This window comes from Companilactobacillus huachuanensis (assembly GCF_005404815.1).
Lineage (GTDB): Bacteria > Bacillota > Bacilli > Lactobacillales > Lactobacillaceae > Companilactobacillus > Companilactobacillus huachuanensis.
The window spans coordinates 1-57,671 of sequence record NZ_BJDF01000017.1 but is presented as its reverse complement, the minus strand read 5'-3'; the positions used below and the strand labels follow the sequence as shown (position 1 = coordinate 57,671).

53 protein-coding genes, 1 tRNA gene and 1 other annotated feature (1 of these 55 running past the window's edge) are annotated in these 57,671 nt (G+C 33.3%); of the genes, 46 read left to right on the top strand and 8 right to left on the bottom strand.

What is annotated here, in order from left to right; genetic code table 11:
- Positions 1-258, bottom strand: the 5' end (the start) of a protein-coding gene (locus FFM71_RS10145) for a histidine phosphatase family protein (RefSeq protein ID WP_137612058.1). Its footprint begins 384 nt before the window's first position; the window shows 258 of its 642 coding nt (coding positions 1-258); it begins with the start codon at positions 256-258; its stop codon lies off the left edge, out of view.
- 68 nt (positions 259-326) lie between these two features.
- On the bottom strand, positions 327-1,100 hold the full coding sequence (locus FFM71_RS10140; protein ID WP_137612057.1) for a DeoR/GlpR family DNA-binding transcription regulator: 774 nt from the start codon (positions 1,098-1,100) through the stop codon (positions 327-329).
- A 289-nt stretch (positions 1,101-1,389) separates the two neighbouring features.
- Here FFM71_RS10140 and FFM71_RS10135 point away from each other — a divergent pair, with 289 nt between their 5' ends.
- The 9 genes from FFM71_RS10135 (at position 1,390) to FFM71_RS10095 (ending at position 9,522) form a co-directional block, all read left to right on the top strand.
- Positions 1,390-1,866: a PTS sugar transporter subunit IIA gene (locus FFM71_RS10135; RefSeq protein WP_137612056.1), complete on the top strand. Its 477-nt coding sequence runs from the start codon at positions 1,390-1,392 to the stop codon at positions 1,864-1,866.
- A 28-nt stretch (positions 1,867-1,894) separates the two neighbouring features.
- Positions 1,895-2,209: a PTS sugar transporter subunit IIB gene (locus FFM71_RS10130; protein ID WP_137612055.1), complete on the top strand. Its 315-nt coding sequence runs from the start codon at positions 1,895-1,897 to the stop codon at positions 2,207-2,209.
- Positions 2,210-2,232: 23 nt separating this feature from the next.
- The gene (locus FFM71_RS10125; RefSeq protein WP_137612054.1) at positions 2,233-3,783 is read left to right on the top strand and encodes a PTS galactitol transporter subunit IIC; all 1,551 of its coding nucleotides are present in this window, start codon (positions 2,233-2,235) and stop codon (positions 3,781-3,783) included.
- Positions 3,784-3,788: 5 nt separating this feature from the next.
- On the top strand, positions 3,789-4,055 hold the full coding sequence (locus tag FFM71_RS10120) for a hypothetical protein (protein ID WP_223876524.1): 267 nt from the start codon (positions 3,789-3,791) through the stop codon (positions 4,053-4,055).
- A 14-nt stretch (positions 4,056-4,069) separates the two neighbouring features.
- Positions 4,070-4,816, top strand: coding sequence for a class II aldolase/adducin family protein (locus FFM71_RS10115; protein ID WP_137612053.1), 747 nt, complete (start codon positions 4,070-4,072; stop codon positions 4,814-4,816).
- An 8-nt stretch (positions 4,817-4,824) separates the two neighbouring features.
- Positions 4,825-5,694 (top strand): rhamnulose-1-phosphate aldolase, encoded by an 870-nt coding sequence (gene rhaD, locus FFM71_RS10110; protein ID WP_373278804.1) that lies wholly within the window; start codon positions 4,825-4,827, stop codon positions 5,692-5,694.
- Between the two features lie 46 nt (positions 5,695-5,740).
- Positions 5,741-6,862 (top strand): NAD(P)-dependent alcohol dehydrogenase, encoded by a 1,122-nt coding sequence (locus tag FFM71_RS10105; protein ID WP_137612051.1) that lies wholly within the window; start codon positions 5,741-5,743, stop codon positions 6,860-6,862.
- Positions 6,863-7,536: 674 nt separating this feature from the next.
- Complete coding sequence (locus FFM71_RS10100; protein ID WP_137612050.1) at positions 7,537-8,646, top strand: ABC transporter ATP-binding protein; 1,110 nt, start codon at positions 7,537-7,539, stop codon at positions 8,644-8,646.
- 18 nt (positions 8,647-8,664) lie between these two features.
- On the top strand, positions 8,665-9,522 hold the full coding sequence (locus tag FFM71_RS10095; protein WP_137612049.1) for a helix-turn-helix domain-containing protein: 858 nt from the start codon (positions 8,665-8,667) through the stop codon (positions 9,520-9,522).
- Positions 9,523-9,680: 158 nt separating this feature from the next.
- On the opposite strand, the gene FFM71_RS10090 is transcribed toward FFM71_RS10095, so the two are convergent.
- Positions 9,681-10,673, bottom strand: a complete 993-nt coding sequence (locus tag FFM71_RS10090) for a LacI family DNA-binding transcriptional regulator (protein ID WP_137612048.1) — start codon at positions 10,671-10,673, stop codon at positions 9,681-9,683.
- A 190-nt stretch (positions 10,674-10,863) separates the two neighbouring features.
- Between FFM71_RS10090 and FFM71_RS10085 the strand changes: the two genes are divergently transcribed.
- The 14 genes from FFM71_RS10085 (at position 10,864) to FFM71_RS10020 (ending at position 27,536) form a co-directional block, all read left to right on the top strand.
- Entirely contained in the window at positions 10,864-12,195 is a 1,332-nt protein-coding gene (locus tag FFM71_RS10085; RefSeq protein WP_137612047.1) for a type 2 periplasmic-binding domain-containing protein, read from the top strand.
- Positions 12,196-12,197: 2 nt separating this feature from the next.
- The gene (locus tag FFM71_RS10080; protein ID WP_137612046.1) at positions 12,198-13,076 is read left to right on the top strand and encodes a carbohydrate ABC transporter permease; all 879 of its coding nucleotides are present in this window, start codon (positions 12,198-12,200) and stop codon (positions 13,074-13,076) included.
- On the top strand, positions 13,063-13,899 hold the full coding sequence (locus FFM71_RS10075) for a carbohydrate ABC transporter permease (protein WP_137612045.1): 837 nt from the start codon (positions 13,063-13,065) through the stop codon (positions 13,897-13,899). Before FFM71_RS10080 ends, FFM71_RS10075 begins: the two co-directional genes overlap by 14 nt.
- Before the next feature lie 10 nt (positions 13,900-13,909).
- Positions 13,910-14,800, top strand: coding sequence for a DUF1861 family protein (locus FFM71_RS10070; protein WP_137612044.1), 891 nt, complete (start codon positions 13,910-13,912; stop codon positions 14,798-14,800).
- A gap of 21 nt (positions 14,801-14,821) precedes the next feature.
- Positions 14,822-15,883, top strand: coding sequence for a glycoside hydrolase family 130 protein (locus tag FFM71_RS10065; protein WP_223876523.1), 1,062 nt, complete (start codon positions 14,822-14,824; stop codon positions 15,881-15,883).
- A gap of 34 nt (positions 15,884-15,917) precedes the next feature.
- The gene (locus tag FFM71_RS10060) at positions 15,918-17,630 is read left to right on the top strand and encodes a phospho-sugar mutase (protein ID WP_137612043.1); all 1,713 of its coding nucleotides are present in this window, start codon (positions 15,918-15,920) and stop codon (positions 17,628-17,630) included.
- 217 nt (positions 17,631-17,847) lie between these two features.
- The gene (locus FFM71_RS10055; protein WP_137612042.1) at positions 17,848-20,280 is read left to right on the top strand and encodes a BspA family leucine-rich repeat surface protein; all 2,433 of its coding nucleotides are present in this window, start codon (positions 17,848-17,850) and stop codon (positions 20,278-20,280) included.
- A 141-nt stretch (positions 20,281-20,421) separates the two neighbouring features.
- Positions 20,422-20,619, top strand: a complete 198-nt coding sequence (locus FFM71_RS10050; protein WP_137612041.1) for a hypothetical protein — start codon at positions 20,422-20,424, stop codon at positions 20,617-20,619.
- A gap of 8 nt (positions 20,620-20,627) precedes the next feature.
- Entirely contained in the window at positions 20,628-20,867 is a 240-nt protein-coding gene (locus FFM71_RS10045) for a hypothetical protein (RefSeq protein ID WP_137612040.1), read from the top strand.
- A gap of 381 nt (positions 20,868-21,248) precedes the next feature.
- On the top strand, positions 21,249-22,202 hold the full coding sequence (locus tag FFM71_RS10040) for a sugar-binding transcriptional regulator (protein WP_137612039.1): 954 nt from the start codon (positions 21,249-21,251) through the stop codon (positions 22,200-22,202).
- Positions 22,203-22,623: 421 nt separating this feature from the next.
- The gene (gene trpS / locus FFM71_RS10035; protein WP_137612038.1) at positions 22,624-23,640 is read left to right on the top strand and encodes a tryptophan--tRNA ligase; all 1,017 of its coding nucleotides are present in this window, start codon (positions 22,624-22,626) and stop codon (positions 23,638-23,640) included.
- A 532-nt stretch (positions 23,641-24,172) separates the two neighbouring features.
- On the top strand, positions 24,173-26,044 hold the full coding sequence (locus tag FFM71_RS10030) for a pyridoxal phosphate-dependent decarboxylase family protein (protein WP_137612037.1): 1,872 nt from the start codon (positions 24,173-24,175) through the stop codon (positions 26,042-26,044).
- A gap of 134 nt (positions 26,045-26,178) precedes the next feature.
- Positions 26,179-26,871 carry a DUF554 family protein gene (locus FFM71_RS10025; RefSeq protein WP_137612036.1) on the top strand — a complete coding sequence of 231 codons (693 nt, stop codon included), beginning with the start codon at positions 26,179-26,181 and terminating at the stop codon, positions 26,869-26,871.
- 377 nt (positions 26,872-27,248) lie between these two features.
- Positions 27,249-27,536 (top strand): hypothetical protein, encoded by a 288-nt coding sequence (locus FFM71_RS10020; RefSeq protein WP_137612035.1) that lies wholly within the window; start codon positions 27,249-27,251, stop codon positions 27,534-27,536.
- Positions 27,537-27,575: 39 nt separating this feature from the next.
- On the opposite strand, the gene FFM71_RS10015 is transcribed toward FFM71_RS10020, so the two are convergent.
- The 5 genes from FFM71_RS10015 to thiD form a co-directional block, all read right to left on the bottom strand.
- Positions 27,576-27,646: transfer RNA gene (locus FFM71_RS10015), tRNA-Trp, on the bottom strand.
- Between the two features lie 763 nt (positions 27,647-28,409).
- The gene (locus tag FFM71_RS10010; protein ID WP_137612034.1) at positions 28,410-28,682 is read right to left on the bottom strand and encodes a hypothetical protein; all 273 of its coding nucleotides are present in this window, start codon (positions 28,680-28,682) and stop codon (positions 28,410-28,412) included.
- 58 nt (positions 28,683-28,740) lie between these two features.
- Positions 28,741-29,013: a hypothetical protein gene (locus FFM71_RS10005; RefSeq protein WP_137612033.1), complete on the bottom strand. Its 273-nt coding sequence runs from the start codon at positions 29,011-29,013 to the stop codon at positions 28,741-28,743.
- A gap of 164 nt (positions 29,014-29,177) precedes the next feature.
- On the bottom strand, positions 29,178-29,360 hold the full coding sequence (locus FFM71_RS10000; RefSeq protein ID WP_137612032.1) for a hypothetical protein: 183 nt from the start codon (positions 29,358-29,360) through the stop codon (positions 29,178-29,180).
- Positions 29,361-29,479: 119 nt separating this feature from the next.
- Positions 29,480-29,748 (bottom strand) — a binding site (T-box leader).
- Between the two features lie 169 nt (positions 29,749-29,917).
- Positions 29,918-30,718: a bifunctional hydroxymethylpyrimidine kinase/phosphomethylpyrimidine kinase gene (gene thiD / locus FFM71_RS09995; protein ID WP_137612031.1), complete on the bottom strand. Its 801-nt coding sequence runs from the start codon at positions 30,716-30,718 to the stop codon at positions 29,918-29,920.
- A gap of 100 nt (positions 30,719-30,818) precedes the next feature.
- Between thiD and FFM71_RS09990 the strand changes: the two genes are divergently transcribed.
- The 23 genes from FFM71_RS09990 (at position 30,819) to FFM71_RS09880 (ending at position 57,532) form a co-directional block, all read left to right on the top strand.
- A complete protein-coding gene (locus tag FFM71_RS09990; RefSeq protein WP_137612030.1) occupies positions 30,819-31,460 on the top strand; it encodes a cupin domain-containing protein in 642 nt (213 codons plus the stop codon).
- Positions 31,461-31,683: 223 nt separating this feature from the next.
- Positions 31,684-31,992 (top strand): PTS sugar transporter subunit IIB, encoded by a 309-nt coding sequence (locus FFM71_RS09985; protein WP_137612029.1) that lies wholly within the window; start codon positions 31,684-31,686, stop codon positions 31,990-31,992.
- A 36-nt stretch (positions 31,993-32,028) separates the two neighbouring features.
- Positions 32,029-33,270, top strand: a complete 1,242-nt coding sequence (locus FFM71_RS09980) for a PTS sugar transporter subunit IIC (protein ID WP_137612028.1) — start codon at positions 32,029-32,031, stop codon at positions 33,268-33,270.
- 28 nt (positions 33,271-33,298) lie between these two features.
- On the top strand, positions 33,299-33,637 hold the full coding sequence (locus FFM71_RS09975) for a PTS sugar transporter subunit IIA (RefSeq protein WP_137612027.1): 339 nt from the start codon (positions 33,299-33,301) through the stop codon (positions 33,635-33,637).
- An 11-nt stretch (positions 33,638-33,648) separates the two neighbouring features.
- Positions 33,649-35,103, top strand: a complete 1,455-nt coding sequence (locus FFM71_RS09970) for a glycoside hydrolase family 1 protein (RefSeq protein WP_137612026.1) — start codon at positions 33,649-33,651, stop codon at positions 35,101-35,103.
- A gap of 24 nt (positions 35,104-35,127) precedes the next feature.
- Positions 35,128-37,041, top strand: coding sequence for a BglG family transcription antiterminator (locus FFM71_RS09965; RefSeq protein WP_171000535.1), 1,914 nt, complete (start codon positions 35,128-35,130; stop codon positions 37,039-37,041).
- A 318-nt stretch (positions 37,042-37,359) separates the two neighbouring features.
- A complete protein-coding gene (locus tag FFM71_RS09960; protein WP_137612024.1) occupies positions 37,360-37,818 on the top strand; it encodes a hypothetical protein in 459 nt (152 codons plus the stop codon).
- A 287-nt stretch (positions 37,819-38,105) separates the two neighbouring features.
- Entirely contained in the window at positions 38,106-38,858 is a 753-nt protein-coding gene (locus FFM71_RS09955) for a MurR/RpiR family transcriptional regulator (protein WP_137612023.1), read from the top strand.
- A gap of 126 nt (positions 38,859-38,984) precedes the next feature.
- Entirely contained in the window at positions 38,985-40,418 is a 1,434-nt protein-coding gene (locus FFM71_RS09950; RefSeq protein ID WP_137612022.1) for a glycoside hydrolase family 1 protein, read from the top strand.
- Between the two features lie 5 nt (positions 40,419-40,423).
- A complete protein-coding gene (locus FFM71_RS09945) occupies positions 40,424-42,256 on the top strand; it encodes a glucose PTS transporter subunit IIA (protein ID WP_137612021.1) in 1,833 nt (610 codons plus the stop codon).
- 299 nt (positions 42,257-42,555) lie between these two features.
- A complete protein-coding gene (locus FFM71_RS09940) occupies positions 42,556-43,668 on the top strand; it encodes a Gfo/Idh/MocA family protein (RefSeq protein ID WP_223876522.1) in 1,113 nt (370 codons plus the stop codon).
- 31 nt (positions 43,669-43,699) lie between these two features.
- Positions 43,700-44,131: a C-glycoside deglycosidase beta subunit domain-containing protein gene (locus tag FFM71_RS09935; RefSeq protein ID WP_137612020.1), complete on the top strand. Its 432-nt coding sequence runs from the start codon at positions 43,700-43,702 to the stop codon at positions 44,129-44,131.
- A 16-nt stretch (positions 44,132-44,147) separates the two neighbouring features.
- On the top strand, positions 44,148-45,134 hold the full coding sequence (locus tag FFM71_RS09930; protein WP_137612019.1) for a sugar phosphate isomerase/epimerase family protein: 987 nt from the start codon (positions 44,148-44,150) through the stop codon (positions 45,132-45,134).
- Positions 45,135-45,278: 144 nt separating this feature from the next.
- Positions 45,279-46,208: an ROK family protein gene (locus FFM71_RS09925; RefSeq protein ID WP_137612018.1), complete on the top strand. Its 930-nt coding sequence runs from the start codon at positions 45,279-45,281 to the stop codon at positions 46,206-46,208.
- A 42-nt stretch (positions 46,209-46,250) separates the two neighbouring features.
- Positions 46,251-48,623, top strand: a complete 2,373-nt coding sequence (locus tag FFM71_RS09920) for a GH39 family glycosyl hydrolase (RefSeq protein ID WP_137612017.1) — start codon at positions 46,251-46,253, stop codon at positions 48,621-48,623.
- Between the two features lie 317 nt (positions 48,624-48,940).
- On the top strand, positions 48,941-50,326 hold the full coding sequence (locus FFM71_RS09915; protein WP_137612016.1) for an MFS transporter: 1,386 nt from the start codon (positions 48,941-48,943) through the stop codon (positions 50,324-50,326).
- A gap of 49 nt (positions 50,327-50,375) precedes the next feature.
- Entirely contained in the window at positions 50,376-50,813 is a 438-nt protein-coding gene (locus FFM71_RS09910) for a PTS sugar transporter subunit IIA (RefSeq protein WP_137612015.1), read from the top strand.
- A gap of 300 nt (positions 50,814-51,113) precedes the next feature.
- Positions 51,114-52,094: a substrate-binding domain-containing protein gene (locus tag FFM71_RS09905; protein WP_137612014.1), complete on the top strand. Its 981-nt coding sequence runs from the start codon at positions 51,114-51,116 to the stop codon at positions 52,092-52,094.
- Between the two features lie 25 nt (positions 52,095-52,119).
- Positions 52,120-53,637 (top strand): sugar ABC transporter ATP-binding protein, encoded by a 1,518-nt coding sequence (locus FFM71_RS09900; RefSeq protein WP_137612013.1) that lies wholly within the window; start codon positions 52,120-52,122, stop codon positions 53,635-53,637.
- Complete coding sequence (locus FFM71_RS09895; protein WP_137612012.1) at positions 53,615-54,586, top strand: ABC transporter permease; 972 nt, start codon at positions 53,615-53,617, stop codon at positions 54,584-54,586. Before FFM71_RS09900 ends, FFM71_RS09895 begins: the two co-directional genes overlap by 23 nt.
- Before the next feature lie 4 nt (positions 54,587-54,590).
- Positions 54,591-55,523 (top strand): sugar phosphate isomerase/epimerase family protein, encoded by a 933-nt coding sequence (locus tag FFM71_RS09890; RefSeq protein WP_171000533.1) that lies wholly within the window; start codon positions 54,591-54,593, stop codon positions 55,521-55,523.
- 4 nt (positions 55,524-55,527) lie between these two features.
- A complete protein-coding gene (locus FFM71_RS09885) occupies positions 55,528-56,580 on the top strand; it encodes a Gfo/Idh/MocA family protein (protein ID WP_137612010.1) in 1,053 nt (350 codons plus the stop codon).
- Between the two features lie 13 nt (positions 56,581-56,593).
- Complete coding sequence (locus FFM71_RS09880) at positions 56,594-57,532, top strand: sugar phosphate isomerase/epimerase family protein (RefSeq protein WP_137612009.1); 939 nt, start codon at positions 56,594-56,596, stop codon at positions 57,530-57,532.
- Positions 57,533-57,671 lie beyond the last annotated feature (139 nt).

Sequence of the window (57,671 nt, the reverse complement as noted above, 5' to 3'; positions counted from 1 at the left end):
ACCATAATTTATTTCGGAAAGACGATCATCAATTATTATTTGATGAACTCCATGATTTAAAATTTCAGCTGTCTGAATCGCTCTTTTCAGAGGACTAGAGTAAACTTCATCAAAATAGTTGATGTTTACGTGTTCATCTAGGTCTTTGACCTGTTGGACACCCTGAGTGTTAAGATCCAAGTTTGTTGCATGTCCATTGATTCTACCCTCATGATTAGTATCTGTTTCACCATGTCGTACTACATATAATTCAACCATAACAACCTCCATAATTAGTGATTAATAAATCAATTGAAGTATTTCATTTATATTTCTGATTTGCAAATTTATTTGTTGTCAGGATAAATGACTTTTACATTTAGTCTTCTGAGTCTAATCAAGAAATCGATTTCTGGCTTTCGATCGGTAATTATTGTGGACCACGCTGCTAGTTCAGCTAACTTAATGTAATCTGAATTGTCACTTTTAAATTTAGTGTAATCTGCTAGAAGAATACTTTCACGTGCATTGGCCATCATTTGACGTTTTATATTTGCCTGTTCCAAATCTGCCATGTAAGCACCGTGCATGTCCACAGAGCTGCATGACATGATAGCGAGCTGGGGTCTGAACATAGCAATATCTTGTAAAGTATGACTTCCTATTATTGAATTGGAGTTGGTTTTTAACTGACCTCCAGTAATAAAGACGTGTAGATTATTCATCTGGTTAGCTGAAAAGGCAAATCTAATGTTATCCGTTATGATATTTAAACTATGAAATTCGGACAAATAATTGGGTAAATGAGATAAAGTTGTGCTTGGATCAATAAATAATGCTTGGTTATCCTTAAGCTGTTTTACCAGCAGTCTACACATTAATTTTTTTTCATTAACTTGTTCATTCATCCTGAAAAGTGAAGTGTATTCAATATTTGAATCTGGTAGCAGAGAAACCATGCCAAAAGAACGGTCAATTTTGCCAGATTCCTCCAGAACAATTAAGTCTCTTCGCAGTGTTGATGCACTTTCATTTACTAAATTAGATAAACTTTTTACGCTTATTTTTTTGTGATTATCCAAAATATTCAATATTTTTGTCAATCGTTCACTTTTGTTCATTTTTTCTCCTTTGGGAAACCCGGTATAATAGCAACTCGTTCAACTAAATGAACAAATTATCGGTTTATTGTGAATTAATTTCAAATCAAAATGAATTGACTTCCGTGAATGGAAGCGCTGCCATATACTGATTTATGAAAGCAAGGAACGAATCAGATATTAAATAAATAAATTTGTTTGAGAGAATGAATTCATAAATAATTTTAGCAATTATATATCGAAATTCCAATGAAATATTAATTCCAGATTCCATTCCAAGCTTTTAAAACTATTAATCGGAGGGTTACTCATGGACTACAAAGAAATGTTACAACCAGAATTAGTATTTCTAAACATTGATGCTAAGGATAGAAGTGATCTTTACAGTAAAGTCGCAGCTAAACTTATGAAACTTGGTTATGTAAAGGATTCTTATGAAGCAGCCTTAAACAAACGGGAAGATGAATTTCCTACTGGAGTTGTAAGTGATTTTATCTCAATTGCTTTGCCTCATGCTAATCCAGAAAATATTAATAAACCGTTCGTCGCTGTAGTTACTACCAAAGAACCACTTAAGATGCTTCAAATGGGATACAACACAGAGGAGGAAGCAAAGACATTCTTCTTCTTGGGTATTCAACATTCAGATGATCAATTAACACTATTACAAGAATTTATGGCATTGATTCAGGATAAAGAATTTGTTGCAGATTTTGAAAGCATTTCTGATGAATCAGAGATGTATCAATACATTGCAAAGAGATTTGCAGAAGCAGAAGTAAAATAAAAAAATAAAAAGTTAGGAAGTATATATTATGGCAAAAATTATTGTAGCTTGTGGAAGTGGAGTTGCTTCAAGTGAATTGGTAGTAAAGCACATTGATGATTTCTTTGAGGATCATGGTATTACAGGTGTAACTGTAGATGCTACTGATTTTAAAAAATTACCTGACATTTTAGCTAGTTATGACGTTTATGTTTGGATTGCACGTCCTAGTGAAGAAATTCAAGGAATTGTCGATGACAACAATATTGCTTCAGTAAATGGGTTACCAATTTTTACAGGTCAAAAACCTGAAACTTCATATAAAGAAATTATTATGGCTCTTAAAAACTTACAAACAAACTAAATTGATGAATAGGGGATTTAGTCATGGAAATACTAAAGAATGTCGTTAATTACATCTTGAACCTTGGTGGCCCGGTATTTGTTCCATTGATTATGTTTATCATTGCTACCATCGCTGGTTTAAAGCTTAAAAAGTCTGTAATGGCTGCGTTAACATTAGGGGTTGCGTTTAGTGGCATGACACTGGTTGTTAATTATATGATGGATTCAATTTCACCAGCTGCTAAAGCAATGTCACAAGCATTTCATTTAAGTCTAAATGCTATTGATGCTGGTTGGACAGGGGTTGCCGCAATCACTTGGTCATACAAGACAGCCTTTCTATTTTTCCCACTGTTGTTAGCAATTAATTTTATTATGCTGACATTCAGATGGACAAAGACTTTGAACGTTGATATGTGGAACGTTTGGAACAAGATTTTCACATATGTTGTTGTTCTATATATTACAAAAAATGCACTTTATGGATTTATCGTTGCTGGTATCCAAATTGTTCTTGAATTAAAAGCTGGTGACATGTTCCAACGTCACATTGAAGATCTAACAGGAATGCCCGGAGTTACAGTTCCTCACTTTATTACATTATTCGCTGTAGTTCTTATGCCTTTGAATAAGATTCTTGATTTCATTCCTATCTTCAATCGCCCATTTGATTCAGCTGCATTACAAAAGAAGATTGGTATTTTCGGTGATAACACTGTTATGGGTGCAATCATTGGTGTACTTCTTGGATTTGCTGCAGGATATTCAGTTTCAAAATCACTTAATTTGGCTATTCAAGCCGCAACTGCTATGACATTGTTCCCAATGATTTCGAAATTATTTATGCAAGCATTGTCACCAATTGCTGATTCTATGAGTGATTTTATGAAGAAACACTTTAATAACCGTGAAGTATACATCGGTGTTGATTGGCCTATCCTTGCTGGACGTAATGAACTTTGGGTTACAGTTATCCTTCTTGTTCCAGTAATGTTAATTTTCGCTATGATCCTACCAGGAAATACAGTTCTACCATTTGCCGGAATCATTAACCTTTCATTCGTTGTTGCTGCACTATTACTAACAGGTGCTAACTTACTTCGTATGCTTGTATTAGGACTTATCACAACACCAATTTTCCTATATGGTGCTACATACTTCGCTCCAATCATTACGAATTTGGCTAAAACTACTGGTACCGTTAAGGTTCAAGCAGGTCAACAATTATCATGGTCAACATTTGAAGGACCAGATTTCAGATTATTCTTTGCCAAGGCATTTAATGGTGACTTATGGGCCATCGGTGCATCTATTGTTTGGTTGTTAGTATTCGTATGGTTATACATTGATCAAAGCAAGATTGCTTTGCCAAGTCAACGTTATGCTTATCCAGATGGATCAACAGAGGCAAAGAGCAGTACTAAAGTTGAGACAAAGAGTACTACTACTTCAGCTGATACAACAGGCCTGGACTTAGATGACTTGGATGGTATGGACTTTGGTGGTAAATCAAAAAGTAATAAAGCAACAAAAAAAGAAACAGGTCTAGATGATATTGATGGAATGGATTTTGGTAATACGAATAAGAGATAGGAAATGTGGTGAAACTTATGGAAACCAAAGGCAAGCTTAGAACAAAAAAACTATTATGGTCATTACTTCTTTTCTTAGATGTACTACTTTTCGTTGAGGCCTTGAGCACTAATAATATATGGGCTTGTCTAGTAGTTATGATCGTGAGTGAAATCATTTACTTTAAAGGAAATAAATATTTATTTGGAGAATTTGATGCCAAACGAAGAAAAAAACGGGAAATTAGAAAACAAGAAATTTTAAAGCAACGTGCTTTAGAAGCCAGTAAATAAAAGGGGAAATTATTATGACAGAACAATATGTATTTGAAGAACAACGTAGAGATTTAGCAATGGTTTGTAGAGAAATGTTTAACCGTAAGAATACAAACGTTGCCGGTGGAAATATTTCCGTAAAGATTACAGCAGCCGAAGACATTGATTTTGGACGAGTTCATATTAAAGAAGGTCATGATTACATTATTATGACACCAACAATGATGTCAGAAGCATGGTTTGCTAAGCTAGATGGTTCTCAAATTCTTGTCATTGATTTAGAAACTGGTGAACAAATTGATGGTGTTGGTCGCCTAACAAGAGAGATCAATATGCATATTGAAGCATATGAAGCAAATCCTGGAATTAAATGTGTTTACCACTCACATGCTGAAGAATCAATGTTCTGGGCAACTTTGGGACAAGATATGCCTAATGTGACAGAAATTACATCCGATACTATGCCATTGAAGACAATTCACTGTTTACCATATGCACCCGCATGTTCAAAGGAATTAGCAGATGTTGTACATGAAAATTTGGTTGAAATTGGAGACGGTGCACTAGAAAATATCTTCCTATTAAATAGCCATGGTGTTTTGATTACATGTACTGACCTACATGAAGCAACAAGAATTCTAGAAACAGTTGAATGGAATGCTAAGATTGCTTATCAACAAACAGTATTTAAGGCCCTTGGACTAATCGATCATTATCAATCAAATGGAAAAGACACTGATGGATTCTTGAACAGTTACGAAACAGAAAAAATTAACTAGCTTTAACAATGAGAAATAAGAATGTTTGTCAAAAAGGGAGTAGTATTATGAAATTTATCGATTCGCAATATGTTAGCAAGATGTCAGAAATTACAAATGAGTTATATAAACATGGTTGGGATGAAAGAAACGGTGGCAATGTAAGTATGCGACTCACCCAATCAGAAGTTGATCAATTTGAGGATCTTAATAATGTTTTGAGAAACATCCCGATTAAGTTCGATGCTACTCCATTGGCAGGCCAATATTATCTCGTAACAGGAACTGGTCGCTATTTTAAGAATGTTCATAATTTTCCAGAACGTGATACCGGTCTTGTAAGAATTGCTGAGAATGGTACTTCGGTAGACTTAGTTTGGGGATTTAATGATGGGGGTCAACCAACAAGTGAATTCCCAGCACACTTAATGACACATATTTCTCGTCAAAAGATAGACTCAAATCAACGTGTTGTAATGCATTGTCACCCAACAAACTGGGTAGCACTTTCATTCACACATAAGTTAGATGAAGCTAGTGTCAGTCAATTATTGTGGAAGATGCAAGCCGAATCGATGGTCGTATTCCCAGAAGGTGTTGGAATTATTCCATATATGACTCCAGGGACAAATGAAATTGGTGAAGCAACTGCAGATAAAATGAAAGAATTTAGAGTTGTTATGTGGCCACATCACGGAATCTTTGCCTGTGGTGACACTATGGATGAAGTATATGGACTAATTGAAACGGTTGAAAAGGCATGTATGATTTATACAGCAATTCAAAGTCAAGGTGGTAAGATTCTACAAAGTATTACAGATGAAGATTTGATGGATTTGGCTAGGTCATTTAATGTAACTCCTAATCCAAGACTATTTCCAATGAAGGTTACTAACTAATATATAATTACGCGTTACGAAATCAATTAAGAGAAGGTTATTATTTATGAAGATTAAAGCTGCTGTTGTTGATAAAGTAAATGATCCATTTGTGATTAAAGATGATGTTGAGTTGGCTGAAATGACTGATGATGGACTACAAGTAAAAGTAGTTGCTTCGGGTATTTGTCACTCAGATGAGGCTTTACGTAAAGGGGATGCTGCATTCAGTTTTCCTGTTGTACTTGGACATGAAGGTTCAGGTATTGTTGAAAAAGTTGGTAAGAATGTAAAGAACTTTAAACCAGGTGATCACATTATTATGTCATTCTATTCATGTGGCGAATGTGATAACTGTCTAAAGGGAAAGCCAACACAATGTCGTAAATATGCTGCATCTAATCTTTCTGGGACTCGTCCAGACGGATCAGATCATTTCACGGAAGATGGGCACCATGTTAGTGACATGTTTAATCAATCATCATTTACAACTCATACTGTGATCGATAAACGTAATGCTGTGAAAGTTCCTAATGATCTTGATTTAAGAAAACTTGGACCTCTGGGCTGTGGTTATGTAACAGGAAGTGGAACTGTGTTCAATACACTTCAACCTAAGCCTGGTGACACAATTGCTGTATTTGGAACAGGTGCTGTTGGATTAGCTGCTATGATGGCAGGTAAAATTTCAGGATGTGTAAATGTGATTGCTGTTGATATTGTTGATTCACGTTTGGAATTAGCTAAAAAAATGGGAGCAACTGATATAGTTAATAGTAAGAATGAAGATTCCGTTGAAGCTATTAAGAAGATTACAGGCGGATTAGGTGTAGATTGGGCTGTTGATACAACCGGTGTAGCTTCTGTTATGAAAGATTCTATTGCAGCACTTACACAAGGTGGAACAACCGCAACAATTGCCGTAACACCTCATAACATCGAAATTAGTACATGGAATGATCTATGTGTTGATGACAAAAAAGTTGTTGGTGTTAATATGGGAGATGCAATCCCACAAGTTGATATTCCACGTTTAATCAAATTCTATCAAATGGGTGTATTCCCATTCGACTTGACGGAAAAAATGTATCACTTCGATGAAATCAATGAAGCCGATGCAGATTCAGTAAGTGGTAAAACAATCAAACCTATTTTGGTTATTGATGAAGGATACAAACCAGAAGATTAGAATGAAGTAAATTTTGGTAAGTTACTATCTATACATTAATGTTTATCGTGTTAGTTCAGGAAAAATGATTTATCCCGCTTAAATCAAACAAGACTATTGAGTTGAATTGGCTGTCATTGTCAAAATTGATTATAAATAAAAGGAGTTATTTCCACTTGGTTCAAACCAACAAGTAGGAAATAGCTCCTTTTCAATGCGCAGTATGATATTTTACAGAAAAGTATCACATTTTACGTCAGATGACTATTTAGAGCAAAAGGACTTATGAGGCTATTAACGAAAATGATGGTATTAAGCTGTGTTGAAGTAATTGATAATAATAAAGTCGTTGTGGTTAGGGTGTGGGCGAAGCCCACGTAAAGAAAATGACGATTGTGCGAAGGGCTTATAAATTTCGCCGTTTTATAAATTTGAGTTTATCGTTATTAATAATATTTTTCGTTCGCAAATTGACTTCCATTGGCACAAGTCAAGAACAAAAAGGCGGAACTAAACAGGAGTATATAAAGATGAAAATGAAATAGTTATATATTCTAGATAGCTGTCTTATTTAAATTCTTTTTGTTAGTATGTTACAAATAAATTGATTAAAGTTGTAACAATCTCCGAGTTGTAGAAAACGCTTACTTGATACAATTATCTTATAAATAGTAGATGATTAGGGGAAAATAAAAATGGTTGAAATTGATTTGAATCACATTTATAAGAAATATGATAATTCTAAGGAAAGCGATTACGCAGTTTCAGACTTTGATCTCCATATTAAGGATAAAGAGTTTATTGTATTTGTAGGACCCTCCGGATGTGGAAAATCTACTATCTTACGAATGATTGCTGGATTAGAAGATATTACAAAAGGCGAACTCATAATTGACGGTAAATATGAAAATGATACTGCACCTAAAGAACGTGATATAGCAATGGTCTTCCAAAATTATGCTTTATATCCACATATGACGGTTTATGATAATATGGCGTTTGGGCTCAAACTTCGTAAATATGATAAAACTGAAATTGATAAAAAAATCAAATATGCTGCTGAAGTATTGGGACTAGAGGATTATTTACAAAGAAGACCTGCTGAATTATCAGGTGGTCAGAGACAACGTGTTGCTTTAGGAAGAGCCATTGTACGAGATGCTCCTATTTTTCTAATGGATGAACCACTATCTAATTTGGATGCAAAACTTCGTGTCAGCATGCGGGCTGAGATTGCAAAATTACATCAAAGATTGAATACGACAACAATTTATGTAACACATGATCAAACAGAAGCAATGACTATGGCTGATAGGATTGTTGTCATGTCTATGGGAGAAGTTCAACAAATTGGAACTCCGAAAGAAGTTTATTTACACCCGAAGAACAAATTTGTTGCCGGATTTATGGGATCACCATCTATGAACTTTTTCGATGTTACTTATAGGGATGGTATGATTAATGACGGAAAAGGATTGAGCCTGAAGGTACCTGAAGGACGTTCTAAAGTGCTTAATGAACGAGGATACAATGGACAAAAGGTAACGATGGGATTGCGTCCTGAGGATATTCATGCGGAGGGCGCGATGGAAGAAGTATGGCCAAATTCAACAGTTAATGCAGATGTAATTGTTTCTGAATTATTAGGTTCAACTTCAATGCTATATTCTAAAGTTGGCGATACTGAATTTGTCGCAATTGTAGATTCACGTGATTATCATAAGCCTGGAGATAATGTGAATCTAACATTTGATTTAAATAAGGCACACTTCTTTGATGATAGTTCGTTAGATGCAATATATTAAATTGGTGGTTATAAAATCGTGGAAGAAAATGTTTCAAAATTTTTAGATCTATATCCCAGTGCTGAAATTGTTAATGCTCCTTTTAATGTTGATGAAAATATGAATTTTCTTATTTCTAATCAATGGGTTACCATTGCTAAGAGCAAATTGAATGAGCATGATAAGTTTTTGCTGTCGCTAATTAATAAAGAGGAAAGCAAAAATACAATTAAAAATTTGTGGTGGAAAAAATTAACTGAGGAAAAACAAGAGGCACCCCAAAAGGGAATAACCATTAAGGTATTTCAGTTTCGAATAGATAAAGCACAATCAAAAGAACAGTCACAACAATGGCTAAATGTATTTAAAGATACGATAGATAATGTTATTGATTCTTTCTTCATTGGGCCAAATGCAGGTATAGTGATACAGGAAAAGAATAAGGCCAATGTTGATTTAGCTTATGTGCAACAAATGGTAGAATTGTTGGATTCTGATTTTTATACAAATACACATATGTATATTGGAGAGCCTTGGTCTGCAGATAAAGACTTATCTGATATTTTTAATGAGGAAAGAGAGTTCTTTTACTCGTCAATTCGTCTGAAAAATAATGTAAATGATTTATCAACTGTGATTTTAGATTACTTAATAGATCGTAATCTAAGAAAATCTAAATTGTTCAAGAATTTACACAGACGCGTGAATATTGATATGGCTACTTCCAATATGATAAATACGTTGTATGAATGTGATTCAAATATGGCAAAGGCGTCTAAACTACTTTTTGTCCATAGAAATACATTACAATACAGAATTGAAAAATTTTACGAGACAACGGGATTTGATTTGAAAAATCATGAGGATTTAGCCCTCTGTTTTTTACTGTTGAAATAACAGATTACTTAAATAATGGTGTGGTTTACTCCAAACCATTATTTTTTCATCAAAGTCGGGTTCAAAATAAAACTAAAAATTCAAATAATCAAAATTAAATAAAAATCCCCTTAATAAATTGACTTAGTGTGTTGGCAATTTATTAAGGGGATTTTTATTTAAACTGTTCCTCGCATTATTAAATGGGGTTTTAAACTGATTTGGCGAATATCACTATGTGGATGAATAATTCTATATTGTAATAGTTCATAAGCTGTTGTACCCATTTCCTTTAGATTAGTTGCCATTACGGTCATACCTGGATTTGTAAGCCGAGAAAGATCAGTATCGTCAAACGAAATCACTTTAATATCCTGCGGGATCTGTTTACCATGGCTTTGATAAAAATTGATTAATGATAATGCATAACCATTATTGACACAGAACCATGCTTCAGGTGGATTTTTTATTTTTTCCAGTGCTACAAATAAAGAATTTTGATCTTCTTGAAGTTGATTTATTATCCAATCAGGACTGGTTTGTAGGTTTAAAGCGTCCATGGCTAATTTAAAACCAGTAAAGCGTTCCTGGTAACTTGGTGATCTACGGTTATCGCCAATAAAGCCAATTTTTTGGATATTATTTTTTTTCAGATAATATAATGATTCAATTGTGCCATCTACATTTGCCGTTAGTACGCTGTCTATATTGAGATTTGGTTGATGATGATCTATTAGAATTTTAGGGGTTTTTATCGTGGAAAGTTCGTTTAAATAGCTAGAAGAAAGGTAGGATAAAATAAAGATTCCATCATAATCTGAACCTTTTAATTTAGAAGGAATTATTAATTTTTCTTCTTCCTGGGAAGTAATAGAGTATAAATCTAATTCTTGATTGTTTGCTAGTATTTGTTCCTTGATACGATTCAAAATGACTCCGAAAAAACTATTTAGAGATAGGGTCAAGTCTGATGCAACTAATGCAAACCTAGTCCCTTTAACGACTGGTTCATTATTAGTAGAGCTTTCATATTTATATCCTAGACGTTCTGCAGTACGCAGTACGTCTTTTTTTGTTTGTTCACTAACTGTGTTTTTACCACGTAAGGCCTGGGAAACAGTATTTTTAGAGACACCCAATCTATCTGCAATAGTCTGCATCGTTATTTTCATATTTATTATTTCCACCAATCTCACATTATTAATTACTTTTATACATTACTGCAAGTATAAAACTAGCTTTAAACAAAGACAATACACAAATATAAGATAAATTACTAAAATGTTATTGACACAATTACAGTAATGTTATTATAATGACAGCGTAAATGAAAAGGCTTACAAATTAAGGAGGAGATTCGTTGTGAAATTTAGTAAATTAAGTAAAATTGTTGGAATTGCTGCAATCCTATCTATGGCTTTAGTTCCTTTGGCAGCTTGCGGGAATAAATCGGCTTCTAGTTCTGGAAGCTCGACCACAATTACATTTTGGTCGGCTCCTAATCCACCACAAGTAAAATATTGGAAACAAATGGCTACTGATTTTCATAAAAAGAATCCTAACATTACTGTTAAGGTTTCGCAGATGAAAGAAAGCCCAACATCTGAGGCAACAATTCAATCAGCAATTGCTTCAGGAACAGCGCCAACATTATCAGAAAATATTACTCGTAGTTTTGCTGCTCAATTGGCAAAAAGTAAGGCTATTGTTCCATTAAATACGGATTCAACAACAAAATCTGATATGGCAAAGTTAGTAACTAGCCGTAATATGACAAATACAATTAACAGTTGGAAATTCTCAAACGGTAAGCAATATGTTATTCCGCTATATTCAAACCCAATGTTAGTTGGCTGGCGTTTAGATGAACTTAAGAAAATTGGAATTACTACTGTTCCCAAGACATATAGTGATGTGGAAAAAGTAGAAGAAGCACTTAAGAGCTCAAATTCTAAAAAAGTTGTTTATGCTAACCCTTATTCAGTTGATCCGACAGCATATCAACGTTGGTTCGATTTCTTCCCATTCTATGATGCAGCAAGCAATGGCGCTGGATTTATCAATGGTAACAAGTTTGTTGGTGATAAGAAGGCCGGAGTTGAAACATTCCAGTTTGTCCAAAACCTATATAAGAACAAACAATTTGTAACTAAGAAGACAACAGATCCATTTGAAACAGGACTTTCACTAATGAATATTATTGGACCTTGGACTTTCCCAAATTGGGCAGAAAAGTATCCAAACTTGAAATATAACGATAATTACACAATTACAAATGTACCTGTTCCTGATCGCATGGCCAATGCAACAAATGTCAAAACATATGCAGATGCAAAAGGTGTAGTTCTTTATGCAAAAGCAACTGCTCCACAAAAGAAGGCTGCTATTAAATTTATGAAGTTTGTTATGGGTGATGTTAATAATGATGTAACTCTATTGAACAAAACTTCACTATTACCTGCTCGTGATGATGCCGCAACGAATAAAGCATTCAATGCCTACTTTGCAAAGAACCCTGAAATGAAAGAATATGCAAAGAATGTACCTAATGCTATCCCTGCTATGGATAATGCCAATTACAATACCTTACAAGAAAAATTAGGTAATGAAGGTTGGATCCCAGCAGTTAAAGGACAAAAGACACCTGAAGTTGCTTGGAATGACATGTCTAAGGCAATTAAAGGAGAACTATAATTATGAAACGCATGAATAACAAATTGGGCTGGCTTTTTACCGGCCCTTATCTTGTTTTTACCATAATATTTTTCTTGTTACCGTTATTATGGTCATTCTGGTTAGCTCTTACGAATTGGAATTTAATCTCACCAGATATTAAATTTGTAGGTTTGAGTAATTTTGTTACTGCAATTACAAGTCCTACAATTCATCAAGCTTTTTGGGTAACATATAAATTTTTGCTTGTATTTGTTCCCTTAGCATTAATTTTATCAATGTTAGTTGCAATTTTAGTTAATAGATTACCTAGATTTAAAGGATTATTTATGGTTGCATTCTTCTTACCATATTTATCAAGTGGGGTTGTAACTTCACTTATTGTAAAAGGAATTCTCTCATATAATGGACCAATCAGTACTTGGCTAAGAACAACATTTGGCTTAGATATCGATTGGTTGGGATCTCCAACATCTGCCTTGATCGTAGTTTCATTTATGATTGCATGGAAAATGTCTGGATATTACGGGTTAATTCTTGTTTCAGGTTTAAATAGTATTAACAATGAAATTTATGAAGCAGCAGCGTTGGATGGAGTTAACCGTTGGCAAAGATTTTGGAAGATTACCATTCCAATGATGTATCCATCACTTTACACGGTTTTGATTTTGGCAATTGGAGTAAGCTTTGGTATTTTTACTGAAGTTTATCAATTGACTGGTGGTGGACCAAATGGAGCAACAAATACTTGGCAAATGGAAATTTATAATCAAGCCTTTGTCAATCTGAAATCTGGTTATGCATCAGCAGTTGCTCTTATTGCGGCTGTAATTACATTCTTGTCTATAGGTGTATTACGAAACTTAATTGAAAAGTGGGGGCATCATTATGGTTGGAACTAAAAATAAACCTTATAAAGTTGCTCTAAATTATGCAATAACGATAGTATTTTTGCTTATTATGATATTTCCATTTATTTACCTGATTTTGAATTCCTTTGCAAGTTGGGATCAAGTTGATAAGCATTTAATCCCTACTAGTTATACTTTGAGATCGTGGCAATGGTTATTTAGTAATAGTGTCACGGTTGCACCAGCACCATGGATAGCTGCTTTTTTTCACACATTTTTAGTAACAACGATAAGTGTAGCTTTAATGATGTTATTCGCTGTTATGGTTGCTTATGCGCTCGCAAAAGTAAGATTTCGTGGTCGTAAACTGGTTGATAACTTTATCATCTTTCAAATGTTTTTCCCTGCGATTATTTTATTAATCCCTCAGTTCCTGTTAGTAACAAAAATGGGAATGATTGACAGTTTTTCTGGGATGATTCTTCCAACTGCAGTAAGTATGTGGGCAATATTTATGTATACAAACTTCTTTAAGGCAATCCCAGATACATTAATTGAATCTGCAAAATTGGATGGGGCATCGGATTTACAAATATTGTTCAAAATTGTGATACCTATGTCTAAATCAATTACAACTGTTATCTTTTTATTTCTATATACAGAACGTTGGACAACACTATTGTGGGATATGATCGTTTCTAAAAGCGATGGGACAGTTACTCTTAATGTTTTAATTTCACAGATGTTCGGACCTTATGGTACTTATCCAGGGCCCATGTACGCTGCATCAGTTCTTTTAACACTTCCATTAATAGTTTTGTTCCTATTATTTTCAAAGAATTTCCAAGACGGTATGCAATATACGCTTAAGTAAAGGTGGAACTATGAAAGAAATAAAAGAATTGTTAAGCAATCATCGAAATAATAACTCCGGAAAATCAATGAAAATTGAATTTAAAGGTGTTGATGGATTTGATGTTTATAATACGTCCATTTGTTTTGAGCTGAATCATGAAACGATGATTGCGGGTAGAGTTGAAAAACGAAATTCAGAGAAGTCAGAAACTCGAATTTTTAAAAAAGTTGATGAAAATAAATTCGAATTATTACCAGAATTTTCACTATCATTACAAGATCCATTTATTACAGTAATAAACAAGGATGAGATAGTGCTAGGTGGAGTTCAGGTAGATTGGACCGTTCCTGAAAAGCCCGTCTGGAGAACAGAATTCTATCGTCTTTATGATGATTTACATGCGGAACTTCTATTTAGAGGCCCTTTGAAAATGAAGGATATTCGTTTGCTAGAACTCAATAATAATAGAATTTTGATGTTAACAAGACCACAGGGTGGAGAAGCATCATTCGGAAAGATTGGAATACTTATTCGATCAAAGATATCCGAATTTGAAGAAGAAGAAATTGAAAATGCACCTTTATTAAAGAATAATTTTGAAGAAGGAACCTGGGGTGGAGCCAATCAAATTACACAGGTTTCAGATAATGTTGTTAAGGTAATTGGACATATAGCTGAAAAAATTAATAATAAACTTCATTACTATTCAATCTCATTTTTTGTTGATCTAATGGCTCAGAAAATTTTCAATGAACATATTATTGCTGAACGAAAGGATTTTTTGGCAGGTCCAACTAAAAGAGATGATTTAGCAGACGTGGTGTTTACGTCTGGCATTAATGAAGATTCAACCGGGAAACAATGGTTGTTGTGTGGAACTAGTGACTGTGAGGAACAATGTATTGAAGTAATCGAATGAATGTAAGGAGTACTAAAGTTTATGATTAAAGTCGAACGCTATAAAAAAAATCCAATTATAACACCGGACATGATTAAACCTATAAATTCAGGTTATCAAGTGGTTGGGGCATTTAATGCTGCTGTGACCGAATATAAGGGTGAGATTTTACTTATCCTTAGAATTGCAGAACGTCCAATTAGTAATGACCCCAATATTGAATTAGCACCATACTTCGATTGTGAAACTAATAAAACCAAAACAATTGGTTTAGACAGGAACAGTGGCAAGTATAATTTTGACGATAGCCGTGTGATTTCAACAATTGGTAAGGAAAATGAATTCGATTTTCTAACCTCGATTTCATATTTGAGAATTGCCAGAAGTACTGATGGAATCAATTTTGTTATTGATGATGAGCCCTTTGTATACCCACACAATGAATATGAAACGTTTGGTGTTGAAGATCCACGTTGTTCAAAGATTGATAACACTTATTATTTGAATTTTAGTGCCGTTTCAACTCATGGGGTTTGTGTTGAATTAATTTCAACTGAAGATTTTAAGAGTTATAAACATATTTCCAGAATCTTTAATCCTGATAACAAGGATGTTGCACTATTCCCAGAGAAGATAAACGGAAAATACTATGCACTTAATCGTCCAACCGTAAAATCAACTGGACATAATGATGTATGGATCAGCTCTTCTCCAGATCTCAAGGCTTTCGGTGATCATACTTGGCTATTCACGGGTTCAAAAGATGGTTGGGATAATGGACGAGTAGGGGCTGGTTTGCCTCCCATTAAGACAAAGTACGGATGGTTAGAGATTTATCACGCCGCAGATACAAAGTCACGCTATTGTCTAGGAGCAATGTTGTTGGACTTAAATGACCCAACAAAGATAGTTAAAAGACTATCAGAACCAATTTTAAGACCGGAAACAGACTATGAAAAAAATGGATTCTTTGGAGAGGTTGTCTTTAGTTGTGGTGCTACGCTGACTGGTGATGTTCTAAGCATTTATTATGGTGTTGCTGACACATCAATGGCTGTCTGCAAGTTTTCAATGATGGAAATATTAAATGAAATAATGAAATGATTTTTTTGTTATAAAAGGCGGTGAATTAAAAAGGATGAACTGGCAAGATAATTTTCAAATGTGGGAAAATAATCAGAAGCTTGATTCAAATATCAAAAATGAATTAAACAAAATTAATGATAATGAAGAGTTAAAAGACCGTTTTTCAGCATTTCCAACATTTGGAACTGGGGGAATTAGAGCTAAGTTAGGCGTCGGGACTTCAAGATTAAATTATTATACAGTTGCTAGAACAACAGAAGGTTTAGCAAATTACATTTTGAAGAATAAACGTGAGAACGAAGGAGTTGTAATTAGTTTTGACACAAGAAACTATTCCAATGATTTTGCCATAATTTCAGCTAATATTCTGGCTCAAAATGGGATAAAAGTTTATATCTGTAATCATGTCACTCCAACACCAGAATTATCGTATTTGGTTCGGCATTTCGAAGCTGGACAAGGAATAATGATAACTGCGAGTCACAATCCAGCAATTTATAATGGGTATAAGGTTTATGATTCTGATGGAGGACAAATAACACTTGATACTGCTAATGAGATCAGTGTGGAGATTGATAAGTGTAGGAACTATTTGGAGTTGTCTGTAAATACTAAATTAACTGATAGTCCATTGGTGAACATTCTTGATGAGGATGTTGAGAATCTTTACTTACATCATTTGAAAGAAGTTACCCGAAATCCAAAGATGATAGAAAAGTATGGTAATGAGTTAAAAATTGTTTATACACCATTACATGGAACTGGATTGAAGCTAGTAACAAAAGGACTGGAAGCGGCAGGATTCACTAATGTGATTGTTGAACCGCAGCAAGCCATTCCGGACCCAAATTTTTCAACAGTTAAATTTCCAAATCCAGAATTTCCTAGCGCCTTTGATTTAGCAATTAAATTAGGTTATAAGGAAGATGCCGATATTTTAATTGCAACTGATCCGGATGCCGATCGTCTTGGAGTTGCCTTACGGGATGAGAACGGAATATTTAGATTATTATCAGGTAATCAACTTGGAGCATTAATGGTTAACTATTTGGTAAATCACATATCCCAAAATGACCATAGTCGTTATCAAGTGGTAAAGACTATAGTTACATCTAATCTCGGAGCCGAAATTGCAAAAAAGAATAATTGCGATGTTAGGGAGACACTAACGGGATTTAAGTTTATCGGAGAGCAAATAGAAGAAATAGAAGAATCAGCTGATGATATTAAATATTTGTTTGCCTATGAAGAGAGCTATGGATATTTAATTTCTCCATTCGTTAGAGATAAGGATTCTATTCAAGCGGCATTGCTTACTGCGGAAATTGCACTTAGTCTCAAACGGCACGGAGAAAATCTTTTGACACAACTTGAAAGTCTTTATAGTGAATTCGGTTTTTATCAAGACAAGTTAATAACTAAGACGTTTACAAGTGAGGCGGAAGCTAACACTTTAGTTGGTAAAATAGCAGAATTACGTAATTCTCATCCTAAAACGATAGGAAATATGGTAGTACAAAAGATACAAGATTTTGAAAAATCCGAACAATTTGATATTCTCAATGATTCTGTTCAAGTACTGAAATTACCAAAGTCTAATGTAATTAAGATTATTTTGAAAGATCAATCTTGGCTAGCCATTCGTCCTTCTGGAACAGAACCTAAAATAAAGATTTATATTTCATGTGTGGGTAATGCGAAGAAAGATTGTCAAAATAAACTGTCTGTTTTAGAGAATTTTGCTAATAAGCTTCTGGAAGTGTGATATATCAGAGAATTTAATCGGCAATAAATTATTCTGCAGATAAAAAGGGGTCATTAATCTAACAAGGGTTAATGACTTTTTTTGTCCGCTTTTTTTGTCTCAAAAAAATGGAAAAAGTTTCGGACTTGTGCAAACTAAAAAAAAAGAACTTTGATATACTTTCTGGGATTTATAAACTACATAAATAATTTCAAAACCAGAAGGGGAAAGAATAGCCATGAGATTCAATCAAATGAAAAAGAACCCAAATACTATTATGAGAAAGAAAATGTATAAGAAGGGTAAGAACTGGGTTGTAGCGTCCTCTCTAGCACTTGCTGGAATCTCTATTTTAGGTACAACTACAGTTAACGCCACTACAGTGAAACCGAGTGAAGTGTCAACTGCACAATCAGCACAACAGGGACAAAAGCTAAGTAAAGTCCAAAAAGATACAGTTACAACCCCGGTTACCGATAATGGTACCGTAAATACTGGTGGAGTGGACCAACCCTCAGGACATGAAACATGGTTACCAGATGGAGTTGTTACAACAAAAGTTATCGTTAAAATCAATTTGCCAGGTTCGGACTTAAAGGAAACAACTTTAACTGTTGTTGGAGAACCAGGAAAGACCGTTGAAGTTGAAACGCATTCAATTGGAAAGTACGTACCAAAACAACTTACTGTCAATGTAACTATCGACGAAGATGGTCATGCGTCAACGACGGATACTCTGGACTATGAATTAGCAACAACCTCAACAGATAATGGCTCGGATGGTAATGGGGATGCTAATGGGGATGCTAATGGGGATGCTAATGGTATAGGTGGAGATAATACAGTAAATACAGATGATAATGAGGAGACAGACTTTAAATTACCTGATGGATTAGGGAAAAATGATGTATTTGCCCATGGAGTAGATGGAACTTCTACATTCGTGATTTCAAAAAGCGGTGTTTTGTATTTTTCAGAGGGCGAATTATCTGTAAAGGATACTCAAGTAATAGGACAAAGATATGGTCAACATATCATTCGTATTGCTGCTTCAGGTGATGGGAGAGTAGAAATGCCTCAGAATGCTTCTTCTATGTTTGCAGATGGATTTACTAGAGTGATTCGAATTGAAAGTGGATTGATTAATATGGATAATATCGAAGATGCATCGAATATGTTCTCAAATATGACTTCATTAGAAGAAGTAGGTGCTAGCCTATTTTGGAATCTTACCAATAATCAACTAACAAATATGGCCGGGATGTTTAAAGGGGATAAGAACTTAGAGACGATAGATATGTTTCTATTAGATACCTCTACAGTAACTAATATGTCCGAAATGTTTGCAGGTACTGGACTAAAAAAATTAGACATTTCAAAATTTGATATGAGACAAGTTACTAATTCTTCAAAGATGTTCAATGGAACTAATTTGACAAAAATAACTCTGGGAGCAAGAAATAAATTCGCCAAAACCGATACATTACCTAGTCAAAATGACAAAACTTGGAAGTCAGTTGATGAAAATGGACGACCAACAGGTGAGCTGTCGTTCTCAGCGATTGATTCAAATGGTCAATCGTTAGCCAAGTATTATGATGGAACAAGTATGTATGGTACTAAAACATTTTCCGTTGTAGAATCGGAAGGTGTTTCTACTGGATCAACTTTAAAAATTAAAACAAATTTGGGTGAGAAGACAGTTGCGAACGTCCATGGAATACCTGGCGAAACAGTATTGGTTGATGTTCCTGAAATTAAGGGATATATAGCTGATAAAAAGACGGTAAAAGCATTTATTCACGATGATGGGACCGCTACAACTGAAGAAACAATTAAATATATTAAGAATGCTGTTAAAGCTGAACTAGTGATAAAAACTAATTTAGGTGATAAGAAAGTTAGCAATGTAAAAGGTAAGCCTGGCGAAACAGTGTTGGTTAAGGTTCCTGAAATTAAGGGATATACAGCTGATAAGAAGACTGTAAAAGCATTTATTCACGATGATGGGACTGCTACAACTGAAGAAACAGTTAAATACATTCTAAATTCAGTTACTGCCAATCTTTCCGTGAAAACCAACCTTGATAAAAATGGTAAGCCAACCATTATCAAAGGAATCAAGGGTAAAGTCGGAGAAATAGTTAAAGTTTATGTGCCAAATGTAAAGGGATATACAGCTGATAAAGAATATATTTTAGCAAAAGTTAATGATGATGGAACCATTACTACTAAGGAAACAATCACTTATACTAAAACGACTGCCCGAATTAAAAACTTTCGTAGAAGTGTACAAACTTTCCCAACAAGTGGAACTGTAAAACTATACAAACTTGATGGAACTATTATTTCTTCCGTAGCTGACCGACAGTTAAGCGCCGATTCTGGTTGGTTCAGTGATCAGGAGGTAACAATTGATGGTGTGACTTACTATCGCGTTGCTACCAACGAATGGATCAACGCAAATGACGTTTACCAGTATCGTGCGATTGATTCGATAATTAGAACAAATCGAGATGCTGCATTAGTAAATGCTAAAGGTCAACGAATCACAGACCGCATTATTTCTGGTGATACTGACTGGTTAATCGATAAATTCGTTATAATTAACGATGCTGCATACTATCGTGTGGCAACTAATGAATTCTTACTAGCAACGGATGTTTACTAAAAAGTTCAATTGTTGAACAGAGATTAATAAAAGGCACATCCCTAAGTGGCTAAGGGGGATGTGCCTTTTTGATAGATACGGTTATTCAATTAAATTTTAAAGATTTGAAGATAAATATATTATCAGATTGGAGTGTTCCTGATGGTTAATAGGCCAGAAATAACAAAAAACTTGAGTGAATTAGTAAAAAAACGGCTTAATTCAAAACGTATGTATTGGAGTTCTGAAGTTAACTTTGATAAGGGTACTAGTACTGAACGAAGAATCGATTTTGTGGGGTTCAAGGCTCATGGGATGGTTGCTGATGCCACTACAGTTCGTTCACTTGTTTTGAGGTGAAATCGTGTATGGAGGATTTTACTTCGGGCAATGGATTAACTTTTTATGGAGATGAGAATTATTTAGTGACGACATTGGATTTAGCAATAGAGTTGGAGGAGAAAGGTATGCTGCTGTACTATATTGATTCTGTGCTGTGTCCTGATAAGACCTGGACAAAGTTAATTACGAAATACAGACGACACGGTACATGTAGGCAAAGGGTTTCCAGTGAAACATTATGGGCGATTGTGCAGGCTCATGAATAAGTAATTAAGTCATATAAGTATGAATGCAAAGTTGATGTACCGAGTGGCGACAGGCAAATGGGGTGATGCAGATACCATTACATTTAAATAGGAATTTCAACAATGATATTTCATTTAAAATGAAAAGATTATTTGAATCTGAAATTGGGGGAAAACCGTGTAATAAATCATAGAAATATGAAAGCAAATAAATAAAATGAAAAATATGAAAATAAGTAAATATAACAGTGAAATGATAAATAATCCAAACAATGAATTTTAGCAATTCTTTATCTTACTTTTGACATCCGATTTAAAATACGCCAATATATAAGCGAATATGGATAAATTTGCGTATAACTGTGTAGAGGAGCTGATATAAAAACGAAGGGAGTCTTTCTTATGGAGGATTTTGAATCAAAGCGCATGAGAAATACACTAAAAGCATCAAGATATTATTACGAGAATGATTATGATCAAAGCAAAATTGCTAAAGTGATGGGGTTATCTCGTCCCACGGTTTCTAGACTATTACAGTTTGCTAAGGATAATGGCTATATTCAAATTAAAATAATAGATCCGTTAAGTAATGTTCAATCATTGGAGAATAGATTAAAAGAAAAATATTCACTTAAGAATGTTATTGTTACTTATACCGCATCAAATGAATATCAACCGATTATTCAAAACATTGGTAAAGCAGCGGCTAAGTATCTAGAAACTATTGTTAAAGATGGTGATTCAATTGGAGTTTCATGGGGAAGGACATTGAATGAAATTGCAGAGAATCTATCTCCAAATAACAACCCACAAGAAAATGTTAAAGTTGTTCAGATAAAGGGTGGCGTTGCTCATTCTAAAATGAGTAATTTTGCACTTGATGTGATTTCAAAATTTGCGGAGGCATTTCATACTATTTCAGAAATCCTTCCATTACCGATAATTTTTGAAAGCGCAGAAACCAGCAGGCTTGTACAGCAAGATGCACAAACCCAGAGTTTGATGGATGGAATTAACAATACAAATATTACAGTATTTACCGTTGGATCTGTAAAAGACGATAACATGATGTTTAATCTAGATTATTTAAATACTGATGAGATAGCAACTCTTAAAAAGGATGCCGTTGGTGATATTGGATCTAGATTTATAAATTCTAATGGCGAGATTGCAAACGAAGAGATAAACGAGAGAACTATTGGTATTTCTTTGGATAATCTTAAAAATAAAGAACATTCGATATTAGTTGCTGGTGGAGAACATAAAGTTGATTCAATAAAGGCGGCACTGAAGGGTAGCTACGCAACTGATTTAATAACTGATAATTTTACAGCACAGGAGTTGCTCCAGAATTAGAACTAAATTAAATAAATTAGAAAAGTGAGTTGACATATTAAAAAATCCTGTGTATTATGTCAATTGCAATAACAAATAAAAATTATTTGAGGACATCTCTAAACTGCGAAGAAATAATGTTCATAGAATAACGAAAATAATTTCAAAAAGTCCTTGACTAAGTAAATGGCTTGTGGCTATAATGTGGCTAAAGAATGATATTAGTAATTCAGTACAGGGAACTTCCAAATAACTGAAATGGAAGTCGAGAATGAATTGGGTCATTCGCATAAAAAAAGTATTATTAATAAAAAAATATTAAGTGGTGATTATTGAGCTTAAGCTTTGTAATTACAATTTAGGTGGTACCGCGGTTAAGCCGTCCTATTCTTTTATAGAGTAGGATGGCTTTTTTTATAACTAAAAAGAGGGAGAGAGAATTATGGATAAAAAAATTGTTTTAACAGGGGATCGTCCCACAGGTAAATTACATATTGGACATTACGTTGGTTCGCTACGTAATCGTGTGAGAATGCAAAATGAAGGTAATTATAACATGTTTGTTATGATTGCTGATTTACAAGCACTAACTGATAATGCAAAAAACCCAGAGAAGGTAAGAAAAAGTATACTACAAATAGCCCTAGACTATTTAGGAGTAGGACTTGACCCAGAAAAGACGACTATTTATATCCAATCTCAAATCCCTGCACTTTCGGAATTAGATATGTATTTTATGAATTTGGTTACTGTTTCTAGATTAGAGAGAAACCCAACCGTTAAATCAGAAATTCAACAAAAGAATTTTGATCGTTCGATTCCTGCAGGATTCTTGACATATCCAGTTAGCCAAACTGCTGATATTGCGGCATTTAAAGCAAGCCTGATTCCAGTTGGTGATGATCAAGAGCCAATGATGGAACAAGCTCGAGAAATTGTTAGAACATTTAATACAACTTATGGTGATGTATTAGTTGAACCTGAAGGAGTATTCCCACCAAAGGGCCAAGGTAGAATTCCTGGTATCGATGGAAATGCAAAAATGAGTAAATCATTAGGAAATACCATTTATCTTTCAGATGATGAAGACACATTGAGAGAAAAAATTATGTCAATTTATACTGATCCAGATCATATCCACGTAGAAGATCCAGGAAAAATTGAAGGTAATGTAGTGTTTACTTACTTGGATATTTTCGGAAAAGATTTGAATAAAATACAAGAAATGAAAGATGAGTACCGTCATGGTGGACTAGGAGACGTTAAAATCAAGAATTACTTGTTTGACGTAATTAACGAAGAATTGACTCCAATTAGAAATAGACGTGCTGAGTATGCTAAAGATCCAGCAGCCGTTTATGATATGTTAGAAAAAGGCAGTGAAAAGGCCAACATAGTTGCTAATAAAACTTTACAAGAAGTAAAGGATGCAATGGGAATCAACTACTTTAAGAAATAGAAGATGGTTGATTTATGATTTAAATTTGAGTAAAAAATTCCAACGTTTAACATGATATCATAGTTAAATTTGTTTATCTATATTCTCCTGAATAATGCTTTCGGCCTATATGTATCAATTCGGTAATGATCATCTACAGGTAAGCACATTAAAAAGGTTGTCTTCACCAACCTTTTGTTATACGCAATTTGGTGAGTAATTGTTTGATAAAATCATAATTGCGTTGGAATTGGAAATTTATATTTAACGTCATTGGATGTTAAATCAATAGTAAAAAGAGCCATACCTATTTTTAAGGTATGGCTCTTTTTTTAGGCCAAATAATATAAAAAAAGTAGATAAATTGCAGTTTAAAGAAGGAAGTAAAATAAAAAATATCATAAACAAAACAATCCATATATATAGGAAACTATTATTTATTATTTTTTCAGAAGAAAATAATTTCACGAGGAGCATTGACGAATGTAAAAAAAGTGATAATATTCTACTCGTAAGCGATTTCAAATGAATTAAAAAAAGGGGAGACAGTATCATGGATAAAAAAGATTTTAAAGATATGGATTTATCTGCTTACTTTATTGGACCAAAAGGCGAAAATGCAGATCTTTTCAAGGAACTTACTGAAAAGCTAATTAATGAACACATTGGTTATCGTCAAAACTTCAATTCTGACGATGAAAATTCAATCAGCGAATCCGAAAAAATTACACCAGAATTTAACAATGCTGTTGTAAACATGAAAGAAACATTGGATGAATTATCCAGAAAAATGCGTGGCGGTTCAATTCCTTGGACTACAGCTGGACGTTATTTGGCACAAATGGATAATGAAACTTTGATGCCAGCAATTTTGGCTTATAATTTTGCAATTTTATGGAATGGTAATGGTGTTGCTTGGGCAGGTAGTCCCGCTTCAACTCTTATGGAAGAAGAAGTTGGTCAAGACCTTGCTAAATTAAATGGCTATAAGAAGAACGGATGGGGCTATGTTGCAACAGATGGTTCTATTGCCAATGTAAGTGCTCTTTGGATGGCAAGAAACGTTGCCTCAATTCCATTTGCTGTTAAAGAAGTTTGTCCCGAACTAGTTGAAGGAAAGACTGAATGGGAACTTCAGAATATGTCTGTTAAAGACAGCCTCGATTTACTAGATGCTACTGGTGAAAAGAAGAATGATGTAAAGGCACGTTCAGCAAGAAGTGGTCAAAACCTACAAAAATTAGGCAAATGGCTTGTACCATCAACAATGCACTATTCATGGCAAAAAGCACTTGATATTACTGGGGTTGGTGAAGACAACCTTATCGTATTACCTGTAGATGATCATTACCGAGTTGATACAGATAAACTAGAAAGCATTATTCAAGAGAATGTAGATAAGCATATTCCTATCTTGGGTGTAGTAGCCGTTGTTGGCTCAACCGAAGAAGGAGCTGTGGATCATGTTGACAAGTTCTTAAAGATTAGAGATAAATTCCGTAAGCAAGGTGTTGATTTTGCTATTCACGTTGACGCTGCTTATGGTGGTTATGGTAGAACAGTTTATATTGATGAAAATGGTGAATTTATGCCATATGATCAATTGGAAGATGCATTTAAGAAATATGGTATCTTTACAGAAAACAACCAATTCTTAAAGAAAGATGTTTACAATGCTTATAAAGCAATTGGTGATACTGATTCTGTAACAATTGATCCTCATAAGATGGGTTATGTACCTTACGATGCTGGTGGTTTGGCAATCGCAGATACAAGAATGAAAGATACCCTTACATACTATGCACCTTATGCGTTCCAAGAAGGAGTTGCCGTACCTGCATCAATCGGACAATTCACTCTTGAAGGTTCTAAAGCAGCTGGCTCAGCCGCAGCTGTATGGACAGTAAATCGTATGATCCCACTTAATATTTCTGGATACGGTCGTTTGGTAGCACGTACATTATTTGCTGCTCGTCGTTTTGCAGACTTATTTGATGGACAAAAATTTGAAGTCAAAGGAAAGACTATTGTATCTCACGTTGTTTATGAACCTGATTACAATATGATTGACTGGGTATATAAAGAAGAAGGCAATGACAGTCTTAAATCAATGAATGATTTAACACAAGCATTGTTCGAATATACATCATCATCAAAGGGTGGAGATTTGTATAATCTTGATCTATTAACTTCAGATAGTAACTTCAGTCCTGAAACATACGGAGATGCTCCCGTTAAATTCATCGAATCGTTGGGAATCGATGGATCAGAATATCATACCGAAGGTAAGATGGAAATCTTACGTGCTTCCATGATGTCACCTTGGATTTACGATGATAAATCATTTAATTACTGGGCTCCAAGAATAACAAAAGCACTTCAAGGTAAATTTGAATTAATTTCAGAACATGAAAACATTCTTTAATTTACATGAAATCCTTTTGAATAATGAAAAGTAGCTCAAATACAGTTTTTAGGAGAGCTCTCAAACTAGAGTTCTCCTTTTTTTAGTAATAATTTTGATTTAATTAAATCTAAATACAAAGGTTGGGGATTATCATGTTAGCGAGTTTAACTGGTACATTTGTCGATGCCGGGGGCGTTATTATTGCCTCAATTTTGGGTAGCCTTATCGGTAAAAAGATGAGTGGTAAGTATAAAAATATTCTACTTGCAATATTAGGGTTTATTGCATTTGGTGTTGGGTTTGAAAGTTTGGCAGTATATATGCCAAAATCTAAATATGCAATTTTATTCATTGTTGCATTGGTTTTGGGTACTGCTCTAGGTACTTATTGGAACCTAGAAGATAAAATTAATGGACTTACAGCAGGTAAATCTGCAGGATTGGGTAAATCAATTACAACAGAAGTAATACTTTCAACTTTGGGTGCTTTACCAATTGTTGGTTGTATTATGGCTGCTACATCACACGATTTCACATTCTTGTTCGTTAATGCATCACTTGATTTTGTAATGGTAACCATTTTGGCTGCAGCGGATGGCATGGGAATGATGATTTGTGCACCTATCATCTTTGTTTACCAATTTATCATTATTTTGATTGCAACATTTGCTAGAGGTGCTTTAACAGATCCATTCATTACAGAGATTGCTATCCTTGGTGGTTTCATGGTTGCTGCTTCTGGATTGAGTTTACTTCAATTGAAAGATTTAAAAGCTGCCAATATGATGCCGGCACTATTGATTCCAATTATTTTCTTTGCTGCTAAAGCATTGTTACATTTTTAAATAGTATTCCAAGTATTTTCCAAATAAAAATATTGTGCGGGGACAATTAATAATTTGTTTTAAAGTAAGAAGGTTGTCTAAAAAGGCCAAATAATCAATCCTTCAAAAAATATTATTTAAAAGTAGTCTAAAATTCTTATTTTAAAAAAATTAAAAAATATTTTCCTACGTAAATACTTTTAATATACATTTAAATTAGGTTTATAGAGGGAATCATACGAAAAGTAATATGATTCCTTTTTATGTGTATTTTTATAAATCAAAGTTTGAATAGAGTGTGATGTAAAGAGGAAACGCACTGTCTATGCATGTCTATTATCTTTAATTAGGGATATTAATACGATGGTGAATTTATCCAATTAAGGGAGGATATAGTGATGTCTGAAGCAAACTCTCAAAATATAATATATGATGTTGATCTATTATCAAAAATCAAAGAATCTGATGTGGCAAGTAAGGAAAAATTAGATTTTAAAGTTAAAGAAAATAGTAAAAATCATTATTGGGATAGAATGGTTACATTTGAAATAAGTAATTCTCCTGATTTAAAGTTGAATAAAGATGGAGTCCTAAGATTCTTTGATGTGGCTGGTAATAGAGTAGGAATTTCTTTGAATTTATTTGAAAGAATTAACGAAATTTCATTGGATAGTTGGCGAAATTAAAAAAATGCATTAGCCTTTTGGCTAATGCATTTTTTTATACAGGGATAGTAGGAATTGAACCCACACCGACGGTTTTGGAGACCGTAGTTCTACCTTTAAACTATATCCCTAAAATGAAAATATGTTCATATCCATCTGAACTCATGTTAAGTTTACACATTTGATCTTTATTAATCAATAGTAATATTAAAATAATTGTAATTAAGGATATATACATGAAAGGGCCATTTGAATATTTGCGATTTGAATATTGAGGGGATTAAGACGGTAAAATTTCATATCGGATTTTTTGAATAATAAAACACCTAAGCTTCTACAATGAAGTTTAGGTGTTTTAATTAGGGATACATATAGGAAGTAAAGTGTGCAATTGGTCCAAAATGGATGTTTGGGAGGACTTATTAATATGAAGCTCGGATCATATTAATATTTGTTGAACTATATTCAGAGAGTCCAGAGAAGTAATTTTTAAAAGTTAATTGAATTTGAATAGTCTTTACGAAGGCCGTTTTTACTTAGAAGAGAAGTAATCTTTTTAGTATCGGTTTTATTAGTTTCGTTCATAATTGATTCCTCCAGTTAATAGATTGATTTTATTTTTAATTAAAAGTTAATTGAATTTGAATAGTCTTTACGAAGACCATTTTTACTTAGAAGAGAAGTACTCTTTCTAGCATCGATTTTATTAGTTTCGTTCATAATTGATTCCTCCAGTTAATAGATTGATTTTATTTTTAGTTAAAAGTTAATTGAATTTGAATAGTCTTTACGAAGACCGTTTTTACTTAGAAGAGAAGTAGTCTTTTTAGTGTCGATTTTATTAGATTTGATCATAATTGATTCCTCCGGTTAATAGATTGATTTAATTTTTAGTTAAAAGTTAATTGAGTTTGAATAGTCTTTACGTAGTCCTTTTTTATTAAGAACGTATTTACTGTTGTCAGGTACTTGTATATGCGAGTTAATTGCATCAATTGTTCCGGCAATTTCAGTAGGAGTTTCTTCTTTAAAACCTAATCCAGTGATAAAGTCACTAATTTGTTTAGTAGTTGCACGGCCAGATAGAATTTCATCAAATGCTTGTTTTGTTTCATCATAAGTTAAATTTTTGTTGTCATTAATTTTTTTAATAGAATTGTTAATCATAGTTGGTTCCTCCAGAATTTTGATGGCGAATTACGCCAATTTATTTATTTATAATTGTTTAGAAATTAAGTGAGTTTGAGTAATCATTACGAAGGCCCAATTTATTCAGTGTATTTTTATTGTCTTCTGTATTTAATGTATTCTGATGAAGAGTGTCAATTGTTCCGGCAATTTCAGAAACAGTCTCTTTTTTTGATCCCAAGGCAGTGATAAAATCACTGATCTGTCTCTGTGTAGCATTGGCGTTTAGAATATTAGTAAATGCTTGTTTTGTTTCTTCGTAAGTCAAATCTTCGTTTTTAGTAATCTTTTCAATAGTATTTTCAATCATAGTTGGTTCCTCCAAATTAATTTATAATATTTATACTTTTTCATTATCTTAATTTGAAATTTGCCATCGTTTTGTTTCTTTCATAAGAGAGAGCCTCCTGTAGTAATTCTTTTTAACTAATGTCTTTTTATTTAAATTGCTAAAAAAACGGGCTAAAACATTCATTATCTGTGTAATACGTAATATATCAATGATGAATGATCTTCGTGACTCGTAATCAAGTCGTGCAAGTCGGATACAAATTCGGCGTCATCCTTATAGTTGTCATAATCTTTAGCAAGTTTAGCTAATTCATTGGATAGATTTAATTCATTGATTTTATATGTATCGTTTTTTGTATTGTTCATAATAGGTTCCTCCAAATTAATTTATAATATTTATTATCTTAATTTGAATACTGCCATCGTTTTTCTGTCATATTAGGTTCCTCCTGAAAACAAAAAATCCGCCCATAAACGTATTAACGTTTAAGGACGGATTTTCCGCGGTGCCACCTTTTTTTAATGGATTGAAATAGAGTATATCAAAAATACACTCAAAATTAATTCCATTACTCTTTGCGAGGGACCAACATCCCTCCGACAACTTACGTATGCCTAACGTTCTCCCGTACTCATTACTTTTCGGAGAGACCCTCGATGGTCCATTTAACTATCTGCGTTCGATTGCCATTCTCAGCACCGGCAACTCTCTGGGCGTGCACGATAATCTTGACTTCCATCTCATTGGTTTATGGACGAATTATTTTTGTTGACTCTTATACTAAGACCAAGTTAATGAATTGTCAACAAAAATATTTAATAATTTATTTACACAATGTAATATGTCTTAGATTTATTCTTGGAAACACATATCTAACAAGGGATTTGGATGAACCAAATTAATTTAGAAGGTTAAAAAAAGATTAAATTTTTATTAGATGATTTACTGGCCCAAACTTATGACCAACATCAATTTCGTTTTTAATTGCTTCGTAAGTGAATGTTTTGGCTGTTCGAATTGCTTGATCCATAGTTTGTCCTTTTGCAATTTCTGCAACGATACATGAGGAAAGCGTATCACCAGTTCCATTTACATGGGTGGTTTCAACATATGGTTCGGAAATCCAAAATGAAGTCCCATCTTCTAATAATACATAATCTTCAACGGTACTTATATTATTATCATTGTGTTGACCTTTGATCATAATATTTTTAGGTCCTAATTTTCGAAGCATTTTGGCTGCCGTTATAATTTCATCTTTACTTTCTAATTTTAATCCTGATAATTTTTGTGCTTCATAGTAGTTTGGAGTTATTAAATCAGCCAGTGGGAATAGCTCATCAATCAATGTTTGATAGGCATCTGGTTCTAGTAACATAGCACCATGCTTTGTACTAATAACAGGGTCTAATATAAATTTACCAAAAGGTTTGTCCTTAATCTCATTAGCAACTGTAGTGATTATTTCAGAATCGGATAACATACCGGTTTTAAAAGCTGAAACCTTAAAGTCATCTTTAATATCCTTAATTTCATTTTTTATGAAACTGATAGGCATATTTACATTGTCATGAATACCGTATGAGTTTCCAGCTACTGCTGCTGTCAATACAGACATTCCGTAAACCCCGCATGCCATGAAAGTTTTTAGGTCAGCCTGGGCTCCTGCACTACCATCAGAATCTGATCCTGCAATTGTTAAAACTTGAATGAATTTATTCAATTGATTCACCTCATATAAATTATTTTCATATTCTTATTGTACCAACAAAAGGGCTGTAAGGGCTTTCCAAAACGAAGAAAATGAAAATAATTTCAAAGCGATGATTAGCATAATTTCAGCAGCGCAATTTTATAACAAAAATTTAAAATTAAGTACTGTAACAAAAGAAGAGTTCGATCATAAGAAATTTATTAACTGTTTTCCAGTTAAAAAGCACGATCACTATTCTATTCCAGCCGGAGCTATCCATTGTGGTGGCCCAGAAACGGTGGTTTTGGAAATAAGTGCTACTCCATATATATTTACCTTTAAATTATGGGATTGGGGACGCATTGGATTAGATGGGAAACCAAGACCAATACATTTGGAGCATGGAAAAAATAATGTTGATATGCGTTTTGATACCGATTATGTTAAGAAGAACCTTTTTGCTAAAAATGATGTTATTGAAAAAGGGCAAAAACAATTGGTGGAGAAAACAGGATTGTGTGATCTAGAATTTATTAATTCATATAGATACACGTTTAGGAACAGTGTACTTATTAAAAATCACGACAGTGTCAGCATGCTTAACTTAGTTGAGGGGAAAAAGGTTCGTATTTATAGTCAAACTAATGATTTCCCTCCTCTAATAATTAGTTATGGTGAAACGTTTATTGTTCCTGAATATTGTAAGGATGTGTTGGTTGATAACCTTTGTGGTTCTGATGAAGTAATGATTCTGCAGGCATTTGTAAAATAATTATTGATGTTTATAAATATTGTTTATAAAAAAACAGTTTATGAAAGCACATAAACTGTTTTTTTGTTGTCCAAGAATTAAAAATTATAATCAATAAAAGGAAATGTCACCCCAGGGGTGACAAAACTAATTGTAAACGGATACAATTAAAAACTACTATATAAATGTAAAGAGGAACAGATAACAAAATAAATTGTTAAGAAATTATTGGAGGAAATATATTATGAGTAAAAGTATTCTATTGATTTGTGGTTCTGGAGCATCATCAGGTTTTATGGCAGCTAATATGAGAAAGGCTGCAAAAAAAGAGGGGCTAGATTATAAGATCAAGGCACGTAGTGAATCGGAATTAGGTGATTACATGGACGATATTGATGCCTTGATGGTTGGACCACATTTGAAGGCAGAATTTGATGGTATTAAAGAACGTGTTCCTGAAAGTGTCAAAGTTATTTTAATGCATGCTGACTACTATTCAATTCTAGATGGTAAGGGCGCAATTGCACATTTACAAAACGAACTTGGTGACTAACATACTGTTAAAAAAATAAATGAGGGGCGTGTCAAAATGGATAAATTTATGGAATTTCTCAACACTAAATTTGCGCCAAAAGCGCAAGTCGTGGGGAATAATCAATGGATTGTCACTCTAAAGAATTCAGTTCTTGAAGTGCTACCATTCATTCTGGTTGGATCAATAGTTAGTTTATTAAATATTCCAGGTAACTTTTGGAGTTGGTGGCCTAACTTTACACCAATTAGTAATTTCACCTTTGGATTATTATCAATCTTTATAGCATTCTTAGTACCATTTAATTACATGGAATTGAAAAAGTTAAAAAGACAACGAATTATTGCAGGATTAACATCTATTGCATTGTTTATGATGCTAATCAATCCCAAATTCACTAATTCAGGTGCAACAGCTTCCTTTGGCTTTAGTGAATTTGGTGCTGGTGGTATGTTCGTAGCAATCATTGTAGCAATTTTTGTAAGCTTGATTATGCAATTATTTGGAACGTTTTCTTTCTTCAGTGAAGATACTGTTATTCCTGATTTTGTTACATCATGGTTTGATTCAATGTTACCAATTGGAGTTAGTATTGCAGCAGGATGGTTAATTGTAGATATAATTCACTTTAATTTATTTAGTGCAATTCAATCAATTTTTGCACCATTAGCATCTGGGGCCGATACAATTTATGGTTTCACTTTGATTCTATTTATTTACACATTTATTTATTCAATGGGTATTTCTAGTTGGGTAATTTCTCCAATTACACAACCATTAATGCTTGGTGGGATTGCAGCAAATGTAGCTGCGGTTGCTGCAGGAAATTCTGCAACGCATATTTTCACCAGTGAAGCAGTCTTTAGTGGTTGGGTATTTATTGGTGGTGTTGGTTGTACCATGCCATTAGCTCTGATGATGTTATTAATATCTAAATCTCAACGATTAAAAGCATTAGGCAAAGCTTGTATTGTACCATCACTATTCAATATTAATGAACCACTTGTGTTTGGTACTGTTGTTTGGAACCCATACTTGATGATTCCTCTATGGATTAACGGGATCATTATTCCAATTATTACTTGGACAGGACTAAAAATGGGCCTGGCTGCAATTCCGAAAGCAGTAATGCAAATGTGGTACATTCCTTTCCCAATTTCAACATGGCTTATTAGCCCATCAGTAGGTGCTATGATTTTACTAGCTATTATTTTCGCGGTTTCTTGGGTCATTTGGTTCCCATTCTTTAAAGTTTATGATGGTCAAGTATTAAAAGAAGAAGCAAGTACGCAAGATTAACGGATTTTACATTTAGGAGGATAAATCAATGTCAGAGGAAGAATTTGATAATAAATCAGTTAAAGATACAATGGAAATCATTATTAATGCTGGGGACGCTCGTGCGTTTGTGGCAGATGCATTAGACAATGTAGGCGATTTCGATTATGTTTCTGCCAAAGATAATATTAAAAAGGCAGATGAAAAATTGGTTGTTGCACATCGACTTCAAACCAAGAAACTTCAAGAAGAAGCAGAAGGTGAAGATATTAAATATTCTGTACTTTTTACTCATGCACAAGATACATTAATGACAATTATGAGTGAATATAACTTGGCTAAGCATCTTATTGCAGTATTTGAGAAACGTGATCAAAAAATTAACTAAGGAGTGCAATTATGAAAGATAGTAAATATCCATACTTTCCAAATAACTTCCTCTGGGGAGGTGCCCAGGCGGCTAGTCAAGCTGATGGGGCCTATAAAGAAGATGGTAAAGGATTAAATTCTTCTGATGTACAACCTTATTTAAAAGATTTGTCTAATGAAAAAATTCAGGAATTAGAAACAGCTGGGATGCAACTTTCACAAGTTAAAGCCAATATGCAAGATACTGAAAACTACTATCCAAAACGTTTTGGAATTGACTTCTACCATACATATCCTGATGATTTAAAACTGTTAGCTGGTATGGGCTTTAAAACATTTAGAACCTCTTTAGATTGGTCACGAATCTTTCCAAATGGTGATGAAAAAGAACCAAATAGGGAAGCTTTGAAGCATTATGATAAAATGATTGATGCAATGCTTGATCTTGGTATTGAACCAATTATTACTATGAATCATTATGAAACTCCAATCAATATAACAGTTAAGTATGGTGGCTGGCCTAATAGAGAAGTAATACCAATGTTTGAAAGATTTGGAAAAACTTTACTTGATTGGTTTGGCAAAAAGGTTAAATATTGGATTGTTGTGAACCAAATTAATATGGTACAAATCGAACCTTTCCTATCTGTCGGGGTTTGTGCAGATCAATATGAGAACGAAGAAGAGGCTTTATATCAGGCTGTTCATAACCAAATGGTGGCTGCTGCTTGGATTAAGCAATATGCTAAATCCCTAAATAATCCTGATATTCAAATCGGAACTATGGTAGCGGACGGAACAGCTTATCCCGCAAGCTGTAAACCTGACGATGTGATTTTGACAATGCGTCAAAATCGCTTGCAATACTTCTTCACTGATGTTCAATTTAGAGGTTATTATCCTGAATATGCTAAAAATTACTTCAAAGAACGTGGTGACAAAATTAATATCAAAGATGATGATATGAAATTATTGGCAAATAACCATATGGATTTCTTAGCAATTTCGTATTATTATTCAAAGATGGTTGATGCCTCTAAGAATGGATATCGTCCTTCTGATAATAGTAAGAACCCATATTTGAAAGAAAGCCCATGGGGATGGGCTGTGGATCCACAAGGACTGTACAATGCTCTTAGTCAATACTGGGATCGTTATGAAAAACCTATTATCATCGCTGAGAATGGTATTGGGATGTATGACAAAGTTGAAGATGGTAAAATTCACGATGAATATCGTTCAGACTATCTAAGTCAGCATATTGAACAAGTTGGTCGAGCAATCCATGATGGCGCAAAGGTTATTGCATATTGTGCTTGGGGACCAATTGATATTGTTAGTTGTTCGTCTCAACAGATGTCAAAGCGTTATGGATTTATATATGTAGATAAAGATGATGAAGGTAATGGTAGTGGTAAGAGACTATTGAAAGACAGTTATTACTGGTATAAAAACGTTATCTTATCAAATGGTAAAGAAATATAAAAGAATTATACGGAGATGAGTTATTTGCGTAAGGACCATAAAAAAGAATTATGGGACTATTTACAAAATAACCCTGGATGGCATACTTCTAATGAATTAGCTGTAGTGATTGGTGTATCTCAACGTAGTATTAGACGCTACGCAAAAGATTTAATCGATTCTACAGCTATTTTTGTTAGCAGTGAAGGGTATAAATTTAACCAGAAAAAAGTAGATAGTTCCAAAAATGAGAATTCGGATTATGAAAGTATTAAACGAGTTTTGATTAATGAATTCACTCAACAAAAAAAATTAAACCTGTATGACCTTGTTGACCAATTATACTTAAGTGAATCGACATTAATAAAACTTTTTCAAGAGATTCAAGACTATGTAAGGCCTTTTGAACTTGAGCTAAGACAGGATGGTGACGATTGGTCTTTAGCCGGAAGCGAAATGAATAAAAGAAGATTAATCAGCGATATTCTATATCGTGAATCTAAACAGACTTTTATCGGAACAAAGACTATACAGGAAAGCTTTCCAGATATAGATGTGGTTGGAATTTCAGAATCAATTAAGAAATTAACACAATTGGAAAATATTTATTTGAATACGTTTGATTTCAATAATATTTTGTTACATATAGCGATTGCTACACATAGGGTAAAAAATGGGTATCAACCACAGAAAACTGATAGTAATTCGAAATATGGGTTACAAGCAGATGCATTCCCAGATGAAAAGACTATTCAGGAGAATGAATTTGGAAACAAGTTGATTGACGGTGTTGAGAGCAATGAAGCGGTTAAGTTTTCAGAGGCTGAACGAAAAAGTTTAAAATTAATTATTCAATTCTCTATAACACGTAAACATCGAAACTTGGAAGATACTGTTAAACATAGTACCGTTGAATTGGTTGATGACTTAATAAAATATGTTAACGCGATGCTAAATATTGATTTAAGAGTTTTGAATTTTAGGGAACAATTTGCCATTCATATTCAAAGATTACTTGAACGTTCATCACGGGGATATGTGGAGCGAAATCCAATGACTTCAAGTATAAGGAAGTCCTCACCAATAATTTATGAATGTGCGGTTTTGATTTCAAATCGAATGGAAGAAATTGAAAATGTAAGTTTGGAAGATGATGAAATTGCTTATATAGCTATGCATATAGGTAATTCTGTTTCAGAATATATTAATGACTTACATAAATTATATGTAATTGTTTTGATGCCTGATTATCAAAATGATACTGATGAGTTTACTAGTAGATTAGAGCGACTGTTTAGTCAGGACATAGTTGTTGGTAGTGTTCTTCACAATCCAGAGATGATAGAAGAGGAAGATTACCCACGTAAGGTAGATTTTATTATACAAGTAAATTCAGAGTATCAATTACCTGGCATAAGTCATGCTAATATTTCTCAATTTATGACGCAAACAGATTACAAACGAATTAATCAATTAATTGAAAGTCACAAACATCAGCAGAAAAAAATTAATTTTACCAATAATTTAGAGAGATTCTTTCCAAAAGAGAATTTTAAAGTACTTGATGATCGGGTAGGTCGTGATGACTTGTTTCAGATTGTATGTAGTGAATTGGAGGGGAAAGAGGTGATTCCTGAAAATTTTGCTGATCGATTAAAAGCACGAGAAAATATGTCCAGTACAGCTTTTGGTCGTGTTGCAATACCTCATTCCATGCAGATGATAGCATTGAAGACGCAAGGATACGTGGTGATAGCTCCCAAAGGTATTTCTTGGAATAGTGAAAATAATGATGTTAATTTAATGTTTCTGCTTGCGGTTAATAAGGAGAATAAGCAATCATATAGAAACATATTTGACGATTTGTCTCAAATCGCAGTTGATCCAAAGAATATTGCATCATTAGTCAAAACAAGAACTTATGAAGAATTCATTTCTCGATTAACTGACTTATTGTAAAAAAATAAAAAAAAATCTATAGTATACAAGATAAGTATTCCATTATAATCTGGAGTTCCATAGACTTTATTCTATATAATACGGTAATCTTTGATGAATCTTATAAAAACCACTACTATATTATTAGTAATGGCTTTTTTAATTCACAAATAAAGTAATGCTGTTGGTAAGTGTCAAGGGCGTTAGAATTGCTTTTTCAACATGTTCATTAATCATAAGCAGATTTACCGAGTCTATTTAGTGCATTAGGGCGATTCTTCATCGAGGCATAGAGGAGTAAAAAGTTTTAACAAAATATTAAGCAGGGGTAAAAATATTATGCTAAATCAAGTTAAGAATGCTATTAAATTGGTCAAAGAAGTAGATCTATCGATTAGCCAAATTAGTAAAATTACAGGAGTAAGTAGTGCTTCATTGAATAAAATAAAAGAGGCAGAGAAACCAGAATCTATTATTTCAAGTATGAAATATTCTAATGTTGTTGCAATGTCTGACCTGTATATGGATAAAGAAAAGCAATATATCCTCGAAAAGTATGGAAAAGAGTATTCAAGTTTTGGGAACTGGCTAGCTATGTGGTTCCATAAATCTATGCAGCAACAGTATGAAACCGGGGAAAATATAGGGATTAATAATCAAGAGTCGAGGATAGATACTATTGAATGTTTAGAAGAAATTATTATTAGTGATAAGAGATTAGGGGTTGTATTATTCAAAATATATCAAGGAGATAAGTACAGTGGATTTGAAGAAAAGGCAGTGATTGAGAAGAAGTAAAATAGATAATTTGAAGAATTTTATTAATATTTATTAGAAATAAAAAAAACAGCGTGCATATTCAATAAAGACAAATGATGATAAATTGGAAATAGACAAAAAAGTAGTTCTGTGAAAAGCAGAACTACTTTTTTTCTTAAACGTGACAAAGTAACATGTAATTATATAAGATTATTTTAGCCCCGTTAGTTTGTTTTAAGTTCGTTTATTTTAAGTTGCGTAAAAAAGGTATATTAGTAGAACAAAAATAACTTATGATATAAAAGAAAAAGTGAAAGAGGTTACTTATGGACAATATTTTATATAATCTTTTATATTCATTAAATGATCAGTTAGATAAAAATGAAATTGGTAGTGTTAATTTTATATTATCAAGATATTTTATCGAGAATTTTAATAAAATACCAAAGGCCAACATTTATCAAATGGCTGAAGACTGTAGTGTTTCAAGAGCAAGTATTAGAAGGTTCTCCCAAGGATTAGGTTTTGAGAATTTTGCGGACATAAAAAAGACCATCAAGAATCATTTGCCTGAAGAAATAAATATTTCAGATAAAAATTATCGTGAATTATTAACAGGTAATTTGATTCGAATAGTTAGTGAACTAGATGAGCGCATGAATACTCATGAAATCGATGTGATTTGTAATCGAATTAAAAAATCAAAAAAAATGATTATTTTAACTTCACGTACAAGTATGTCTAATGCTAAGGATTTTCAAATAGAACTGGCGAGTAAAGGAAAACTTTCTTATATTATTTCAGAAGGCTATTTGGATAGTACGATTTTCGATGACATTGAAAAGGATGACTATATTATTACTCTTTCAGTTTCTGGATTATTTGCTAAATCAGTGGCGGAAAAGATGAATCAAATTGATTGTGTCAAAGATTTGATAACGGTAAATAGAATAATAGAATTTGGAGATACTTTCAATCATGTATATTATATGAGCCATTTGGATCACTCCACCAATGCAGATATATATCGGGCATATGGATTACATTATTTCTTAGATATTATTCAAAATCATTATTAAAAAAGTAAATAGGGTGCATCGTTTGTACCCTATTTTGGTTTAAGGGACATAGGTTGTAACGCACGCATGTAAGCGCTTTGCTAAAATTGGTATATAAGTTGAATGAGAAGGGCAAGGTACTTAAATATGTTTTATAATCATGATCCTAAGTTTCCAGATAATTTCTTATGGGGAGGTTCAAGTTCTTCATGGCAAGTCGAAGGTGCCGTAGAAGAGGACGGAAAAACCCTATCATTAATGGATTTAAATACACGTACTAAGAAACCATATACCGATGATACTTTTGCTTCGGATAATTACCATCATTATAAGGAAGATGTTAAATTGATGGCCGATGCTGGAATGACATCTTACAGATTTTCAATATCATGGGCACGTATTTATCCATCAAAAGATTGCCAGGTAAATAAAAAGGGATTGGAATTTTACAATAATTTAATTAATGAACTTATTAAATACAATATCACACCAATTGTTACTGTTTATCATTACGATATGCCAGTTTGGATTGACAAGGAATATGATGGTTGGTATGGACGTGGAATTATAGATGAATTTGATAAGTACGCGCGTACTTTATTTAAAGAATTTGGAGATAGAGTTAAATATTGGTTATCTATCAACGAACAGAATATGCAAATTTGTTACGGTGACTGGTTGGGCATCGATAAACATCCTGATACATGGCTTGAAGATAAATGGAAGGTAAATCATATTATGAACTTGTGCCATGCTAAAGCAGTCATTGCTTGTCATGAACTAGTTCCTGGTGGAAAAATTGGTCCAGTTCCCGGATATGTTCCTATTTATCCATACTCATGTGATCCCAAAGATCAGATTGCTGCCATGAATGCTGAAGAAATGACAGAAAAAATTTGGGATGATTTATATGCCCATCGTAAATACAATGGCTTTATTAAGAGTTACTGGAGAGAGAATAATATTGATCCTGATATTAGACCTGGTGATATGGAATTAATTGGGAAAGCAAATATTGATTTCTTTGGATTGAATTGTTATCGTTCTAACACAGCAAAATATTGTTCACCTGATGAAAAAGAGGAACCATATGAATTAAATAAGTCTGGTAAGAAAGGTAACTTAAAGTTTCCTAAGGTTCCTGGAATGTACCAATTAGTTGAAAATCCGTATGTTGATACAACCGATTGGGATTGGGAAATTGATCCAGTAGCTATGAGATACATGCTTCGTTATGTTTGGGACCATTACCAATTGCCAATGGTTATTTGTGAAAATGGATTTGGTGAACATGAAATCGTTTCTGAAGATGGTAAAGTTCATGACCCTGAAAGAATTAAGTTTATGAGAGATCAAATTTATCAAGTAGGTTTGGCGATTCAAGATGGATGTAAAGTATTTGGTTATAATCCATGGTCATTCTTAGATTTGTTGAGCACAGGTAATGGTATGTCAAAGAGATATGGTTTTGTTTTTATCAATACTACAGATAAAGATAAACTTGATTTTAAACGTATTCCTAAAGACTCATATTATTGGTATTCAGATTTAGTTAAATCAAATGGTGAAAATTGGGGGTAAATCCAATGAGTAATTATCATGACATGGCTAACAATATCCTAAAAGATATTGGCGGCAAAGATAATGTTATAAATGTTAACCATTGTGCTACAAGGCTGAGAATTCAATATAAAGATAAGAATAATATTGATGACAATTCTGTATCAAAAATTGAAGGCATTGCTGGAACCGTAATTAGAGACGATGAATATCAAATTGTAATTGGTACTGATGTTGCTAATGTTTACAATGCTTTTGTCAAATCAATAGGGGATGTCTCAAATAATAAAACCGCCAAAGTTAAATTCACATGGAAACATCTTGGCCAAACTATAATCGATTTTATTAGTGGAACCTTTGTACCAATTCTAGGAGTATTGGTTGCTGCTGGATTGGTTTCGGCGGTACTTAATATTGGTGTTACATTCTTCGGACTAAGCACGAAGAGCGGCACATATACCATTTTGAATGGTATTTATGAAGCTGGGTATTACTTTTTACCTGTTTATTTAGGATATAGTGCATCAAAGAAATTAAATATGAACCCCATGATGGGAGCATTCTTAGGTGCTACGCTCGTTTATAAAACAATTGATAGTGCTAAAGGACTTGAATTCTTAGGATTATCAGTACCACAGATTCAATATAATACTAGTGTTATTCCAATCCTTTTAGGTGTTCTGTTTATGAAACTAATTGATGTTGGTATGGATAAGATTACACCGAAGAGTATTAAATTTTTTACGAAACCGTTAATCACAATGTTGATTGTTGTTCCAGTTACATTGCTTTGGCTTGGCCCCCTCGGATTCCAAATTGGTACAGTAATAGCAAATGTCTTGAACTTTATTAATCTAAAATTAGGATGGGTTTCAGTTGGTTTGATGGGTGCTTTAACGCCATTATTAGTTATGACAGGTACTAATCAGGCATTGTTCCCATTGTGTATTGCATCAGTAGCAAGTATAGGCTATGATGCTTTCGTTTTACCGGGAATGTTGGCTGCTAATGTAGCTGTTGGAGCGGCTGCACTTGCCGTTGCTATAACTACTAATGAAAGTAAGAAGAAACAATTAGCATTGTCAGCTGGAATTACCGGGGTAATGGGTATTACTGAACCTGCAATTTTTGGTGTGTTAATTAAGAACAAAATTGCTTTGTTGAGTACTATGGCTGCTGCCGGTATCAGTGGAGCCTTTGCTGGTTTAGTTTCTTTAAAACAATATGCAATCGTTTCGCCAGGAATCGCTGCATTACCTACATTTATTCACGCAAGTAATGGCAAAATTGATTCTAATTTCTATATGTCAGTAATTACATTGGTTATGTCTTTTGTATTATCATTTGGATTCACATACGTTATTACAAAAAGAATGGTAGGATCAAAAGATAGCACAAGTGAGAATGATTTAAATATTTATCAACCTGTTGGTGGAAAGGTCATACCACTTTCTGATGTTAATGATGAAGTATTCTCTAAGGGATTAGTAGGAGATGGATTTGCTGTAGAACCAAATAATAGAGGAGTTTACAGTCCTGTCAATGGAATAATCTCAATGGTAGCAAATACTAAGCATGCGATAGGTCTTAAATCTTATTCCGGAAATGAAGTATTAATTCATATGGGACTAGACACTGTAGAATTGAATGGTTTGCCCTTTGATGTAAAAATAAAAGAGGGTGACCACGTTAAAAAGGGTGATCTTATCGCTGATATGAACATAGATATGATAAAGAAAGAAAAGAAAGATCCTATTGTTATGGTAATTTTGACTCAACCTGATAAACAACTAGATAATGAATTATTAGGTGATATAAAAGTTGGAGATATGGTTGGTCAAGTGGTAACTGCGAATTAAACATATAAATAGGCAATAAGTTGTCTTTATTAGATATTTATCAAAAAGAGGCTGTTTTTCACTTTAGTAATTCTAAGTGAGAAATAGCCTCTTTTTCTTGTCATAATAGCCAAAATATATAGAAATAGATGTAAGTGATTTTTTTACATGGTAAAAGGTCATTTTTTTAATAGTTTAAGGTTTTAACGAAGTAGAACAAGTAAAGAATTTGATAATAAATGGTAAATATACGATACAGTCACGAAAGCGCTTTATTAATATAATTTAACCATGATATGAATTTAGGAGGAATTAAAATAATGGCTAAGAAATTGAGAATTGGAATTATTGGATGTGGAGGTATTGCACATCAAAAACATTTCCCAGCTTTGTCTCACTATAAGGATCAAGTTGAATTAGTTGCATTCTGTGATATTATTCCTGAATGTGCTGAAGAGTCAGCAAAGAACTTTGGTGACCCAGGTGCCAAAGTTTATACAGATTATCATGAACTTTTAAAGGATGACAGCATTGATATTGTCAATGTTCTAACTCCAAATGTTGCTCATGCACCAATTACCATTGCCGCATTTGAAGCAGGTAAAAATGTATTTTGTGAAAAGCCAATGTCAGATAAACCAGAAATGGCCAAAAAGATGATTGAGGCATGGAAGAAGTCAGGTAAGAAATTTACTATTGGTTATCAAAATAGATTTAGACCAGAAGTTCAAGCTTTACATAAAGCTTGTGAGAATGGTGAATTAGGTGATATTTATTTTGCTAAAGCACATGCTCTTCGTCGTCGTGCCGTTCCTACTTGGGGTGTCTTTCCAGATAAATCTAAACAAGGTGGTGGCCCATTAATTGATATTGGTACACATGCTTTGGATATTACTCTATGGTGTATGAATAATTACAAACCAGTTTCTATTGATGGATCAGTGTTTGAAAAATTAGGTCACATGCAAGAAGCAACAGAAGGTAATATGTTTGGACCTTGGGATCCTAAGACGTTTGAAGTTGAAGATTCAGCATTTGGTTTTATCAAGATGGAAAATGGTGCAACTATTTACCTTGAATCATCATGGGCTTTGAATGTCCGTGATTCTAAAGAAGCTGCTACTACTCTATGTGGTACAAAAGCCGGGGCTGAAATTCTTTCAGGCATGAGTTATCAACAAGATCAATTGATTTTCAATCGTGCACATAACGGCTTATTGTCAGAAGAAAAACTTAGTCCTTCAGGAAACATTGATTACTTTGATGGTGGTAATAATAAGCCAGAAGTTATTGAAGCAGGTCAATGGCTTGATGCAGTTGCTAATGATGGTGAACCATTAGTTAAACCAGAACAAGCATATAAGGTTACACAAATTCTTAATGCAATTTATAAGGCTGCTGCAACTGGCGAATTAGTTAAGATTACTTATTAATAGTATTTATTTTGAAACGGAGGAATATCAGATGACATTTGCATTACGAATGAACTTCGTAGATGTTGTACCAGATAATAGTTTGAAAAACACATACGTTGATGGAAAGAAAAATGGTTATCAATTTGACATTCGTTTAAGTTATTACAGAGGACATTTCCTTTCAGTAATTGACGAATTTGGAATTGAAGTTGATGGGAAAAAAGTAAGTGATGATGAAATTAGATTTTGTCTAAATGGTAAGGAATTAGCACCATGGCAACTATCTGAAGCATACACAGAGTTCTGGCCAATTTTAAAACCTGCAACTATTAAAGTTCTTAAAGTTGGTGGTCTTGATTCAGGAGATCACAATGTAAAGGTTACTTTATTCTTTAGAGCACCTTATATGCCTATTGGACCCAACCATCAGTATATGGAATATAACAGCTGTGGCGAGAAAACATTGCCAGTAATCGATTAAGGAGGAATGAGAATCAATGGCTAAATTTAAAGTTGGTGCAACTCTATTCAGTTTTGGTACTGAATATATTAGAGGCGAGTTGTCACTAGAAGATTGTATTCGTACAGCTGCCGAGGTAGGTGCACAAGGATATGAAATTGTTGCTACACAAATGATTCCAACTTATCCATATGTATCAGATGAATTTGTCGGATTTATTGAAGAATGTAAACGTAAATATGGCATTGGTCCAATTTGCTACGCTGCAAATATGGATCGTGGTATGCGTAAAGATCGTGATCTTACTGAAGATGAAATGTATGGAATGGCCGTTAATGACTTAAAACAAGCTCATAAATTGGGATGTAAGATTGTTCGTGAACAATTCTTGATGTCTCCAGAGGCGATGGTACGATTAGCACCATTGGCCGAAGAATATGGAATCAAGGTTGGTATTGAAATTCATAATCCTGAAACACCAACTTCACCAATGATTATGGCGTATCGTAAGGCTTTTGAAGCCAGTGGATCTAAGTACATTGGATTTATCCCAGATTTTGGTATCTTTGCCACAAGACCCAACAAACCTTATTGGGATCAGGCATTAAAAGATGGTGTTGCAGAAAGTACTTTGAAGATGATGGCACAAATGAAGTATGATGAAGTGCCACAAGCAGAAGCAACTGAGAAAGTTAAGAAAATCGATGATAGTCCTGCAGCTATGACAGTTCTTACACAAATGTATGGATTTGTTCAATTCAAGAAGAGTGCTAAAGAAACCCTAGAAGGATTGAAACAAATTATGCCGTATACTTTTGAACTTCATGGTAAGTGTCATTATGTCAGTGAGGATTTGATGGAAGCAAGTATTCCTTATAATGAAATTCTTCCAGTTGTTGCTGAGGCTGGATTTGATGGATTTATCATGACAGAATATGAAGACGCAGGAGCTCACCATAGTGTGGAAATGGTTAAACGCCACATTGCTATGGAAAATAAATTGGTAAAAGAAAAGAATTTATAATATATCGTTTATTGTTGGGGAGGGTGAAAAGTTTCGCTCTCCTTTTTTTGTTGAATTAAGTAGTAGTACAAACAAAATTATATTAGTATATATATAGATATATATACTAGTAAAATTCAAATATGAGAAAAGAGAGTTTTACTAATGAAAAAAGTGATTTCAGTTGATATCGGTGGAACTGCCGTAAAATTTGCATTAATTAGTGAGAATGGCGAAGTTTTAAAGAAATGGAACATTGATACTAATGTAACTGATAATGGTGGACATCTACCGGATGATATTGTTGATTCTGTAAAAATGAATACCGTTGATACAGAAAATGATGAAATTATTGGTATTGGTATCGGAGTACCAGGTCCAATTTCCAATAACGGTGGAAATGTTTTGAAGGCAGTTAACTTGGGATGGAATAATGTCCCATTAAGACAAATAATTTCTGCCAAACTGAACTTACCGGTTGTTCTTCTAAATGATGCCAATGCTGCTACGTTGGGTGAAATGTGGAAAGGCGCTGCTCAAAATAAAAGTAATTTTGTTTTCATAACTCTAGGAACTGGTGTTGGTGGTGGAATTGTAATCGATGGAAAAGTTATAAATGGTGTTCATTCTGCAGGTGGTGAAATAGGTCATATCCCAGTAGAGTCTGATGAGCACAGAGTTTGTGGTTGTGGAAATATTAATTGTTTGGAAACATTTGCATCAGCTAATGGGCTAGTAAAAACTATTAGTAAAATTTTTGAAGAAAATAATATTGAAAAGAATGAATATACTTCTGTTGATTTATTCGAAGATCTGGAAAAAGGAAATAAGTATGCCCAAGAGGCTTTGGATTTGACGGTTAAACGTCTTGGACTGGCGATTGCTGGAATCATTAATGCCCTTGATGTGGAGGGAGTTATTATTGGTGGAGGACTATCTAATGCAGGTGATGCATTGTTGGATCCTTTACGGGAACAAGTTGCTAAGAATGTATTTCCACAGATAAGAGGTAATTACTCACTAAAAAAAGCATATTTGGGTAATGATGCGGGCATTTTAGGTGATGCATATGCGGTATTTTATGGAGATATTTAATTAATTAATTTTGGATATTTTTGGAATTAATGAGGTGAACAAATGGTTAAAGTAGGCTGTAATAATGAGGATTTCTCTCTAGAGTCAGAGATTTTATATAATTCGGGTTATCAATATAATGATTCCGTTAGATTACTTTATTGTTTGGATGGGACAAGTACAGTAAGAATAGATAATAAAGATTACTTCCTTCAGAAAGGAATGCCTTTAATAGTTAATGAAGGTAGATATTATAGTGTAAATTCTCATGATGGAGCCTTACTTGTTTCAGTCTGTTTTAATCCTCAGATATTTAATGAATCTATAGGTACAGACCTGTACTTTCTATGGATAGATCCTAATGGGACGAACGACAATAATGTTGTCGTATTGAAGTCTTTATTAAATGAACTTATTTTTTATGATTTGCAGGTTGAAGGTAAAAATGATTTTTTCAAGTTTAGTATATTCTACAAATTGATGGATTTTTTAGTTAAGAATTACTTGTATAAAATGGACAAAGGTAAGAGCTATTCCAATGGGGATGTGCGCACACAACAAATTAGAACTTATATCAGAAAAAACTACATGCGACGATTGACGTTAACTCAATTATCAGAGGAACTTTTTATATCGGAAGGGTACTTGTCTAGATTTTTCAAAAAACAATTAGGTAATGGCTTTCTGCGCTATTTGAACAGTGTTAGATTGTATCATACGGTAAATGATTTGATTAATACAGATATGGGAATTACTGATATTTCAATGAAGAATGGATTTAATAGTATATCCGGGTTTAATCAACTTTTCAAAAAGGAATATGGATTATCACCCAAAGAATATAGAAATAAGTATCGTAATAAAAATGAATCTGATAAGAATAAAAAATTGATCAAAAATAAAACGTTCTTATTTTTAAAACAGCATTCAGATGATATTCCCAAAATAACAAAATCTACTCATGAAGTGAAGATTGATTCTAGAAAATATACAAACTTTAGAAAGAATTGGCAATCCATTATCAATATGGGTAATGCTATGAGCTTATTGCAAGAAAGAGTCCAAAAATCTGCAAAGCGTTTACATGAAGATTTAGGGTTTAAATATTTACGTATTTGGAATATTTTTGAATCTGTTGATGTTGATGAAAATACTGATAATGTCAATTTTGATAAATTAGATACGGTTATTGATTTTATCCTCGAAAATGATATGAAACCATTTATTGTTTTAGGACCCAAGCCTCGCATATTAACTGTAAACTTGTCTAATAAACCATTAAATTATCAAACAAACGAGGAAATGTTATCAAAAGAAGGCGATTCCTGGTTTAGTGTGTTGAGTAAATGGGTCGACCATATCCGATTTAGGTATGGCAATAGAGCTATCTCAAGTTGGTTATTCGAAATTTGGAAACCTAATAAATGGGACAAAATTTATGAGAATGATTATCTAGATGAATGGTATATCAATTGGATGAAAACAACGATAAAGGTTTTGAAAAGCTCTATCAATGCTGCTAAGATAGGTGGCTGTGAATTCGTTATGTACGAGGGCCAAACAACAGATGAAATAAAAAGAATTGTTTCTGTCTGGAAAGAGATTCAGTTTGAACCGGATTTTATTTCCATTTCTGATTATCCCTATGAAATTGATGGTATTTCGACTCGAATGAATCAACTGCAATATTTTATTGAGAATGCACGAGATACATTTGAACGTTTTTATCCTGATATAGATATCTATGTTACTGAGTGGAATCTAACCGTTTCGAATCGGAATGTTTTGAATGATACCACTTTTAAAGGTGCATATATGATTCAGAATATTACAAATGAATTGGAGTCTGCCGAAGAGACCGCCTATTGGATGGGATCAGACATTTATTCAGAATATTCTGATTCGTCAGAAATATTATATGGTGCGTCTGGAATAATTACTAAGAACGATATAAAGAAACCATCTTTTTATGCATTCGAATTTTTGAATAAATTACTGAATAAGAAACTTTACAGTGACAATAACAGCTTTGTTTCTACAGATGGAATGGATTCATTTACTATTTTATTGAATTGTTCAAAACCATTTAATAACTACTATTATCTAAATAAAGGCAATGTGTCTAGGGATGATTATGACAAAATATTTCTTGATGTTGAACCAACGGAAATTAAAATTCAGCTAGATAACGTTAACAATGGTATCTACGAAATAAGAAAGCAAACGGTTGATCAAAATCATGGAAATATCTTGGGACTATGGAAAATGTTAAATTATTCATCTCATCTTACTTTAGATGATGAAAATTATCTGAAGAACATGAGTATACCTGAATTACAGGTAACCAGAAAAGATGTAAATGATAATGTGATAAATGTTGAAGAGACAATAGAAGCCAATACTTTCATGTTAATATCCTTGAGCTATCTTAAATAAAAAGTTTTTGAACAATCATTTTATGGTTTTGTTCAAAAACTTTTTTTATACACAAATATGACATGAATTCACATTAATAATTTAATTCCAATTGATGAAGGTCAATTATTTACTATAAACTGATAGATTTTACTAAAGTAAGAAAAAAAGTAATAACCTATAATAACCATATCAAGTGGTTAAGCGCTTACATTTGAATGCTTGTAAATGCATTTATGAAGGGGCATTAAGAAGTTAGCTGGAAAATTGAAATTGATCAATCAAGTGGACAGTTATTTTTGTGAGAATTTAAAAAGGATTCGGAAAAGAGGGTAATTATGGATAGTGTCAATCCTAATATATCAAAGTTAAAACTTTCCAAATTAACTTTGATAGCATATGGTGCAGGTGATTTTGCTAGTAACATGTGCTGGACTTTTATTGGAACATATTTAAGTGTATTTTATACAGATGCGTTGGGCTTAGCGCCAGCATTGGCATCTGTTTTAATGATGTTAGCACGTATTTCTGATGGTATCTTTGATCCTGTCTTTGGTGCAATTGCTGAAAGAACCAGATCAAAATATGGAAGATTCCGTCCTTATATTCTTTTTGGGGCACCCATTTTAGCATTGTTAACGGTTTTATGCTTTACAATGTGGGGTTCTGGTGGAACCGGAACTGCCACAATGGCTTTCATTGCGTATTTACTTTGTGGTTTTGCATATACAGTTGTTAATTTATCATATGGTTCATTATCAACTGTTATGACAACTGATCCTGAGGATATCGCACAATTGAATAGTTTTAGAATGATTGGAACTAACTTGTCAGCAGTTATTTTAAATGCGGTTACACCTCCATTGTTAATTTTCTTCTCAGGGTCATCACAAATAACATCTCATGGATATACAATGGTTGCTATATTATTTGCACTTATGTCCCTACCAATTTTCTATTTTACAGCACTAAATTGTAAGGAAAGAATTCATCCTGTGGATGATGGAACGAAAGTTAAATTAAGTAAGACAGTAAAAACGGTCATAAAGAATGGACCATTAATGCTAATTTTCGCAATTCAATTATTAGCAATGACAGCATTCTTTGGAAGAATGGGAGTTTTGGCTTACTACTGTTTGTATAATGTGAAAAATACAGGAGTAATGGCACTATTCATGTCGCTCCCATCGCTTGCTACAGTTATTGGTATTTTTGCCACAAAGAATTATATTGTTAAAGTTGGTAAGAAGAAGATGGCAGCTATAGGTTATATTGGAGCTTCGGCTTGTTTGATAATCATGTTCTTTGTAGGTCAAACAATCGGATATAGTAATATACCATTATTGATTGCATTGAATACTTTGTATGGATTTTTCTGTTTTAGTTTTCCCATTCCAATGGCAATGGTAACGGATGCCATTAACTATGGTGAGGACAAGTATGGTGTTAGATCTGACGGAACTTCATATGCCACCGTTTCTCTTTCAACTAAATTGGGACAAGCAATTGGTGTATCCGCAGCAATTGCTATCATGGGTGCAGCCGGATATGTTGCTAATTCACAACAATCTGCCGCAGCAATGACAGGTATAAATTTTTCAACTAACATGATGATGGCAATATTATATATTTTATGTTTAATACCTTTATTCTTCTATCCATTGAATGAAAAAGCAGCTGCTAAAATTCTTGATAGATTAACAGTTAGTAGTAGCAAGTGGTGATACAGATAATATTGTATCTAAACATGAAAAAGTTGTAGATATTTATTCAATGGCTGATGGTCAAATGATTCCCTTGAGTAAGGTTGACGATCCAATTTTTGCAAAAGGTATTGTGGGAACTGGATTTGCTGTTAAGCCAAATGATGGAAAAATAACATCACCGGTAGATGGTACTGTCATAACCGTATTTAAGGCAAAACATGCTATTGGTATACAATCAGATGATGGTCTTGAGATTTTAATTCATATGGGTATTAATACATATGATATGAATGGTAAACCATTTAAAATTAATGTAAAGTCCGGTGATAAAGTATCGGCTGGATCGTTAATTGCAAATATCGATTTGAAGCAGTTGAAAGAGGCTGACAGACCAGATGATATTTTATTTATTATTACCAATAATAGAATTGCAAAGAAATTGATTTTTGATGAGGAGACAACAGTTTCCACTGGCTCTTCGATTGGACGCGCTATTATTAAATAATTAAATGCTTCCTTCAAATAAAAAACGTTTTGTTTCCATTGAATTAAGTGGGGCAGAGCGTTTTTTTATTATTTTTTTTTAACTATTGGAAATGAAGTAAGAAAAATGTTTTTGTTTATTAACTTAAGGTTAATGATTAATGCCATATTTTTGACATTAATCATTAAAATTACATTTTACTCGATTCTATAAGGTTAAAATTATGATACTTTTTGGTTTTTTTTGAAATATTTTATATTGTATATAAAATTTATAATTTAATTGTTGATTGATATAGAACAAAAGGTAGGGGAGATAAAAATGAAAATCAAAAAAAGTTTAATAATTATTATGACATTACTTTTAACAGTAGTACTGACAGCCTGCGGCGGCAGTAAATCCAATTCTTCTGAAAAGAGTAAAAAGGTCAGCGGAACGGATTCTAAAACGTTGGTTGTTGTGTTGCCTGCTGCGGACCATGGTTGGCTTTCAGGAGTTTCATATTATGCACAAAAAGAATGCAAAGATCTTGGCCTTAAAGATTATAAGGTTATTACTTCTAATAACGTTAATGATCAGGCGTCACAATTAGAAGAATTGGTTAGTCAAAAAGTTGGTGCAATTGTTTTGGAACCGTTCACTGACGAAGTTTCAGTATCAGCGAAAAAGGTTGTTAATGCAAAGATTCCATTGGTTGTTTTTGATAGAAAAGTAAAGGCCAATTATAATCAATTTATTTCAGGGTCAAACCCTGAAATTGGTAAGAAATCGGCCGAATATTTGGGGAATAACTTAAATGGTAAGGGAACCATTGCTGTGTTGAATGTACCAAGTTCAGGATCGGTTAGTTCTGAAAGAGTTGGTTCATTTAAGAAAGTTATGAAGGGAAAATATCCAAATATCAAACTTGTCGATATGACAGCCGACAGTTTCACACAAGAGGATGGACTTAAAACAGCAAAAGATATGTTAAGTGCAAACAAACAAGTAGATGCCATTTTCTCCATTGATGATGAATCTTCGATGGGAATTCTACAAGCTGTAAAGGAATCAAAACGGAATGATATCAAATATATCTCTGGTGTTGGTGGGAGTCAAAATTACTTTAAGAAAATAAAAAATAATAAAACAGACATCACTTTATTCACAGCCACATATAGTCCATCTATGATTGGAGAAGCCGTAAAGTCTGCACATAACATTATGGAAGGAAAAAAAGTAAAGAAAAACGTTGTTATTAAAACCAATATTGTTACGAAGAATAATGTCGAAAAATTTGTTAATACAAAATCACCATATTAATTAGTTAAATCTGGAGGTGTTGGATATGGAGAGAGCAATAGAAATGAAAAACATTTCTAAATCATTTGGTAAAAATAGTGTTTTGAAAAATATTGATTTAGAAATAAATAGAGGCTCTATCCATGCACTTCTGGGGGAGAACGGAACCGGAAAAAGCACGTTAATGAATATTCTGAATGGTTTGCTTAAACCAGATCAAGGTACTATTAAAATTTTTAATAAGCAATATTCATATAAAAATCTTAAATGGAAATCTCAAATATCATTCGTCCATCAAGAATTATCATTGGTAAATGATCTAAGTGTTTATGAAAATCTTTTTTTAGGTAATGAAATATTAAAAGGTGGATTGCTAGATAAAAAAAAGATGATAAAAGAAGCTCAATCAATACTTGACCAAATGGATTTAAAAATTGATTGTAAAGAAAAAGTGGCAAATTTAGAAATTTCATCAAAACAGCTGGTAGAAATTTCTAAGTCTTTGATTCATAAAGCAGAGATAATCATTTTGGATGAACCAACATCATCACTTAATGATGTAGAGATATCGACTTTGTTTAGAGTTATGAAAAAGCTAAAGGAACATGGAAAAACCTTGATTTTTATTTCTCATAAACTAAATGAGGTACTTCAAATCTGTGACAGTTTTACCGTGATGAGAGATGGTCGAGCAATTAAAAGTGGACCAGTAACTGAAGAAACCACTGAAAGCCAATTGAGTGGTTATATGGTAGGTAAAAAGTTGTCCATGTTTAGTAAAGAATTGCATTCACATTCAGATGAAAAGACATTAGAGATAAAGCATATGAGTAAAACGGGTCAATTCAAAGATATTAATATGACTGCATTTCGTGGTGAGATTGTTGGATTTACCGGTCTTGATGGAGATGGGAAAAGTGAATTATTTGAATCAGTCACAGGTTCAAATTATCCCTATTCAGGAGAAATTCTAGTGAATGGCAAGCCCATTAATGCGAGAAACACATCAAACGCATTTTTATCAGGATTAACATATGTGTCTAGGAATAGAAAAGAAAACGGTATCTTCAAGGATTTAAGTGTTGAAGACAATTTGTTAATGCCGATTTATTCAAAACTATCTAAATATGGTCTGATTAACACGCGAGCAAAACAGATTGAATTTAATGAAATGGTTCAGGATCTGCACATAAAATTTGGAGATGAGAATGATCGGATAACGTCATTATCCGGTGGAAATCAACAGAAAATTCTCATAGCCAGAGCACTAAGTTCTATTCCCAAAATAGTAATCCTTGATAACCCAACCCAGGGTGTAGACATAAATTCTAAATTTGAAATATATTCATATATTCAGAAATTATCCAATTTGGGTGTAACATTTGTGATTTTGACAAATGAATATAATGAAATTAAAAAATTGTGTGATCAAATTTATATTATGTACCAGGGTGAAATCCAAAAAAAATTAACTTATGAAGAACTTACTGAAGAAAAGGTGTTGTTCTATTCTATGGGCGGAAGGAATCAGGATGAAGGTTATGAAGAAAATAAGGTCCTTTAAATTTAATAACAGAGATTTTATAAAAAATAATAGTCCATTAATGGCTTTTCTTGCACTTTTTCTATTCGCCATGGTCGTTAAAGGACGTACCTTCTTTAATCTGAATAATATAATGAATATTCTTCTAAATAATTCTATCATCGGAATTATTGCGTTGGGAATGATGTTGATAATTATTACTAGTGGTATTGATTTATCAGTTGGATCTCTATTGGCGGTAACGGGGATAGTTGACGTATTTGTACTTAACAGTACGGGAAGTATTTTTCTATCCTTAGCTTCAGCCATAGCAGTGGGATCTATTTTGGGGCTATTTACGGGAACATTAGTTGCTAGATTTGCCATTCCATCCTTTATTGTTACTTTGGGAACCATGAGAATTTATCGTTCGGTAGCGGAATATGGATTAAACGGTGGGGGAATTTTAGCTACAGGAAACAATAACTTTACTCAAATTTCCAATGGAAATGTGTTTGGAATTCCATATCCAGTCTTATTCTGGTTAGTCGTCAGCATTGTAGTGTCGATTCTAGTTAACAAGACAGCATTTGGACGACATATTTATTCTGTAGGAAGTAATTCTAAAGCAAGTTTTTTAGCAGGTATCAATGTAAAAAAAGTATTAATTCTTGTTTATGTAATTGCTGGAGTACTCGTTGCAATTGCATCAATTTTAGAAGCTTCAAGGTTGGGAAGTATGAATTCTTCATCTTCTGGTACTAATTACGAGATGGATGCAATTGCCGCTACGGTAATTGGTGGTACGGCAATGATGGGTGGTAAAGGATCTGTAGTCGGCACAACATTTGGTACTTTGACACTTGGGATTATCAATAATCTTATGAATCTTTTAGGAATGAATGCATTTTGGGTTGGCGCTGTTAAAGGAGCAATTATTATTGCCGCTGTACTTATGCAAATGTTTCTTAATAGAAAAGAGAGAAATTGATGAAATGACAATAGAAAATAAAATAGGCTTTTTGACTAACTGTTTGTCTGTACCATTTGAAGAAAAAATAGAGATTGCGTCTAGATTACGATTTGAAACGATGGAAGTTGCCTGTTGGCCAACAGGACACCCGAAGCAATGTGATATTAATGCAGATAGCTATGACCCAAATACAATAAAAAATATTAAAAACAAACTTTTTGATGGCAATGTATCAATTAGTTGCTTGGCTTATTATGACAATATATTAGATAAAGAAATTAATAAAAGACGGAAAAACATTATTCATCTTAAAAATGTTATTAGACTTGCCCATAAACTAAATGTTCCATATGTTGGGACCTATATTGGTAAAAATACGATGATTTCAATGAATGATAACTTTATTTTGGCAAAAGATATTTTTGAACCTATCTTGGAGTATGCAGAAGTTCTAGGAGTGAATGTTTTAATTGAAAATTGTCCTATGCCTTCGTGGAATACTGAAGGATATCCTTCTACAATTACTTATTCACCAGAGCTTATTAAAAAGCTTTTTGAAATATTGCCAAATAAGAACTTTGGATTAAATTTCGATCCATCTCATATGTATTGGATGGGAATAGATTATCTTAAATTTGCTAGAGAATTTTCCAACAGAATCTTTAGTGTTCATGTCAAAGATGTTAGATCGGATAAATATAGATTTAATAGAGTTGGTTTGTATGGGAAGAAGACAAATAAGAAACATCAGTTTGATTTTGGATATTACTCAACGGTTCAACCAGGATATGGTGATATAGATTGGCCTAAACTATTAAAAATTCTTAGGTTGAAAGGTTTTAATGGACCTTTGGAAGTTGAGTATGCGAGAGAAGCAGGTCAAAACGAGTTAGAAATTAAATCTTTAAATGAAAGTAACAAATATCTACATCAAATTGTGGAATTAGGAATGTGAAAATATGAGTAATACAGTAAAAAACTTAGTTCTAATCGGATATGGTGGAATGGGAACACGTCATCTTCAAAGGTTGCAAAGTGTTAAAGAAATCAATGTAAAAGGCGTCTACGATATCAAAAGGGTTAAGAGAGAAGAAGCTAAAAGGGCAGGTTATCGTGTTTATTCAACATTTGAAAATGTATTGTTAGATAAAGACGTTGATATTATTCTAATTGCTACTCCGAATGATTCTCATAAGGATATTGCAATTGAAGCATTGAAGAATGACAAACACGTTATTTGTGAAAAGCCAGTAACTCTATCAGTTTCGGATTTTGAAGAAGTATTGAAAGTTGCAAAGAAATATAATAAATGTTTTATGGTTGATCAAAATAGGCGCTGGGATGAAAATTTCAATATGATTAAGAAAATATACAATAATCATGCTATTGGTGACGTGTATGAAATACGAAATTATGTTCAGGGCTCAAGAGGAATCCCAAAGGATTGGAGACAATTAAAGGAGAAGGGTGGCGGCATGGTTTATGACTGGTGTGTCCACTTATTAGACAGAATTTTATGGTTGAACAATGATGTGAAACTTGAAAGTCTGTATGCTAATTTAAGCTATTCATTAGGACACAACGTCGATGACGGATTTGAGGTAACATTACTTTTTGAAAATGGCCTGAAGGTATTATTAGGAGTTGGAACATCTAATTTCATCAAATTACCTGAATGGTACATGGTTGGGTCGACCGGGACAATGGAAATTGAAGATTTTGACCTTAATGGAAAGTATGTGACTTTAGAAGGTGAATTAACTAAAGATACTGTTCCGATTGAAGCTGGGGCAGGTTTTACAAAAACGATGGCTCCGAGAAATGATGGCAGTACCCAAGAACATGAATTGCCCAAAGTGAATGTTGATGTTCGTGATTTCTATAGGAATTTTGTAAATTGGATCGATGGAAAAGAAGAACCGATAGTAAAGAATAGTGAAGTAATGCGAACTATGAAGGTTATAAATGAAATATTTAAATCTTCAGATAATAATGAAGTAATTAAATTTTAGGAGAGTGGAAAAAATGGACTTTGGATTTTTAACAGGATGCTTACAAGGAATGACTTTGGAAGAAAAAATGGCTTATGCTCATAAAGTAGGATTTACATCATTGGATGTATCGTGTTGGCCACGAGATAATTCACGTGATTTTTCTGGTAGTGACATTGATGTTGAAAATTTAACAGATGAGGAGGTTGAAAAGATTAAATCAGACCAATCCAAATATAAAATCAAATTCTCATCTTTAGCTTATTATGACAATATGTTATATCCTGATGAAGAGGTTAGAAAAAATTATTCTGATCATTTGAAGGCAGTAATTTCTGCAGCACAGAAATTGAATACTCCATTAGTTGGTTGCTTTATTGGTAAGAATCAAACAAAGTCGTTGAGTGAGAATTTTGATGAGTTTGAGATTATATTTACTGATTTTGTAAAATATGCCGAGGACCATAATGTAAAATTGATGATTGAAAATTGTCCAATGCCAGGATGGCAAGAGGATGGGTTACCAGGCACTATTTCCTATTCTCCTGAGCTTTGGGATGAAATGTTCAAACGTGTTCCAAGCAAATCCTTTGGTCTAAATTTTGATCCATCACATTTGGATTGGCTACATATTGATTATTTACAGGCACTTAGAGATTATAAAGATCGAATATTCCATATCGATGCTAAAGATATGATTGTGGATGATAAAAAGTTTTCATATTATGGAATTTTTGGTAAAAAGTTGAATCGTGAACATCCAGAAGATTTGGGCTTTTGGACCCCGGTTATTCCTGGACTAGGTGATATTAATTGGGCTCAGTTTTATGATGTTATGAAAGAAATTGGATATGATGATTGTTTGAGTATTGAACATGAAGATAGACGTTTTGCTGCGGACAACGCAGAGGTTGAAAAGGGCCTTGAGTTTTCGTTTAATCATTTAAATCCAATTATTCATGATTTTAAATAATGATTAATTAAAATCGCCAAGAGGAGGATTAATTTCTATTGGCAAATTTTATAATCAAGTTAGCCACTTGAAAAAAATTGAATAAAAAAACACCAAGACGAAAAAATCAGGTATCATTGGAGTTCCGACACTAACAATG

Bases quoted from the DNA above. Each gene is read 5' to 3' on its own strand.
- FFM71_RS10140 (WP_137612057.1), bottom strand. From the start codon at position 1,100: ATGAACAAAAGTGAACGATTGACAAAAATATTGAATATTTTGGATAAT.
- FFM71_RS10135 (WP_137612056.1), top strand. From the start codon at position 1,390: ATGGACTACAAAGAAATGTTACAACCAGAATTAGTATTTCTAAACATT.
- FFM71_RS10130 (WP_137612055.1), top strand. From the start codon at position 1,895: ATGGCAAAAATTATTGTAGCTTGTGGAAGTGGAGTTGCTTCAAGTGAA.
- FFM71_RS10125 (WP_137612054.1), top strand. From the start codon at position 2,233: ATGGAAATACTAAAGAATGTCGTTAATTACATCTTGAACCTTGGTGGC.
- FFM71_RS10115 (WP_137612053.1), top strand. From the start codon at position 4,070: ATGACAGAACAATATGTATTTGAAGAACAACGTAGAGATTTAGCAATG.
- rhaD (WP_373278804.1), top strand. From the start codon at position 4,825: ATGAGAAATAAGAATGTTTGTCAAAAAGGGAGTAGTATTATGAAATTT.
- FFM71_RS10105 (WP_137612051.1), top strand. From the start codon at position 5,741: ATGAAGATTAAAGCTGCTGTTGTTGATAAAGTAAATGATCCATTTGTG.
- FFM71_RS10100 (WP_137612050.1), top strand. From the start codon at position 7,537: ATGGTTGAAATTGATTTGAATCACATTTATAAGAAATATGATAATTCT.
- FFM71_RS10090 (WP_137612048.1), bottom strand. From the start codon at position 10,673: ATGAAAATAACGATGCAGACTATTGCAGATAGATTGGGTGTCTCTAAA.
- FFM71_RS10080 (WP_137612046.1), top strand. From the start codon at position 12,198: ATGAAACGCATGAATAACAAATTGGGCTGGCTTTTTACCGGCCCTTAT.
- FFM71_RS10075 (WP_137612045.1), top strand. From the start codon at position 13,063: ATGGTTGGAACTAAAAATAAACCTTATAAAGTTGCTCTAAATTATGCA.
- FFM71_RS10070 (WP_137612044.1), top strand. From the start codon at position 13,910: ATGAAAGAAATAAAAGAATTGTTAAGCAATCATCGAAATAATAACTCC.
- FFM71_RS10065 (WP_223876523.1), top strand. From the start codon at position 14,822: ATGATTAAAGTCGAACGCTATAAAAAAAATCCAATTATAACACCGGAC.
- FFM71_RS10060 (WP_137612043.1), top strand. From the start codon at position 15,918: ATGAACTGGCAAGATAATTTTCAAATGTGGGAAAATAATCAGAAGCTT.
- FFM71_RS10055 (WP_137612042.1), top strand. From the start codon at position 17,848: ATGAGATTCAATCAAATGAAAAAGAACCCAAATACTATTATGAGAAAG.
- FFM71_RS10050 (WP_137612041.1), top strand. From the start codon at position 20,422: ATGGTTAATAGGCCAGAAATAACAAAAAACTTGAGTGAATTAGTAAAA.
- FFM71_RS10045 (WP_137612040.1), top strand. From the start codon at position 20,628: ATGGAGGATTTTACTTCGGGCAATGGATTAACTTTTTATGGAGATGAG.
- FFM71_RS10040 (WP_137612039.1), top strand. From the start codon at position 21,249: ATGGAGGATTTTGAATCAAAGCGCATGAGAAATACACTAAAAGCATCA.
- trpS (WP_137612038.1), top strand. From the start codon at position 22,624: ATGGATAAAAAAATTGTTTTAACAGGGGATCGTCCCACAGGTAAATTA.
- FFM71_RS10030 (WP_137612037.1), top strand. From the start codon at position 24,173: ATGGATAAAAAAGATTTTAAAGATATGGATTTATCTGCTTACTTTATT.
- FFM71_RS10025 (WP_137612036.1), top strand. From the start codon at position 26,179: ATGTTAGCGAGTTTAACTGGTACATTTGTCGATGCCGGGGGCGTTATT.
- FFM71_RS10020 (WP_137612035.1), top strand. From the start codon at position 27,249: ATGTCTGAAGCAAACTCTCAAAATATAATATATGATGTTGATCTATTA.
- FFM71_RS10010 (WP_137612034.1), bottom strand. From the start codon at position 28,682: ATGATTAACAATTCTATTAAAAAAATTAATGACAACAAAAATTTAACT.
- FFM71_RS10005 (WP_137612033.1), bottom strand. From the start codon at position 29,013: ATGATTGAAAATACTATTGAAAAGATTACTAAAAACGAAGATTTGACT.
- FFM71_RS10000 (WP_137612032.1), bottom strand. From the start codon at position 29,360: ATGAACAATACAAAAAACGATACATATAAAATCAATGAATTAAATCTA.
- FFM71_RS09990 (WP_137612030.1), top strand. From the start codon at position 30,819: ATGATTAGCATAATTTCAGCAGCGCAATTTTATAACAAAAATTTAAAA.
- FFM71_RS09985 (WP_137612029.1), top strand. From the start codon at position 31,684: ATGAGTAAAAGTATTCTATTGATTTGTGGTTCTGGAGCATCATCAGGT.
- FFM71_RS09980 (WP_137612028.1), top strand. From the start codon at position 32,029: ATGGATAAATTTATGGAATTTCTCAACACTAAATTTGCGCCAAAAGCG.
- FFM71_RS09975 (WP_137612027.1), top strand. From the start codon at position 33,299: ATGTCAGAGGAAGAATTTGATAATAAATCAGTTAAAGATACAATGGAA.
- FFM71_RS09970 (WP_137612026.1), top strand. From the start codon at position 33,649: ATGAAAGATAGTAAATATCCATACTTTCCAAATAACTTCCTCTGGGGA.
- FFM71_RS09960 (WP_137612024.1), top strand. From the start codon at position 37,360: ATGCTAAATCAAGTTAAGAATGCTATTAAATTGGTCAAAGAAGTAGAT.
- FFM71_RS09955 (WP_137612023.1), top strand. From the start codon at position 38,106: ATGGACAATATTTTATATAATCTTTTATATTCATTAAATGATCAGTTA.
- FFM71_RS09950 (WP_137612022.1), top strand. From the start codon at position 38,985: ATGTTTTATAATCATGATCCTAAGTTTCCAGATAATTTCTTATGGGGA.
- FFM71_RS09945 (WP_137612021.1), top strand. From the start codon at position 40,424: ATGAGTAATTATCATGACATGGCTAACAATATCCTAAAAGATATTGGC.
- FFM71_RS09940 (WP_223876522.1), top strand. From the start codon at position 42,556: ATGGCTAAGAAATTGAGAATTGGAATTATTGGATGTGGAGGTATTGCA.
- FFM71_RS09935 (WP_137612020.1), top strand. From the start codon at position 43,700: ATGACATTTGCATTACGAATGAACTTCGTAGATGTTGTACCAGATAAT.
- FFM71_RS09930 (WP_137612019.1), top strand. From the start codon at position 44,148: ATGGCTAAATTTAAAGTTGGTGCAACTCTATTCAGTTTTGGTACTGAA.
- FFM71_RS09925 (WP_137612018.1), top strand. From the start codon at position 45,279: ATGAAAAAAGTGATTTCAGTTGATATCGGTGGAACTGCCGTAAAATTT.
- FFM71_RS09920 (WP_137612017.1), top strand. From the start codon at position 46,251: ATGGTTAAAGTAGGCTGTAATAATGAGGATTTCTCTCTAGAGTCAGAG.
- FFM71_RS09915 (WP_137612016.1), top strand. From the start codon at position 48,941: ATGGATAGTGTCAATCCTAATATATCAAAGTTAAAACTTTCCAAATTA.
- FFM71_RS09910 (WP_137612015.1), top strand. From the start codon at position 50,376: ATGGCTGATGGTCAAATGATTCCCTTGAGTAAGGTTGACGATCCAATT.
- FFM71_RS09905 (WP_137612014.1), top strand. From the start codon at position 51,114: ATGAAAATCAAAAAAAGTTTAATAATTATTATGACATTACTTTTAACA.
- FFM71_RS09900 (WP_137612013.1), top strand. From the start codon at position 52,120: ATGGAGAGAGCAATAGAAATGAAAAACATTTCTAAATCATTTGGTAAA.
- FFM71_RS09895 (WP_137612012.1), top strand. From the start codon at position 53,615: ATGAAGAAAATAAGGTCCTTTAAATTTAATAACAGAGATTTTATAAAA.
- FFM71_RS09890 (WP_171000533.1), top strand. From the start codon at position 54,591: ATGACAATAGAAAATAAAATAGGCTTTTTGACTAACTGTTTGTCTGTA.
- FFM71_RS09885 (WP_137612010.1), top strand. From the start codon at position 55,528: ATGAGTAATACAGTAAAAAACTTAGTTCTAATCGGATATGGTGGAATG.
- FFM71_RS09880 (WP_137612009.1), top strand. From the start codon at position 56,594: ATGGACTTTGGATTTTTAACAGGATGCTTACAAGGAATGACTTTGGAA.